This window comes from Devosia lucknowensis (assembly GCF_900177655.1).
Taxonomy (GTDB): Bacteria; Pseudomonadota; Alphaproteobacteria; order Rhizobiales; family Devosiaceae; genus Devosia; species Devosia lucknowensis.
The window spans coordinates 681,201-737,928 of record NZ_FXWK01000001.1 but is presented as its reverse complement, the minus strand read 5'-3'; the positions used below and the strand labels follow the sequence as shown (position 1 = coordinate 737,928).

The 56,728-nt window shown below is 63.1% G+C and carries 52 protein-coding genes and 1 tRNA gene (2 of these 53 only partly in view); 22 read left to right on the top strand and 31 right to left on the bottom strand.

Annotated features, from left to right (window positions below; genetic code table 11):
- Positions 1-287 carry the 5' portion of a DNA-directed RNA polymerase subunit omega gene (gene rpoZ / locus CCK88_RS03455; RefSeq protein WP_086470791.1) on the bottom strand. Its footprint begins 82 nt before the window's first position, so the window shows 287 of its 369 coding nt (coding positions 1-287); the start codon lies at positions 285-287; its stop codon lies beyond the left edge, outside the window.
- A gap of 222 nt (positions 288-509) precedes the next feature.
- On the opposite strand from rpoZ, the gene CCK88_RS03450 reads away from it, so the two are divergent.
- Positions 510-1,061 (top strand): LabA-like NYN domain-containing protein, encoded by a 552-nt coding sequence (locus CCK88_RS03450; protein WP_086469130.1) that lies wholly within the window; start codon positions 510-512, stop codon positions 1,059-1,061.
- A gap of 279 nt (positions 1,062-1,340) precedes the next feature.
- Here the strand turns inward: CCK88_RS03450 and smpB are convergent, their stop codons facing one another.
- Both smpB and dapA read right to left on the bottom strand, forming a co-directional pair.
- Positions 1,341-1,841, bottom strand: coding sequence for an SsrA-binding protein SmpB (gene smpB, locus CCK88_RS03445; protein WP_086469129.1), 501 nt, complete (start codon positions 1,839-1,841; stop codon positions 1,341-1,343).
- Positions 1,842-1,915: 74 nt separating this feature from the next.
- Complete coding sequence (dapA, locus tag CCK88_RS03440) at positions 1,916-2,791, bottom strand: 4-hydroxy-tetrahydrodipicolinate synthase (protein WP_086470790.1); 876 nt, start codon at positions 2,789-2,791, stop codon at positions 1,916-1,918.
- 165 nt (positions 2,792-2,956) lie between these two features.
- Here dapA and CCK88_RS03435 point away from each other — a divergent pair, with 165 nt between their 5' ends.
- Positions 2,957-3,907 carry an alpha/beta hydrolase gene (locus tag CCK88_RS03435; RefSeq protein ID WP_170926337.1) on the top strand — a complete coding sequence of 317 codons (951 nt, stop codon included), beginning with the start codon at positions 2,957-2,959 and terminating at the stop codon, positions 3,905-3,907.
- Between the two features lie 9 nt (positions 3,908-3,916).
- Here CCK88_RS03435 and CCK88_RS03430 read toward each other — a convergent pair whose 3' ends face one another.
- The 4 genes from CCK88_RS03430 to CCK88_RS03420 all read right to left on the bottom strand — a co-directional run bounded on the left by CCK88_RS03430 (position 3,917) and on the right by CCK88_RS03420 (position 9,095).
- Positions 3,917-4,348 carry an NADH-quinone oxidoreductase subunit E gene (locus CCK88_RS03430; RefSeq protein ID WP_086469127.1) on the bottom strand — a complete coding sequence of 144 codons (432 nt, stop codon included), beginning with the start codon at positions 4,346-4,348 and terminating at the stop codon, positions 3,917-3,919.
- 89 nt (positions 4,349-4,437) lie between these two features.
- Complete coding sequence (locus CCK88_RS18740) at positions 4,438-4,566, bottom strand: hypothetical protein (protein WP_280173798.1); 129 nt, start codon at positions 4,564-4,566, stop codon at positions 4,438-4,440.
- A gap of 4 nt (positions 4,567-4,570) precedes the next feature.
- Positions 4,571-7,468, bottom strand: coding sequence for an OmpA family protein (locus CCK88_RS18735; RefSeq protein ID WP_086469126.1), 2,898 nt, complete (start codon positions 7,466-7,468; stop codon positions 4,571-4,573).
- A 205-nt stretch (positions 7,469-7,673) separates the two neighbouring features.
- Entirely contained in the window at positions 7,674-9,095 is a 1,422-nt protein-coding gene (locus CCK88_RS03420; protein WP_086469125.1) for a hypothetical protein, read from the bottom strand.
- Positions 9,096-9,500: 405 nt separating this feature from the next.
- Between CCK88_RS03420 and CCK88_RS03415 the strand changes: the two genes are divergently transcribed.
- Positions 9,501-10,241 carry an SDR family oxidoreductase gene (locus CCK88_RS03415; protein WP_086469124.1) on the top strand — a complete coding sequence of 247 codons (741 nt, stop codon included), beginning with the start codon at positions 9,501-9,503 and terminating at the stop codon, positions 10,239-10,241.
- A gap of 4 nt (positions 10,242-10,245) precedes the next feature.
- Here the strand turns inward: CCK88_RS03415 and nagA are convergent, their stop codons facing one another.
- The 3 genes from nagA to CCK88_RS03400 are packed head-to-tail and all read right to left on the bottom strand — an operon-like array spanning position 10,246 to position 13,213.
- Positions 10,246-11,406: an N-acetylglucosamine-6-phosphate deacetylase gene (gene nagA, locus CCK88_RS03410; protein ID WP_086469123.1), complete on the bottom strand. Its 1,161-nt coding sequence runs from the start codon at positions 11,404-11,406 to the stop codon at positions 10,246-10,248.
- Complete coding sequence (locus CCK88_RS03405; protein ID WP_170926336.1) at positions 11,403-12,431, bottom strand: SIS domain-containing protein; 1,029 nt, start codon at positions 12,429-12,431, stop codon at positions 11,403-11,405. Before CCK88_RS03405 ends, nagA begins: the two co-directional genes overlap by 4 nt.
- Positions 12,428-13,213, bottom strand: a complete 786-nt coding sequence (locus CCK88_RS03400) for a GntR family transcriptional regulator (protein ID WP_244557420.1) — start codon at positions 13,211-13,213, stop codon at positions 12,428-12,430. Before CCK88_RS03400 ends, CCK88_RS03405 begins: the two co-directional genes overlap by 4 nt.
- A gap of 223 nt (positions 13,214-13,436) precedes the next feature.
- On the opposite strand from CCK88_RS03400, the gene CCK88_RS03395 reads away from it, so the two are divergent.
- Positions 13,437-14,336: an N-acetylmuramic acid 6-phosphate etherase gene (locus CCK88_RS03395; RefSeq protein ID WP_244557419.1), complete on the top strand. Its 900-nt coding sequence runs from the start codon at positions 13,437-13,439 to the stop codon at positions 14,334-14,336.
- Here CCK88_RS03395 and CCK88_RS03390 read toward each other — a convergent pair.
- Both CCK88_RS03390 and melA read right to left on the bottom strand, forming a co-directional pair.
- Positions 14,333-16,771, bottom strand: a complete 2,439-nt coding sequence (locus CCK88_RS03390) for a glycoside hydrolase family 2 protein (RefSeq protein WP_086470788.1) — start codon at positions 16,769-16,771, stop codon at positions 14,333-14,335. The two genes, CCK88_RS03395 and CCK88_RS03390, sit on opposite strands and share 4 nt — an antisense overlap.
- Positions 16,772-16,892: 121 nt before the next feature.
- Positions 16,893-18,260, bottom strand: a complete 1,368-nt coding sequence (gene melA / locus CCK88_RS03385; protein ID WP_086469120.1) for an alpha-glucosidase/alpha-galactosidase — start codon at positions 18,258-18,260, stop codon at positions 16,893-16,895.
- A gap of 94 nt (positions 18,261-18,354) precedes the next feature.
- Here melA and CCK88_RS03380 point away from each other — a divergent pair, with 94 nt between their 5' ends.
- Positions 18,355-19,272, top strand: a complete 918-nt coding sequence (locus CCK88_RS03380; RefSeq protein ID WP_170926335.1) for a helix-turn-helix domain-containing protein — start codon at positions 18,355-18,357, stop codon at positions 19,270-19,272.
- 45 nt (positions 19,273-19,317) lie between these two features.
- Here CCK88_RS03380 and CCK88_RS03375 read toward each other — a convergent pair whose 3' ends face one another.
- Genes CCK88_RS03375 through CCK88_RS03355 form a run of 5 tightly spaced genes read right to left on the bottom strand, consistent with a single transcriptional unit; the run spans position 19,318 to position 24,870 of the window.
- The gene (locus CCK88_RS03375) at positions 19,318-20,364 is read right to left on the bottom strand and encodes an aldo/keto reductase (RefSeq protein WP_086469119.1); all 1,047 of its coding nucleotides are present in this window, start codon (positions 20,362-20,364) and stop codon (positions 19,318-19,320) included.
- 18 nt (positions 20,365-20,382) lie between these two features.
- Positions 20,383-21,585 carry a mandelate racemase/muconate lactonizing enzyme family protein gene (locus CCK88_RS03370; RefSeq protein ID WP_086469118.1) on the bottom strand — a complete coding sequence of 401 codons (1,203 nt, stop codon included), beginning with the start codon at positions 21,583-21,585 and terminating at the stop codon, positions 20,383-20,385.
- A 4-nt stretch (positions 21,586-21,589) separates the two neighbouring features.
- The gene (locus CCK88_RS03365) at positions 21,590-22,948 is read right to left on the bottom strand and encodes a mandelate racemase/muconate lactonizing enzyme family protein (protein WP_086469117.1); all 1,359 of its coding nucleotides are present in this window, start codon (positions 22,946-22,948) and stop codon (positions 21,590-21,592) included.
- A gap of 15 nt (positions 22,949-22,963) precedes the next feature.
- Positions 22,964-24,133, bottom strand: a complete 1,170-nt coding sequence (locus CCK88_RS03360) for a mandelate racemase/muconate lactonizing enzyme family protein (RefSeq protein ID WP_086469116.1) — start codon at positions 24,131-24,133, stop codon at positions 22,964-22,966.
- A 35-nt stretch (positions 24,134-24,168) separates the two neighbouring features.
- Entirely contained in the window at positions 24,169-24,870 is a 702-nt protein-coding gene (locus CCK88_RS03355) for a GntR family transcriptional regulator (protein ID WP_086470786.1), read from the bottom strand.
- 254 nt (positions 24,871-25,124) lie between these two features.
- Here CCK88_RS03355 and CCK88_RS03350 point away from each other — a divergent pair, with 254 nt between their 5' ends.
- The 6 genes from CCK88_RS03350 (at position 25,125) to CCK88_RS03325 (ending at position 31,555) form a co-directional block, all read left to right on the top strand.
- Positions 25,125-26,606 (top strand): ABC transporter substrate-binding protein, encoded by a 1,482-nt coding sequence (locus CCK88_RS03350; RefSeq protein ID WP_086469115.1) that lies wholly within the window; start codon positions 25,125-25,127, stop codon positions 26,604-26,606.
- Between the two features lie 66 nt (positions 26,607-26,672).
- Positions 26,673-27,629, top strand: a complete 957-nt coding sequence (locus CCK88_RS03345; protein WP_086469114.1) for a carbohydrate ABC transporter permease — start codon at positions 26,673-26,675, stop codon at positions 27,627-27,629.
- A complete protein-coding gene (locus CCK88_RS03340; protein WP_086469113.1) occupies positions 27,626-28,507 on the top strand; it encodes a carbohydrate ABC transporter permease in 882 nt (293 codons plus the stop codon). The genes CCK88_RS03345 and CCK88_RS03340 overlap by 4 nt, the downstream gene beginning before the upstream one ends.
- Positions 28,508-28,517: 10 nt before the next feature.
- Entirely contained in the window at positions 28,518-29,615 is a 1,098-nt protein-coding gene (locus CCK88_RS03335; protein WP_086469112.1) for an ABC transporter ATP-binding protein, read from the top strand.
- Between the two features lie 8 nt (positions 29,616-29,623).
- Entirely contained in the window at positions 29,624-30,784 is a 1,161-nt protein-coding gene (locus tag CCK88_RS03330; RefSeq protein WP_086469111.1) for a mandelate racemase/muconate lactonizing enzyme family protein, read from the top strand.
- Between the two features lie 24 nt (positions 30,785-30,808).
- Entirely contained in the window at positions 30,809-31,555 is a 747-nt protein-coding gene (locus tag CCK88_RS03325) for a ribonuclease activity regulator RraA (RefSeq protein ID WP_086470785.1), read from the top strand.
- Between the two features lie 76 nt (positions 31,556-31,631).
- Here the strand turns inward: CCK88_RS03325 and CCK88_RS03320 are convergent.
- Positions 31,632-31,721 (bottom strand) — tRNA-Ser (locus tag CCK88_RS03320).
- 186 nt (positions 31,722-31,907) lie between these two features.
- Between CCK88_RS03320 and CCK88_RS03315 the strand changes: the two genes are divergently transcribed.
- On the top strand, positions 31,908-32,474 hold the full coding sequence (locus CCK88_RS03315) for a DUF2147 domain-containing protein (protein ID WP_086469110.1): 567 nt from the start codon (positions 31,908-31,910) through the stop codon (positions 32,472-32,474).
- On the opposite strand, the gene CCK88_RS03310 is transcribed toward CCK88_RS03315, so the two are convergent.
- On the bottom strand, positions 32,475-32,915 hold the full coding sequence (locus CCK88_RS03310; protein ID WP_086469109.1) for a glyoxalase superfamily protein: 441 nt from the start codon (positions 32,913-32,915) through the stop codon (positions 32,475-32,477).
- 286 nt (positions 32,916-33,201) lie between these two features.
- Here CCK88_RS03310 and CCK88_RS03305 point away from each other — a divergent pair, with 286 nt between their 5' ends.
- Positions 33,202-33,966 carry a sulfite exporter TauE/SafE family protein gene (locus tag CCK88_RS03305; protein WP_086469108.1) on the top strand — a complete coding sequence of 255 codons (765 nt, stop codon included), beginning with the start codon at positions 33,202-33,204 and terminating at the stop codon, positions 33,964-33,966.
- A 111-nt stretch (positions 33,967-34,077) separates the two neighbouring features.
- Here the strand turns inward: CCK88_RS03305 and CCK88_RS03300 are convergent, their stop codons facing one another.
- The 3 genes from CCK88_RS03300 to CCK88_RS03290 form a co-directional block, all read right to left on the bottom strand.
- Positions 34,078-36,174, bottom strand: a complete 2,097-nt coding sequence (locus CCK88_RS03300) for a molybdopterin-containing oxidoreductase family protein (RefSeq protein ID WP_086469107.1) — start codon at positions 36,172-36,174, stop codon at positions 34,078-34,080.
- 88 nt (positions 36,175-36,262) lie between these two features.
- Complete coding sequence (locus CCK88_RS03295; protein ID WP_140048872.1) at positions 36,263-36,883, bottom strand: hypothetical protein; 621 nt, start codon at positions 36,881-36,883, stop codon at positions 36,263-36,265.
- A gap of 243 nt (positions 36,884-37,126) precedes the next feature.
- Complete coding sequence (locus CCK88_RS03290; RefSeq protein ID WP_086469105.1) at positions 37,127-38,707, bottom strand: MDR family MFS transporter; 1,581 nt, start codon at positions 38,705-38,707, stop codon at positions 37,127-37,129.
- A 139-nt stretch (positions 38,708-38,846) separates the two neighbouring features.
- Here CCK88_RS03290 and CCK88_RS03285 point away from each other — a divergent pair, with 139 nt between their 5' ends.
- Together CCK88_RS03285 and CCK88_RS03280 are read left to right on the top strand one after the other, a co-directional pair.
- The gene (locus tag CCK88_RS03285) at positions 38,847-39,452 is read left to right on the top strand and encodes a MarR family winged helix-turn-helix transcriptional regulator (RefSeq protein ID WP_086469104.1); all 606 of its coding nucleotides are present in this window, start codon (positions 38,847-38,849) and stop codon (positions 39,450-39,452) included.
- Between the two features lie 80 nt (positions 39,453-39,532).
- A complete protein-coding gene (locus CCK88_RS03280; protein ID WP_086469103.1) occupies positions 39,533-40,741 on the top strand; it encodes an MFS transporter in 1,209 nt (402 codons plus the stop codon).
- 4 nt (positions 40,742-40,745) lie between these two features.
- Here the strand turns inward: CCK88_RS03280 and CCK88_RS03275 are convergent, their stop codons facing one another.
- The 3 genes from CCK88_RS03275 to CCK88_RS03265 all read right to left on the bottom strand — a co-directional run bounded on the left by CCK88_RS03275 (position 40,746) and on the right by CCK88_RS03265 (position 44,145).
- Positions 40,746-42,662: a DEAD/DEAH box helicase gene (locus CCK88_RS03275; protein WP_086469102.1), complete on the bottom strand. Its 1,917-nt coding sequence runs from the start codon at positions 42,660-42,662 to the stop codon at positions 40,746-40,748.
- A 358-nt stretch (positions 42,663-43,020) separates the two neighbouring features.
- A complete protein-coding gene (ndk, locus tag CCK88_RS03270; RefSeq protein WP_086470784.1) occupies positions 43,021-43,443 on the bottom strand; it encodes a nucleoside-diphosphate kinase in 423 nt (140 codons plus the stop codon).
- A 261-nt stretch (positions 43,444-43,704) separates the two neighbouring features.
- Positions 43,705-44,145 (bottom strand): hypothetical protein, encoded by a 441-nt coding sequence (locus tag CCK88_RS03265; RefSeq protein WP_086469101.1) that lies wholly within the window; start codon positions 44,143-44,145, stop codon positions 43,705-43,707.
- A gap of 189 nt (positions 44,146-44,334) precedes the next feature.
- Between CCK88_RS03265 and CCK88_RS03260 the strand changes: the two genes are divergently transcribed.
- Positions 44,335-46,206, top strand: a complete 1,872-nt coding sequence (locus CCK88_RS03260; protein ID WP_086469100.1) for an ABC-F family ATP-binding cassette domain-containing protein — start codon at positions 44,335-44,337, stop codon at positions 46,204-46,206.
- A 283-nt stretch (positions 46,207-46,489) separates the two neighbouring features.
- Positions 46,490-47,296: a DUF4344 domain-containing metallopeptidase gene (locus tag CCK88_RS03255; protein ID WP_086469099.1), complete on the top strand. Its 807-nt coding sequence runs from the start codon at positions 46,490-46,492 to the stop codon at positions 47,294-47,296.
- Between the two features lie 3 nt (positions 47,297-47,299).
- On the opposite strand, the gene CCK88_RS03250 is transcribed toward CCK88_RS03255, so the two are convergent.
- Together CCK88_RS03250 and CCK88_RS03245 are read right to left on the bottom strand one after the other, a co-directional pair.
- Positions 47,300-47,917, bottom strand: coding sequence for a YitT family protein (locus CCK88_RS03250; RefSeq protein ID WP_086469098.1), 618 nt, complete (start codon positions 47,915-47,917; stop codon positions 47,300-47,302).
- Complete coding sequence (locus tag CCK88_RS03245) at positions 47,914-48,369, bottom strand: DNA polymerase III subunit chi (RefSeq protein ID WP_086469097.1); 456 nt, start codon at positions 48,367-48,369, stop codon at positions 47,914-47,916. The genes CCK88_RS03250 and CCK88_RS03245 overlap by 4 nt, the downstream gene beginning before the upstream one ends.
- Before the next feature lie 148 nt (positions 48,370-48,517).
- Between CCK88_RS03245 and CCK88_RS03240 the strand changes: the two genes are divergently transcribed.
- The 5 genes from CCK88_RS03240 (at position 48,518) to rsmA (ending at position 53,571) form a co-directional block, all read left to right on the top strand.
- Positions 48,518-49,585, top strand: coding sequence for an LptF/LptG family permease (locus CCK88_RS03240; RefSeq protein ID WP_170926334.1), 1,068 nt, complete (start codon positions 48,518-48,520; stop codon positions 49,583-49,585).
- Complete coding sequence (locus CCK88_RS03235) at positions 49,582-50,655, top strand: LptF/LptG family permease (RefSeq protein WP_140048871.1); 1,074 nt, start codon at positions 49,582-49,584, stop codon at positions 50,653-50,655. The genes CCK88_RS03240 and CCK88_RS03235 overlap by 4 nt, the downstream gene beginning before the upstream one ends.
- Before the next feature lie 101 nt (positions 50,656-50,756).
- Entirely contained in the window at positions 50,757-51,644 is an 888-nt protein-coding gene (locus CCK88_RS03230; RefSeq protein ID WP_086469094.1) for a peptidylprolyl isomerase, read from the top strand.
- Positions 51,645-51,730: 86 nt separating this feature from the next.
- Complete coding sequence (pdxA, locus tag CCK88_RS03225; RefSeq protein WP_086469093.1) at positions 51,731-52,732, top strand: 4-hydroxythreonine-4-phosphate dehydrogenase PdxA; 1,002 nt, start codon at positions 51,731-51,733, stop codon at positions 52,730-52,732.
- Positions 52,729-53,571: a 16S rRNA (adenine(1518)-N(6)/adenine(1519)-N(6))-dimethyltransferase RsmA gene (rsmA, locus tag CCK88_RS03220; RefSeq protein WP_086469092.1), complete on the top strand. Its 843-nt coding sequence runs from the start codon at positions 52,729-52,731 to the stop codon at positions 53,569-53,571. Before pdxA ends, rsmA begins: the two co-directional genes overlap by 4 nt.
- A 118-nt stretch (positions 53,572-53,689) precedes the next feature.
- Here the strand turns inward: rsmA and CCK88_RS03215 are convergent, their stop codons facing one another.
- The 4 genes in view from CCK88_RS03215 to mltG are tightly spaced (at most 20 nt apart) and all read right to left on the bottom strand, a layout consistent with a single transcriptional unit that may run on beyond the window.
- Entirely contained in the window at positions 53,690-54,922 is a 1,233-nt protein-coding gene (locus CCK88_RS03215; RefSeq protein WP_086469091.1) for an MFS transporter, read from the bottom strand.
- A 20-nt stretch (positions 54,923-54,942) separates the two neighbouring features.
- Positions 54,943-55,581, bottom strand: coding sequence for a guanylate kinase (gmk, locus tag CCK88_RS03210; RefSeq protein WP_086469090.1), 639 nt, complete (start codon positions 55,579-55,581; stop codon positions 54,943-54,945).
- A gap of 11 nt (positions 55,582-55,592) precedes the next feature.
- Complete coding sequence (locus CCK88_RS03205; RefSeq protein WP_086469089.1) at positions 55,593-56,459, bottom strand: YicC/YloC family endoribonuclease; 867 nt, start codon at positions 56,457-56,459, stop codon at positions 55,593-55,595.
- 17 nt (positions 56,460-56,476) lie between these two features.
- Positions 56,477-56,728: the 3' portion of an endolytic transglycosylase MltG gene (gene mltG, locus CCK88_RS03200; protein ID WP_086469088.1), read on the bottom strand. 873 nt of this gene lie beyond the right edge of the window; 252 of the gene's 1,125 nt are visible here — the last part of the coding sequence; its start codon lies beyond the right edge, outside the window — the gene reads right to left on this strand; it ends in the stop codon at positions 56,477-56,479.

Below are 56,728 nucleotides of genomic sequence, written 5' to 3'. Positions count from 1 at the left end.
GCGTCATCGTCACCGGCGCTCTCGATCATCGGAGCGGCGCTGGTTTCGGGCTCGTCGACCTCGACATACTTCTGCAGCGAATGGATCAGGTCCTCGTGCAGATCTTCAGGAGAAATGGTGCCGTCGCCGATTTCACGCAGGGCAACGACGGGATTCTTGTCGTTGTCGCGCGGAACGGTGATCTGGCCGCCGGAGGAAATCATGCGCGCGCGATGGGCGGCCATGAGGACGAGATCGAAGCGATTCTCGACCTTTTCGATGCAGTCTTCAACGGTGACGCGTGCCACGAACGTCTCCACACTTGGGGGGAAAGAATGGCCGCAATACACGATGAAGGTCGCAATGACAAGGCTTGGCGGGCCATGGACCCTGCAGAAGCACCTGCTTTACGCGGCATTGGGAATGTGCGAAGAGCATTTACGATTTTAAAGATACCGGCGGAATTTATTGTCGCCGCCCGGGGCCAATTGCAGCGTCGGCAGTCCCCTGCCCTGTTCGGGAGTTCATTTATGGCCATTGATCCGCGCGAGAAGATTGCTCTCTTCATCGACGGGGCGAACCTCTACGCCACCTCCAAGGCCATCGGCGTCGATATCGACTACCGCAAGCTCCTGACCGAATTCAGTTCGAAGGCTTATCTGCTGCGCGCCAACTACTACACGGCGCTCGTCGAGGATCAGGAATATTCCTCGATCCGTCCGCTGATCGATTGGCTCGACTATAACGGCTATACCGTGGTGACAAAGCCCGCCAAGGAATTCACCGACTCCATGGGCCGTCGCAAGGTGAAGGGCAACATGGACATCGAGCTCACCGTCGATGCGCTCGAACAGTCACCCTACTACGATCATTTGGTGCTGTTTTCTGGCGACGGCGATTTCACCGCGCTGGTGGCGGCGCTGCAGCGCAAGGGCAAGCGGGTGACGGTGGTGTCGACGCTGACCACCTCGACGCCGATGATTTCCGACGATCTCAGACGGCAGGCCGACTTTTTCATGGATGTGGCTGAACTGGCCAAAACGGTCGGCAGGCCCCAGGTGCAGCGGCCGGTCGAGGCTTGATCCCGCTTGATCCGTCACCCTCGGGCTTGACCCGAGGGCTCTGTACTTCGCTGCAAAATCGCTAAGTGAAGGGTCCTCGGGTCAAGCCCGGGGATGACGATCGGGGTCGCGGAGGCAGCCCGCCATTCGAGCATAGAACTCATGGCCTGCTCACCTCAAATCTCTCCACCTGAGAGATTTGCCCTTTGGTCCTGGCCACGGCAGCATAGCTCCAGCGGCCTTCTGGACTTGCCCGGCTCCACCGGAGCCAGGCATTCGCTCCGCGAACCGTCTGCGAAGTCAGCCCCGCCCGCCTTCCTTCATGATGCGGGCCTTGTCGCGGTTCCAGTCGCGATCGCGGGCAGTAGCGCGCTTGTCGTAGTTCTTCTTGCCCTTGCCGACGCCGATCAGCAGCTTGGCCTTGCCCTGATCGTTGAAGAAGAGCTTGAGCGGAACGATGGTGTTGCCGGCGCGCGCGACTTCCTGATCAAGCCTGGCCAGCTGCTTCTTGCTGACAAGAAGTTTTCGCGGACGCTTTTCTTCGTGGTTGAACCGGTTGGCCTGCAGATATTCCGGGATATGGGAATTGATCAGCCAGAGTTCGCCGCGCTCGGGCGAAGCGTAGGATTCGGCGATCTGGGCCTTGCCTAGGCGCAGGGATTTGACTTCCGTGCCGGTGAGGACAATGCCGGCCTCGATCGTGTCGCCGATCTCATAATCAAAACGCGCGCGACGGTTTTCGGCCACCTGTCCGTGGCTGATCCACCCACTCTTGTTCTTGTCGTTCTTGTTGGCGGCCATGGCTGCAAAGTCTCGAAATGAAAGGCCCGGCCCACGGAACAGGTCCGCGGACCGGGCCATGAAGTGTTCGCCTCTTAGATAAGGCCGGCGTGGCGCATTGCAAAGTCCATGGCGTCGGCCGTGGGCTTGCTGACCGGGACGAGCGGCAGTCGCATCTCGTTGGCGCAAAGATTGAGGCGGTTGGCGACATACTTGGCTGGCGAAGGATTGGGCTCCATGAAGAGATCCTTGTGGAGATAAGCCAGCTTGTCGTTGATCTCGCGGGCGGCAATGAAGTCACCGGCCAGCGAAAGCTCCTGCATCTGCGAACAAAGGCGCGGAGCGACGTTGGCCGTGACCGAGATGCAGCCGTGTCCACCATGGGCATTGAAGCCCAGCGCGGTGCTGTCGTCGCCGGACAGCAGGATGAAATCCTTGCCCAGACGGGACCGCTGCATGCTGGCACGCTCGAGGTTACCGGTGGCATCCTTGACGCCGATGATGTTCGAATGGGCATCGCGCAGCCGGACGATGGTATCGACGGTTAGGTCGACCGTGGTGCGGCCGGGCACGGAATAGAGCACGATCGGGATGCCGACAGACTTCGCCACCGCGGAGAAATGCTGAAACAGGCCTTCCTGGTTGGGCTTGTTGTAATAGGGGACGACCGAAAGGACCGCATCGGCGCCGGACTTTTCGGCATGCTGGGCCAGCGAAACGGCCTCGGCGGTGGCATTCGAGCCGGCCCCAGCGATCACCGGGACGCGACCGTTTGCGACCTCGATGCAGAGCTTCACGATGCGATGGTGTTCTTCGTGGCTGACGGTGGGGCTTTCGCCAGTGGTGCCGACGGGAACGAGGCCATGCGTGCCTTCCGATATCTGCCATTCGACAAAGCTGGCGAAGGCTTTCTCATCCACGGCCCCATCGCGCATGGGGGTGATGAGAGCCGTAATCGAACCACGCAGCATTTGTCGGTATTCCTCGGTTGGGCGCCGGTCCCGGCCGGCCATTCTATGCGATCTGATGGCCCGGCGCAGAGCACGGGACGGCCGGCACCATACTTTCAACAGCGGCCCGCCACAAGGCGCGCGAAACGGCTTGTGACTTGGCGGAGAAGGCCGGTAAATGAGCCCATGATCTCCATATTTCAGCGCCGCCGCTTGGTTCCCGACGCCCATCCGGCCTTCGCCGGGCTGCAGGCGTCGCCCGTTACGCTGAGCGACGGGAGAACGCGGGCAGCCGTGCACTTGCGCGGCGACTTCGGACCTGGCCGAATGCCGCTCGTGGGCCTGGCGGGCTATCACCGCAACATGAGCGATTTCACTGCCTTTGCCGATTATTTTCAACGGCTTGGGGGCGGCGGCTGGCCGCTGGTACTGATCGACCTGCCGGGTCGGGGACGGGCCGACGACCGACCGAAAAGCACTCTCTACAGCACGCTTTCGGATGCCCGGGACGTGGCGGATATCCTTGCCGCTCTCGGGATCGGGCGGGCGGTTATCCTCGGCCAGGGGCATGGCGGTCAGGTCGCCATGGCGCTCGGCACACGGCACCCGCTGATCGTGCGCGGGGTCATCCTGCTCGATGCCGGTCCGGTGACGGATTCGCGGGGGATCGTGCGCCTGCGCAACAACCTGGCCCATATCCATGGCCTGCGCGGCAGCAAGGCCGTCGCCGGAGGGTTTCGGCGCATGCTCGGTGGGGACTATCCGGGGCATGGAGAGGCAGAACTCGATGCCCTGGCGCTGCGTAGCCATTGGTTCGACAAGCGTGGACGGGCGCGCGCGCTTTTCGACGAGCGTCTCATCGAGCAGATCAAGGACATCGGCTTTGACGATGTGCTGACCCCGCAATGGCCGCTCTACGACGCGCTCAAGGCCATCCCGCTCATGCTGCTGCGCACGCAACTGACCGACCAGGTGCGCCGGGAAACATTCGAGGAAATGGTGCGACGGCGGCCCGATGCGGTCGCCATGACCATTGCCGGACAGGGTTCTCCGGCGCTGTTCGACGATCCGGCCGAAATCGAGGCCATAGCGGACTTCGTCTTCAGCGTTGGAAAAGGTCGTCGCCGCGCCGCGTAGCGGTAGCGACTAGGCCGGCACGGTGGCCGTCATCAGCAGAATGGCCTGCTCGACCCACTGTTCGCGGCGGATGCGACCCTTGATGGCGATGCGCCCTTCGAGCCAGTCGATATGCGCGGATGTCCAGTTCGCGATCTGGTCGTAGTGATAGACGCCCAGATCATGCAAAGCTGATTCCGTTTTCGCGCCTATGCCCTTGATTTTCCTCAGATCGTCGGGGGCGCCGAGGCGGGGCGCAGGCAGCGCAGGGGGGCGTTGCTGCGCGGTTGTCGCCACGGATTGCGCAGGCTCGGCCTCACGCCCGACCGCCCCGGCAAGGCGGCGGGCGGCCGACTTCCGCCCGGCCGGGGGCGAGGCCGCAGCAACGGCATCCACGATCGTCGCGACCCGCGATGCCTGAGCGGCGGAATCATAGCGCGGACGGCGCGCATGTGCAGACATCGTAGCGCGAGCCAGATAGCCTATCAGACACCCCAGACCGTAGGCTGCGAGGAGTAGCAGCGCAATTTCTACGGCGTGATCGACCGGTATCACCGCGCTTCACCGTGGCGCGCGGCACCATAATTCCACCATCCGGTGATCGCGCCGACAACAAGGGCGAGCAGCGCATAGGGCCAATAGACGCCGAGCAGGAAGAGCAAGGACTGCAGGATATGCACAAGCCTACCCCTCTTCATCGGCGCCGCGAATGGACACGACGATGCGCCGGTTCTGCCGCTTGCCATCCGCCGTGGCATTGTCGGCCACGGGGCGGCTTTCGCCATACCCGATGGCGTAGAGGCGGTCGCCGGAGACGCCGCGCTCGATGAGCGCTGTCACCACGGCTTCGGCACGCGCGACGGACAAGGCGAGATTTTGCTGATCGTCGCCATCGCTGTCGGTGTGGCCCTCGACATCGACCATGCTATCCGGACACAGCAACAGGGCCTGGGCAAAGGCATCGAGTTCGGCCGTGGCGCTGGCAGCGATGATGGCGGCCCCCGACTGGAACAGGATGGCGTTATGCGCCGAGAGTTCGGCCAAACGGGCGCGACATTGTGCAAGATCAGCAGCGGATGTCTGGGGCGTGACGGGCGCTGGCACGGGTTCCTCGCGGGATACCGTGGGTTCGGTAACCGTCGCCACCCCCGGCGGTTGCGATGCCGCATCCGTCGGTTCGGCAGGCGACACAGCCGTTTGCGATTCAACGGCCTCAGGATCGCTGAGCGTCAGGCGCCAGGCAGGCGCGTTGGTGCCGAGAACTTCGGTGGCTGCCGCGATGGCACCGGGGGCGAGGGCATTGCCGCTGGCCACCCACTGATTGCCGTCGAAAGCAACGCGCCCATCCCGAAGCAGCGCCAGGACGTCCATGGCCTGCAAGACATCGGAAGCAAAGCCGTCGGGGGCGTCAGCGCGCACCTCGGTTCGGTCTTCGACTTCGGCACCGGCGCGGACCGCGAGGAACCGCTGGAGGGATTCGGCAGGAACCGCGCCTTCGAGGGCGACCCCAGCAGACGTTTTCGTGGCCGACCAGGCGTAGGGGAGCGATGGAGCGGCCGCCGGGATACTGATGGCGGCGCCGTCCAGCGTGGCGAAACTGGCGACAAGCTCGGTCGCTGCGGTACGGGCCGCAGCATCAGCCGCGGTGCCGGACACCGCCCAGGTATCACCATCGAAGACCACCCTGCCCTCTTCAAGCGCCATCAGCGCGGCTACGGCGGCGCGAACGTGCTGGGCGAACTCGGGTGGCGCCCCATTGGCGACGCGGCTTGTATCGGCAACGCGGGTTCCGACATGCACCTTGAGCCACGCCTGTAGCGAAGCGGCCGGCACATTGCCGGCGAAGAGGAAACTGCCATCGGGCAGGCGTTCGGCAGACCAGAGATACGGATCCGCAAAGCCGGGGGCTTGAGGCGCCTCCGTCAACGCCAGCGTCCAGCGGGAGCTGGCCAGGCCGCGAACGGCGAATTCGGTCTCGATCGACCCCTGGTCGATGGCCGAATTCGGCTCTCCCTCGATAGTCCAGACGTCCCCATCAAAAGCGATCTTGCCGCTGCGGAGCCAGGGGATGAAGGCGATTGCCTGTTCGGCGGCCGCTGCAAAATTCTGCGGTTCTCCTGACGCAAAGGTCACGGTGGATGTGGCCCGCGCTCCGGCGGCGGTCAGAAGCGCGGACTCGAGCGCCGGGTCGGGTAGCAGGCCTTCGAGCGTCACCGATCCGCCTGCGTCGCGACGCACGGCGAAGGTGTAGTTTGCGGCCCGCGGCGCCTGGATTTCCTGACTTGCCAGGGTTACGCCTTGAGGCAATCCCGTCGACAGCAGCGATGTGGCCGACCGGTAGTCCGTGGGGGACAGGGCGACGCCCGAAATCGACACGGTACCGCCGGACAAGGAGAAGCGCCCCTCGGACAGGTGTCCAAGCAGTTCGAGGCCCAGATCGACGGTCGAGCGGTAGTAGCCCGGCGCGCCGCCGCCATACTTGAGGAAGCTGACGTCTGCGCCGGCTATGTCCGCAAAGGCATCGCGGGTTGGCTCATCGGGGACATATCCATCGAAGACGAGCGCGCCGCCGGATTGGCGATTGATGCTGACCCAGTAATCGGCGACGCGTGGCGCCGACAGTTGCACAATTGAATTCGTCCCCGACATCGCGTCGTTGACAGCCTGAGCGACCTCGACCGTCGGCGGCACGCCCACCAGCAGGCTCACGCCATCGGTGATACGGGCTTCGCCTTGTTCGAGGCGCGCGAGCTGCTCTACCAACAGCTTTGTCTGTTCGGCAAAGCCATCCGGGGCGCCAGAGGCGAGCGACAGGCCGGTGGCAACGGGAATGCCCGAAACATCAGCCGTCCGAAGGCGATCGGCGACCTGTTCTTCGGGAACGTGGCCCGAAATTGCGATGCGGTTGCCGTCGAACTCGGCACGCCAAGTATAGGGTGTGACGCGCATCGGTTCGAGGGCGATAGTCCCGGCAGAAATTCCTGCCGGCAGCGCAGCCAAGGCGATGTCCAGTTCGCCGAGCGCTTTTTCCGACCGGGCCCGGCCAACGGCATTGAGGGTGAGGCCTGACAGTTCGAAATACCCGTCGTCGACGTGAGCGGCCTGCGAAAAGGCAAACTCGACACCATTGCGCCAGAGCGCTTCATCGGGTTGTCCGGATCGGATTTGAAGATCGGCATCTGCCACATCGTGATCGCGCAGGAGCTGCTGGCGCAGTTCTTCGTTCGGCACGCTTCCAAAAAGGCTTACGCGACCACCCTCTACTGCTACATTAAGTCGATACGGCGACGCCAGGGGCGCGACGGTGACCGTCTCATCGACGGCGGCGAGACCCGAGATGAGCGAAAGCTCGGCGACGGCAGCATTCTTTTCGGCGTCGGACGAGGTGGTGCCGGTGAGGAGAACGTTGCGTCCGGTCACGGACACATGTGCCCATTCGGCGCCCGCGCGATGCATCGCATCCCTGCCCTGCTGCTCGAGCGTCTCTACCATTGCGGGTGTCGTCATCGCCAGGGCGACAGCGGTGCCCCCGGCGACTGTCAAAACACCCGGCGCCACCCACCTGAGGAGGTCCTTGATCATCCCGAATCCGCTGGAAAGCCACAACTTTCCGAAGGGTAAATGATTTGCAGCGAAAGGGAAATGCCGACTGGCGCCGTGGCGGCACCGTTACGGCCCGCGATGTCGCTTTGCACATGTGGGGGTCTGCGCGGCCGTTGTCAGACCGAGCGCAAAAAGAAAGGCCCGGCAGAGCCGGGCCTTTCCGAATTCAGCAGTAATCCAAGGATTACTTGAATTCCTTGGCAGCCTTGAAGGTGACCTTGTAGGCACCGGTCTGGTGAACCTGGCCCTTGACGGACGAGGTGAAACCACCGCCAGGAGCCCAAGCCAGTTCGGCAGCGCCGTAGAAGTCGTTCTCGGCCGGAGCAGGCTTGTTGGTGCCGTAGTAGCCGACTTCACCGGTGACGGTGATGGTTTCGGCAACAGCAGCAACGATCTGAGCAGCGATCTGGTACGACTCGTTGTTGGCGACAGCGGTGTCTTCGTCGAACCAACGACCACCGAGGTTCAGCTTCACGCCTTCGGTGACGGTGGCGCCGACGGAGCCGCCGAAACCAGCCTGGCTCGGCGAAGCCGAACCGCCGTTGGCTTCACCCGACAGGGCGATTTCGAAGATGTCGAACTGGGCCTTGGCGGAGCCGAGGACGTTCCAGTAGTTCACGCCAGCGTTGTTGGCACCGTAAGCGCCAGCGCCAACGACGGTGAAGGCGTCGAACGTGCCGGTGAAGCCAGCATGCACGCCCCAGTTCTCGACGACGCCGTCGAGGATACCACCAGCAAGACCGGTGACGTGAGCCTTGATGCCGTTACCAGCATATTCGATCACACCGACAGCCGAACCAGCCGACTGACCCTGGGTCAGGGCAGCGTAGCCGTTGTTACCAGCAGCAGCAGAGTCGCCACCGAGGTTCTCGAGACCAGCCTTGAGGGTCAGGCCATCAGCAACGGTCGAGACGACCTGGATGGAGTGACCGCCGGTGCGGATCGAGTTCTTGGCGAACATCACGCCGGTGTCGACGTTCTCGGAGTTGAACAGGCCGAGGAAGTTCAGCGGAACGTCGTCGCCGAAGTTGGCGATCGAGCCCTTCTTACCAGCCATGATGGTGGTGGTGTCGCCGACCGAGACGAAGGCTTCGTCAACGATCCAGATGCCATTACCCGAAGCAGTCAGGCCAGCGGGAACGACGCCGCCCAGAGCAACGCCACCGGTTGCGTCACCGCCTACGGCAACGACTTCGTTCGGAGCGTTGAAGTGATGAACCGACTTCAGCTTGATGGTGGCCGAAGCGGGACCGAAGTCGCTCGAAGCGGTACCAACGAACTTCAGCCAGGTTTCAACCTTGGAGTTCCAGTCGTTGTCCAGGCCAGCAACGGTGTCGTTGTCCGGAACGGTCACGTTGTCAGCAGCAAGACCGCCAGCGTTGCTGGCAATGGTGTTGGCCGAACCGTTGAAGTCGCCCCAGTTGAATTCGTACGAGACGCCGCCGGTGATCTGCAGGCAGTTGTCCGAGGACGAGATGGTGAGGCCGGAGATGCCGAGCGAGTCGCAAACGTCGAGCGAAGTCAGGACGCCCAGATCAGCAGCGTAGCCAGCGGTCGAGAGACCAGCGGCTGCAACAGAACCGAGGATAAGGCTCTTGAGTTTCATTAAGTGACCTCCAAAGTCAGTCATTTTTTGGTGCCGGTTACCCAGCGGTTTGTCGTAACGCGACCACACTATTCGTGGTGCAGTGTGTTGCCGTCGCGTCGCGACCGACAAACGATCCCATGCATGGATTCGCAAGACCCACTCTACGCATGCAAAAAGCAGACGCAATCGCGGCGTTGGGGTTTTGGGGCTGACACAATCTGGTTGCCCAGAACTTGTTGCAGATTCAGCACACAGTCGGAAACGGACTGTTAAACAGATTAAACAAATCCTTAAAATTGCCCACTGTCAGGGACTTTGGGCCAAGCCTTTGCGCCGGTAGAGCCGACTTTGTATTGGCCAATACGCCCGTTAAGCTGCTGCCCAAATCGCGGCAATGGCGTGGTGCAATCGTGGAGGACTGTCATGGCTGAGAGCAAAATCGCGCTGGTGACGGGCGGCACGTCCGGTATCGGACGCGCGGTCGCCGTGGGGCTGTCGCAGCTTGGGTGGCGGGTTACGGTTTGTGGCCGCCGGAGCGCGATGATCGAGGATGTCGCACGAGCCCAAGGGATCGATGGCGTCGTCTGCGACGTGACCGACCCCGAGTCCGTGGCGAAGCTGTTCTCGGAAATCCGGGTCCGATACGGGCGGGTGGATCTCGTCTTCAACAATGCCGGACGTTTTGCGCCGGCCCGCAATTTCGGCGACCTCGATGTGGCGACATGGCGCGAGATGATCGATACCAATCTCAATGGTGCGTTCTACGTCGCCCGGGAGGCGTTCCGGATGATGCGGGAGCAGAGCCCGCGGGGAGGACGCATCATCAACAATGGGTCGATCTCGGCCTATGTGCCCAGGCCCCAGGCCGCCAGTTACACCACCAGCAAGCATGCCATTACCGGGCTGACCAAGGCGATCTCGCTGGACGGGCGGGAATTCGGCATCGCCTGCGGCCAGATCGATATCGGCAATGCCGCCACCGACATGACGAGCGGTATGAGTTCGGGGTCGCTGCAGGCCAACGGCACTCTCATGCCCGAGCCCACCTTCGATGTCGCCCATGTGGTGGAGGCCGTCACCTATATGGCGGGGCTGCCGCTCTCGGCCAATGTGCAGTTCATGACGGTCATGGCGACCAATATGCCCTATATCGGACGCGGGTGAGCGTTCAGCCGCGCGACCAAACCCGGTCCCCCGCGATCCAGGTGGACTGGACCTGCCGGTCGTCGGAGAGATGGACGAAACTGGCCTCGGCGGATGGTCGGAGATGGCCCAGCCCAGCGCGGCCGATGGCCTGAGCCGGATAGAGCGAGGCCATGCGGAAAGCTTCGGACGGATCGAGGCCAAGGACATCGATGGCGAAGTTGACGGCGTCGATCATGTCGAGATCGGCGCCGGCCAGTGTTCCGTCGGCAAGACGCAAGGCACCGTCGGCCCGCGTTATGGTCCGGCCATTGAGCTCGAAGCTCGTGAGATCGGTGCCTGTCTGCGACATGGCATCGGTGACGAGAAAGACCCGTCCCGGCCCTTTCTTGGCGCGCAGGGCGGCGCCCATCGCAGCGGCATGGACATGGATACCGTCGGCGATCAGGCCGGCCGTCACGTCAGGGCGATCGAGCACGGCACCGACAAGGCCAGGCTCGCGATTGCCCAGCTGGCTCATGGCGTTGAACAGGTGGGTTGCCATGCTGGCGCCGGCATCGAAGGCGGCATTGGCCTTTTCGTAGCTGGCGTCGGAATGGCCGAGGCTGACGACGGCGCCGGCGTCGACCAGCGACGCGATCTGGGCGGGAGGCACAGTTTCGGCGGCGACGGTGCAAATCAGCGTCGGCAGATTCCGCGCAGCCGTACGGAGGCGCTCCAGATCCACCGGATCCATCGGACGAATGAAAGATGGGTCGTGGGTGCCCTTGCGTGACAGCGCCAGGTGCGGCCCTTCGAGGTGCAGGCCGATAAAGCCGGGAATGCGAGCCGCGACGGCGGCAATGCCGGCCGCAATGGCCTCGTCGTTGACTTCGGCAGTGTCGGTGATCAGCGTCGGCAGGAGTGCGGTCGTACCGAACTGGGCATGCGCCGCGCAGATGATGCGCAGCGAGTCGATGGTCGGCGCATTGTTGAACAGCACCCCGCCGCCGCCATTGACCTGGAGATCGACGAAGCCGGGTACGATCATGCCTCCGCCCAGATCCACACGATCCGCGTGAGCGGGGATGTCGGGTTCCGGAACGATTGCGGAAACGAAGCCGAACTCGATCAGCAGCGCGGCGTCGTCGTGCCAGTCGTGTCCGTCGAAAATGCGCGCGGCGCTGACCGCGAGAAGATCGCTCATACGGTCTCGGTCACTTTCTTGAGGGCCGGCGGCACGTCCGGGTTGAGGCCGCGGTGGCGGGACAGGGCTTCCACGAAGCCGTAGAAGGACACGATCAGAGCGAGGGGATCGGTGATGGGATGTCCGGTGGCGGCAAAGGGCAAGCGCTGGGCCGCGCCGGGCCGGTCGCTGGTAACGAAGGCCAGTGCCCCCTGCCCGGCCAGCTTGTGGGCCATATCGGCCACCGACGCTTCCGCCGCATCGCGCGCTGCCAGCCCAAGCACCGGATAGCCGGGCGTGACGATGGCCACAGGCCCATGCATCACCTCGGCGGCGCTGTAGGATTCGGCCTGGATGTTGCAGGTTTCCTTGAATTTCAGCGCGGCCTCGTTGGCGATGGCAAAGCCCGGTCCGCGGCCGAGCACGTAGAGCGCATCATGACCATACAGGGCGCCGACGAGGCCCGACCAATCGCAGTCGATAGCGCGCGACAGGCTTTCGGGAAGCGCAGAAATGGCCTTGCCAAGATCTGCGTCGCCGCTCCAGCGGGCGAGGAGCGCCAGACCGGCGACCACCGAGGTCACGAAGGTCTTGGTCGCCGCGACGCTTTTTTCAGCACCGGCATGCAGGTCGATGGTGAAATCGCTGGCTTCCGCCAAAGGCGACCCTGCGGTGTTGGTGATCGCTATGGTCGTGGCGCCGCTGCGCCGTGCCGACTGGGCCATGCCGACGATATCGGGGCTCCTGCCGGACTGGGAGATGGCGATGGCCGCGGCCTTGCCCAGCTTGAGATCGCGTCCGTAGATCGAGGCGATCGAGGGTCCCACCGACGCGACTGGAACGCCGAGAACCAGTTCGATCGCATATTTCAGATAGGCCGACGCGTGGTCGGACGACCCGCGCGCAACGGTCACCACGAGGGCCGGATCGAGGGCACGCAAGCGACCGGCAGCTTCATCCAGCGTAGCGGCAGAGGAGGTCAGGAAACCCGCCACGACGTCGGGGATCTGTTCCACTTCCTGGCGCATGAAGGTCTTTTCGGTCACGGTGTGCGGGCTCCATTGCTGGGATCGCCAAGGCGCAGCTCGGCGACAAAGTCATAGGTGTCGCCCCTGTAGGTGGAGCGGGTGAATTCGATGACGCGTCCCGTCGCGAGATAGGAGATACGCTCGATATGCAGGACTGCCGAACCGACTGGGACCTCGAGAAGATGGGCGTCATCCTCCGGAATATTGGCAGCGCGAATGCGCTGGATCGCGCGTACCGGGCGGTTACCGGATTTCTCTAGATGCTTGTAGAGCGAGTCAGCGATGGTCAATGGCTCGGGCAGGACACTGGAGGACAGACTGGCCCGCTCGATGGCAAGCGGCACATCGCCAGTGAGGCGCAGGCGGGATATGCGGGCCACACGCTCACCGGAGCCAAGCCCCAGGATGATTGTTTCCTCAGGTGAAGGCAGATAGAGGCCGCGCTCCAGCCATCGGGCCCGGACAGCCATGCCGCGACGCGCCATATCTTCGCTGAAAGAGGTGAGCTGCGACAGCGATTGTTCAACGCGTTGCGTTTCGGGCGCGACAAAGGTTCCGGAGCCATGCCGTTGGACGAGTACACCCTCCTGCACGAGGTGCTGAACGGCCTTACGAACGGTGACGCGGGAAACGTCGGCGCGCAAGGCGAGGTCGCGCTCCGATGGCAGTGCATCGCCGGGCTTGATCAGACCACGTTTTATGGCATCTTCAACCCAGCGCTTGAGCTGGAGATAAAGCGGCCCTCCGACCTGCAGCACGACCGGGCCGTCGCCAAAGATGTTTCCGGACTGGTCCGTCAAGTTCGCTCCTCGTGGTATCTCGCGGCAGCAAGCATGGCAGACCATGCGATCCGACACGATAATACCAATAAAATACCATTGACCAAGCGCTTTGTGGTCTTCGGCGGAATTTATGTGCCGATTACCTTGTGGATGCTATGCTTTTCCCGGTCATAGAATTGCTCTTGTGCCAACCCACGGGATAAGTGGTATTGGTTTGGCATTCAAGTACAGGAGATTGCGCGTGCTCGCTCCACAAACAGAAGGGCTGCATGCCGAAGCCGTCGGCCTGGATACGCGCGACGACCAGGATATTCTTGCCTTACTGGCCGCAGGCCAGAGCGCGGCGGCGGATTCGGTTGCCACTGCTGCGCCTGCGATCGCTGCTGGCGCGGTCCTGGCCGCGCAAGCCGTTCGCGACGGCGGACGCCTCGTCTATGCTGCGGCGGGTAGTTCCGGCCTCATGGCGCTGGCAGATGCCCTCGAACTTCCCGGAACCTATGGGATACCGCGCGAGCGCATCGTCGTGCTTCTGGCTGGTGGCAGTGACGCGCTCGTGGATATGAAGGGTGGTCCCGAGGATGATGGCCAGGCCGCGCGAAGCGCAGTCGAAGCACTTGGCCTCGGCAGCAAGGATTGCCTCATTGCCATTACCGCCAGTGGCTACACACCCTACCCCCTTGCCGCCCTCGATGCTGCGAGTGCCGCGGGGGCGCGGACCATCGGGATCGCCAATAACGCGGGCGCTCCCATACTGACGCGCGCGCAAGTCGGCATCTGCCTTCCGACACCGCCAGAGGTCATTGCCGGTTCGACACGGATGGGCGCTGGTACTGCCCAAAAAATCGCTCTCAACATGCTTTCGACACTGATGGCAATCCGCCTGGGCCATGTACATGATGGCTACATGGTGAATGTCGTGGCCGACAACGCGAAGCTGCGTGGCCGGGCCCGGGGAATTGTCCAGGCCATTGCAAAGGTGGACGCTGAAACCGCCGAGATTGCGCTCCTGCAGACCGATGGTGCGGTCAAGCCGGCCGTACTCGTTGCCCTGGGCGTCGGCTCGCATGAGGAGGCTACGACCATGCTTGGCCAGCACGGTGGCAACCTTCGCTCCGCCCTCGACACGCTGCTTCGGCGCTAACGGTTCACCAAGTCGTTCGCCGTGCGGAAGACAGGCGGTTGCCGCAGGTCGTCCAGGCCCAAGTCGAGCGCCGAGGTGATCGTGAAAACGTGCTCTTGCCCGGGGAAAAGCGTAACCAGCATGTCACTGATCTCGGCGACGGGATCGAGCCTGTCGACGAATATGCTGAGGTCCTTGAGCAAGGTAGTTGCTCTCACTGTCAGCTGCCAGTCGACGGGACCGATCCGGTCAAGTGTGCATTCGGCTGCAGGCACCGGCAGATCGAGGTCGATGTCCTCGGCAAAATAGTGGAATGCGGTCGTGTCATGCATGGTGGCGACGAGCATTTCGGACCGGATGTCCCCTGGTGTCGCGATGTCATCCGGGATCGAAAGTTCAGCGGCCGAGAGGCGGTCGGCGCAAAGCCGCCAATGTGTCCACTCGGCCATCACCGTGCCATCGAAGCGAATGCGCTTGACCGTCACCGGTCCGCGCCAGAACAGGGTCCGATCATTGACGGCGATCGCAGAAAGCCCCGAGCCGCGTGGCTGGATGGACAGGAAATGCGTCGCAAAGACGTTACGCAAAGCGTACCACAGCGGCTTCCTGCGCCCATACCCATCGATGGCAGACCAGGAGTTGACCGGCCAGCAATCGTTGAGTTGCCAGACAATGGCACCCATATTGAGCGGACGATGCGAGCGCATATGGGCGATGCCGAAGGCGATGGCCCGCGCCTGGTTGAGCTGGGTTGCGAAGTGCCAGTCGTCCATCGATTGAGGCTGCGGCAGGTGACCCTGGAGACCGCGGAGCAGCTTGTCGTTGCCGGAGGTCGCCTTCTGGTGGTGCCACACACCCGGCGAAGTCGGGGTGAGCGGATCGTCGTGAACCGCCTCGGTCAGAGTCGCCCATGTCGGCGGCGCCTGCCAACCGAATTCGGAACAGAAACGCGGCACGCTATCGGCATAGTGTTCGTAACCAACGTCGTTCCAGACATCCCACAGATGCGTGCACCCGTGTGCGGGGTCGTTGGGGTGAATATCCATGCTGCCCGAATAGGGCGAGCCAGCCCAATAGGGTCGTGTGGGGTCGAGTTGGGCAACCAGACGCGGCAGAAGGTCGAGGTAATACGCCGCTCCCCAGGTGCGCCCCTCAAGCGCCCCCTGCCAGCCCCAATCGAACCAACCCCAGATATTCTCGTTGTTGCCGTTCCAGAGAACCAGCGACGGATGGGGCATGAGGCGAACGATGTTTTCGCACGCCTCGGCCTCGATTTCGGCAGGGAGGTCGCCCTCTTCCGGATAGGCGGCACAAGCGAAAAGAAAATCCTGCCACACCAGCATGCCGGCGCGGCTGCAGGCTTCGTAGAAGGCTTCAGTCTCGTAGATGCCTCCACCCCAGACACGCAGCAGGTTGATGTTGGCACCCTTGGCCTGCGCGATGCGCTCGGCGTAGCGCTCGGGCGTTACGCGCGGGAGGAAACAGTCGTCGGGAATCCAGTTGGCACCACAGACATAAATCGGTGTGTCGTTGACGACGAGCGTGAAGGCGGAGCCGTGATCGTCCGCGCTGGTGTCGAGACGAACGGAGCGAAAGCCTATATCGCGCGACCAGGTGTCGACCACCACATCGCCATCGAGCAGTTCGACGGAGAGGACATAAAGCGGCTGGCCACCGAGATGATGTGGCCACCAAAGCTGCGGGGACCGCGTCCGCAATTCGATCAGCGCCGCTCCAGTGGCGATCGGCAACGTCTCCGTTACCCCGGCGACCGAGGCCCTGAGCGTGAGGCCAGCCGGTTCGCCATCGATTTCAACGTGCAGACGGACCAGACCATCGGCACCATCCAGCGTGATCTCGGGACGGACGCGGGACAGCCGCGCAGATGACCAGCTCTCCAGCGTCACACTTTGCCACAAGCCCGCGGTGACAAGCGAAGGACCCCAGTCCCAGCCGAAATTGCAGGCCATCTTGCGCATGAGGTTGGCAGGGCCCGGATAGTTGTTTGGCCGGGGCTCATACTGGCTTTCCAACGCAGCACCGCGCTTCCACGCGCTCCCGAAACTGACCACGAGGTGGTTCATGCCGTCGCGCAACTGGTCGCGAGAGGCGAACCGGTAGCTGCGGTTCATGTTGGCAGTGCGGCCGATCTCGGCGCCGTTGAGGGTGATGGTGGCGAAGGTGTCGAGCCCGGCGAACACCAGATCGACGTGTTCGTCGCCAGCGTCGGACCATTCGAAGCAGGTCTCGTAGCGCCAATCGCAACGGCCGATCCAATCGAGCGTAATCTCGTTGAGGTCCAGGTACGGATCGGGGATCAGGCCCGCCGCCAGCAGGTCGGTGTGCATCGTGCCGGGCACCGTCGCCGGAATGCTCTCCGGCAGGCCCGGACGCATGCCGGGACCGCCGAGGCAGGTCTGGCTCCAGCCCGAATTGAGAGAGCGGATCTGGCGCATCTGAAGCCTCGAAAACGTTTCAGATGCTTCCATACATGAGCGGACGGGAAATGCCAGCCGCCAAAAGAGAACCCCGATGCGTCGACCGCATCGGGGTTTCGCACTGAGAGCGTTGAAAGACTCAGGCCACGGCCTGACGGCGAGCGCCGCGTGCCCATGCGGGCAGCATGTCGCCATGGGCAACGAGGAGATCGTCTACGAGGCTCCAGATCTGCTCAAGATCCAGTTCGGCTGCGGTGTGCGGGTCCATCATCGCCGCGTGATAGATGTGCTCGCGGTTTTCGTCGACCAGCGCACGCACCGTCAGTTCCTGCACATTGATGTTGGTGCGGATCAGAGCGGTGAGTTGGGGCGGCAGATCGCCGATGAAGGTGGGCTGCAGTCCGTTGTCGTCCACCAGGCAGGGCACTTCCACCGCCGCATTATCGGGGAGCGAGGTGATGACGCCATTGTTCCGGAGATTGCCGTAGATCACCGAGGGCTCGCCCGTCCAGACCGAGTTCACGATGGAGGAGGCGTATTCCTTGGACGGCTTCACAGTGATGGTCTCGGCGGTACGATACTGCTCGGACGTCTTCTTCCAGCCCTCGATCTGTTCCACGCAGCGCTTGGGATATTCGTCGAGCGGGATGCCGTATTTTTCGATCAGGTCCTCGCGACCCTCCTTGATGAAATAGGGCGTGTATTCAGCGAAGTGTTCCGAGCTTTCGGTGACGAAATAGCCCAGGCGCGTCATCATCTCGTAGCGCACCTTGTTGGGGCAGCGCGGGTTCCAGCCCGGCTTTGGCGCGCGGCCTTCGCGATAGGCACGGTGCAGTTCGGGATAGAGATCCTTGTAGGAGCCGTCGGGCTGGCGATGCTCGAGCTTGAGATAGAAGGCCATATGGTTGATCCCGGCCGAGCGGTACCGGATGTCCTCGTAGGGTATGCCGAGATCGTGGGCCAGTTCATGCGCCGTGCCCTGGACGGAATGGCAGAGGCCGACCTGCTTGATGGTGGGGTATTTCTCGGCAATGGCCCAGGTGTTGATGGCCATGGGGTTGACGTATTGCAGCATGATCGCGTCCGGCGCGACCTCGAGCATGTCTTCGCAGATGCTCCACAGATGCGGAACCGTGCGCAGTCCGCGCATGATGCCGCCGACGCCCAGAGTGTCGGCGATGGTCTGGCGAAGGTTGTACTTCTTAGGGACGTCGAAATCGACGACCGTAGAGGGTTCGTAGCCGCCGATCTGGAAACAGACGACCACGAAATTCGTGCCGTCCAGCGCGGCGCGCTGATCCGCAAAGGTCTTGACCGTGGCGGGGACGCCCAGCGTCTTCACCAGCTTGCCGGCGATGATGGCGCTTTCTTCGAGACGGGTCGGGTTGATGTCCATGAGCCGGATTTCGGCGCCCGCAAGTGCCGGGCGCTGCAGGATGTCGCCGACGATGTTCTTCATGAAAACGGACGAGCCGGCGCCGATGAAGGTGATTTTTGGGTTTGCCATGGGATGCTCCAGAAGTGTCGAGCGGAGCTTACGACTTGCAAGGCTACGAACAATCCGGAATGCTAACAGCTTCTTCCGGGATTTACAGATTTCGATGACCAGAACTCTCGAGTACGGCGCGGTGCCGGCGGGCAAGACAGCGCCAAGACCCCTCTCTCGCCCGGATCGCAGCTTTTATGCCTCGGCCAAGGCCTTCGGCCGGTTCGGTATCCGCTCGTTCACGCCACGGACCATGCCGGAACCGCACAGCCACGGGCATATCGAGTTCAACTGGCTTTCCGCTGGCGAAATGGACTACCGGTTCGACGGCGGCGCAACAACCATTGGCGCGGGACGGCTCGTTGCTTTCTGGGCCGGCATTCCGCATCAGACCGTTGCGCTGCGCGGTGCCGAAGCTGCCCGGCAGCTCAATATCTACCTGCCGATGGACGCCTTCCTCGAAATGCCGCAACTGGGGCGACTGACCGACACGCTGATGGGCGGCGGCGTGGTGGAGCTCGCGGCCGGCTGCGCTGGCCTCGACATGCTGGAGCGCTGGCACGCCGACTATCGCAGCGGCAATGCGGTGCGGACGGACCTGGTGCGGGCCGAGATCGGCACCATGTTCAGGCGCGCCGCGATCGTGGGGTGGGAGACGCTCCTGCCACCGTGGCTGGACACTGCAGGCAGCAGGGGCAAGAGCGCCCTGCCCGTCCGGCACGTGGTGCGCATGGTGCGCCATATCGTCGAGAACATAACCGAGCCGCTGGCTGCGGAAGACATCGCCGCAGTCGTCGGGCTCCATCCCAACTATGCCGCAGACCTCTTTGCCAAGGTCATGAACATCTCGCTGCAAAAATTCGTGGTGCGCATGCGGCTGATCCGGGCCCGCTCACTGCTGTTCGACGGCAGTCTTTCCGTCGCAAACGTCGCGTTCCAGGCAGGTTTCGGCTCGCAGACACAGTTCTACGAACATTTCCGCAAAGCGTATGGCGTGACACCGGGCGACATGCGCAGGGATGTCCAACGATAGAGTCGTATCCGGGGACAAACTTCGGGTAACCGTGCCCTTCCGCCTTCACGGGAGCCGTACGGTGTGGGCCGGTTCGAACTCCGCCCTGCCGAAAGTGGCGCGGAGATTGTTTTCCGTCCATTCAAACGGATAGCCAAGGTTGACTGGCAGTGCCGCAGTCAGTTCGTTCCTGATCTCGGGAGGCAGTTCCAGTTCGCCGGCAACCAGGTTTTCACCGACCTGCCCCGGGGTCCGCGCGCCGATGATGGCCGCGGTGATCCGCTGGTCACCGAATAGCCAGCTGAGCGCAACCTGGCTGGGCGTATGCCCGAGCCGCTGCGCAACGTCAGCCACTTTTTCGACCAGCTTGAGCGCATCCTCGAACCAGTAGCGCGGCACGGTTACAGAGGCCTGAATGCCCATGCGCGACCGTGCATCCGGCGCCAACTGATCGCGATATTTGCCCGACAGCATCCCCGCTGCCAGAGGGCTCCAGCAAATGATGCCTACTCCCGCATCCTCCGCCGCCGGCAGGATTTCGCGCTCTATATCGCGGCGAATGAGATTATAGAGATGCTGCCCTGAAATCAGCCGCTCATAGCCTTTGGCATCTGCCAAGGTATTGGCCTTGGCGATCTGCCAGCCGTAAAAATTCGAGCAACCGACGTAGCGAACCTTGCCGGCGCGCACGAGATCGTCTGCCGCGCGCAGGCTCTCTTCGAGCGGGGTATAGGGATCGGGCCCGTGGAATTGATAGAGATCGATAAAGTCCGTCCCGAGCCGCTTGAGGCTGCGCTCGCAGGCATCGATGATATGCTTGCGCGATAGCCCCCGCGCCGTGACGGCGCTGTCGGTCGGAAACCAGCACTTGGTCGCCAGCACAAGGTGGTCGCGATCATAATCCCTGATCGCCATGCCCAGCATACGCTCGGATTCCCCAGCGCTGTAACCGTCTGCGGTATCGATGAAATTGCCGCCACCCTCGATGAAGCGGCGTACGATGGCGCTCGACGTGTCCTGATCGCACCCCCATTGGTCATTGCCGAAAGTCATGGTCCCCAAGCAAAGCCGCGAAACCAGAAGGCCGGAGCGTCCGAGATAGCGATACTTCATCCATTTCCTCCGTTCGGCTCAGTCGAAAAAGCCGGCATCCTCTTCGAGCAGATACTTTTTGGCGCCTTCGGCATCGATATCGAGCCCAAGCCCGGGTGCTTCGAGCAAATCGATGTGACTATCCCTGACGATCTGCCCTTCCGGCAACCCGATGACGATATCCTCCCACCAGGGATCGGAGGCGCTTGGATATTCAAAGGCAATGTAATTGGCCGGCAGGGTGGCACAGACATTGATCAGCGCCCCCAGCCCCAAGAGCCCGTTCGCCGTGCCATGCGGCGCCATCATGATCGAATGCATGTAGGCGTGCTCGGCAACCCATTTAAGTTCGGCAATGCCGCCGATATCGGCCGGGTCAGGACCAACGACGCGCACAGCCTGTGTTTCGATCAGCTCCTTGAAATTGTGCCGGAGATAGATCTGTTCGCCAGTATGGATCGGCGTCGATGTCGACATCGTCAGTTCGCGATAGGCCTGCGGATTGACCCAAGGCACATAGTCCCCGGTCAGCATGTCTTCGAGCCACATCAGGTCATATTTCTCGACCGCCCGCGCAAAGCGGATCGCGTCGTTGAGGAACCAGCCAGGGCCGCAATCGAGCGCCAGTGACACCTTGTCGCCCAACACTTCCTTCATAGCCGCGACGCAGTCGAGCATGTGGTTGAAACCACGCTCGGAGATCTGCCCCTGGTCCATGGCGCCATGATAGCCGGCCTTATTTTGGCGCACGCCATAGTGGAAGTTGTCCACCGTGTCCTTCATGTTCGAATGAAAGCTTATGCCCTGCTTGACCATGAAGAAGTTTTCGGGCCGTTCCATCATCCATTTGACGTCGGCGGCGTAATCTTCCGGCCGATCGCCGGTGCGCTTCTGACGGATCGAGCCATTATAGACCCGAACCTTATCGCGCACCTTGCCACCAAGAAGCTTGTAGACGGGCACATTGGCGGCCTTGCCAGCAATGTCCCAAAGCGCATGTTCGATGGCGCTGACCGCCGCGCCATAAGGCTTGAATGAACCGCGCTGCCGTATCTTGAGCATGCAGCGCTCGACATCTGTCGGGTCCTCACCGATCAGCGCATCTCGAAAATGCAGCACCCAGGGTTTGAGATAGGGCTTGGTGAACTCAACTTCACCCAGGCCATAGAGCCCCTCGTCGGTGACGATACGCACAATGGGATGGCGGCCGATGACGGCGCAGCGCAAGTCAGTGATTTTCATGTGCTTAGCTCCAGGTCCGGTCCCAGGAATACTCCTGGTCCCAATGCTCCGACGATTGCCAGATATCCTTGACGCCCGGCTGCAGGTGCTGCCGGATCACATCGTCGACGACGTCATCGATCCCGAGCCCGGGCTTGTCGGGCACAGTGATGAATCCGTTCTGCACCAACGGCTTGGGCAGGCCGGTGACGATATCGTCCCACCAATCGACCTCGACCGAATGGTATTCGAGCGCCATGAAATTCTCGGTCGCGATGGCAACATGCGCTGCCGCCATGGCCGCGATCGGGCTCTCGGCCATATGGATGGCCATGGCCACACCATGGTCCTGCGCCATGTCGCCGATTTTTTTGGTCTCCAGGATGCCGCCAGAGGTCAAAAGGTCCGGATGGATCACCGAAATTCCGGCCTTGAGAAGTGGTTCGAAATCCTCCTTGAGATAGATATCCTCGCCCGTGCAGATCGGCACGGTGGAGGCTTCCTGAAGCTGCCGATATTGCTCGGTATACTGCCAGGGGATGACGTCTTCGAGCCAGGCCGGGACGTATTTCTCGATCCGCCGGGCCAGCCGGATGCCGTTCTGCAGCGAAATATGGCCGACATGATCGATGGCGAGCGGCACTTCGTAGCCGATCACTTCGCGAACCTCGTGAATATATTGCTCGAGGAGATCGATGCCCTTGTCGGTAAAATGCAGCCCGCTGAACGGATGCCGCACATTGTGCGTGTCGTAGACCGCATTGCGGGCCCGCCGCTCATCCATCGACGTGACGGGGCCACGATCTGGATGCACACGATAGGCTTCGAGCGACCCCGCAGGCGACACCACGGCGCCCGGGATATCGGCGATCTGCATCAGCCCCAGGTCCATTTTCAGGAAGGTGAACCCCATTTCCATGCGTGCCTTGAGCCGTCTGCCCGTTTCGGTGCCGCTCGGCTTGTCAGCGTCAGTATCGCAATAGCACCGGACACGGTCACGGAACTTGCCGCCCAGCATCTGGTAGATCGGCACGCCATAGGCCTTGCCTGCAAGATCCCAGAGCGCGATCTCGATCGCCGAGACCCCACCGCCTTGCCGGCCGTGACCACCAAACTGCTTAATGCGGCGGAAGAGGCGGTCGATGTCGAGAGGGTTTTCGCCCAGAAGCCGGCTCTTGAGCATCAGCGCGTAAGTCGCGCTCGCCCCGTCCCGGACTTCCCCAAGGCCCACTATCCCTTGGTTCGTGTAGATTTTCAGCAAGGCCGACGTAAAAGGCGCACCGACGATCTCGGCGACGCGCAGATCGGTGATGCGCAGATCGCTGGGGCGTGAAGCGGTCCGTACATTGTCCTCGATCATCTCGGCTGTTGTGGATGTCGTCATCTGCCTACGCCCCGATCAATCGAACGCGATGAGATTGTCGGCGAGATAGTCACGGTTCATTTCGACCCCGAGACCCGGCGCCTTGTTGAGCTTGAGGCTGCCGCCGGAATTGTCGAGCGGCTTGTCGATCAGGTGATCGTATTTGGAGAGGTTCCACTCCGAAGTCTCGAGCCGGTAGAAATTGGGCACCGTCATCATCACCTGAGCACCGGCGACGACGTTGATCGGACCGGCCGCGTCGTGAGGCGAAACGGGAATGTAATAGGCCTCGCACAGCGCCGAGATCTTCTTGAGCTCGGTGATGCCGCCGGTCCAGGTGACGTCGGGCATGATATAATCGGCCAGCCTGCCTTCGAGGATGGGCACGAAGTCCCACTTGGTATGTCCCCGCTCGCCCCAGGAGATCGCGGCGCTGACCTTTTCGCGCACTTGCCGGAGCGCATTGATGCTTTCGGGCGGCACTGGTTCTTCAAACCAGTCGATATCGCCGGCTTCCTCGAGCGAGCGGCAGAGCCGGATGGCGGTCGGCACGTCGAAGCGCCCGTGGGCGTCGATGAGGATCTCGATATCGGGTCCAGCGGTCTCGCGGATCAGCGCCGTGAGCTCGGCGGCTTCGCGCTCGTCCTTGCGCGTCATCGACCCATCGAGATACCCCTCGGACTGTTCGCGCGCTATGCCGTGCACGTTTTTCTGGCCCTGCTGGGCATAGGGATCGAACTTCAGAGCAGTGTGCCCCGAGGCGATGATGTCCCGAATTTCCTGGACGACACCTTCCCTGGTCGTGAACTTGCGCTGGTCAGGGTGGGTGTAGAGGAGAATGTCATCACGCACCGGGCCGCCAAGCAGCTCATAGATGGGCTGGCCGAGCACCTTGCCGCGAATATCCCAGAGCGCGATGTCGATGGCACTGACGCATTCGACCGCCGCGCCACGGCTGCCCATGTATGTGAAGTTGCGGAAGACCTTGTGCCAAATGCGCTCGATCTGGGCGGGATCGTCCCCTTCGACGATCTTGCTGATCTGCTGGAGCATGACGCAGAGGGCGCGATTGGCGACGTAGGTGGTGGTGGTGATCTCGCCCCAGCCGGAAATGCCGGCATCAGTCGTCACTTCCACAAACAGAAACTCGCCCCAATAGGACGCGGCCGTCTTGATAAGCCACGGCTTCACGCCCGTGATCTTCATCGTCTTTCCTCCCTTCGGCCGTTTGCCGGCCGCTGTTATCCGGCGCGCGCAGCCTCCGCAGCACGCATCTGCTCAAGCACATGGCGGCCCGAGCCCTCCACATGCTGGGCCACGAGGGCAGCGGCCTTGTCGGCCTCGCCGTCCTTGATGAACTGGATCAACTGGCGGTGCTCGCGCAGCACCTGGGCGCGGCGGGCCAGCGTGAAATTGTAGCGCCGGCTTACGGCGCGCAGCACTTCGCGATGCTTCCACCAAAGCTCGGCGGCATGCTGGTTGTAGTGCCGCTCGTACATGATGGTGTGAAAGCGGGTGTCGAGCTCGCTGTGACGCATGGGATCGGCGAAATTGTTTTCCTCGATCTCGGCCTGCACCTTTTCGAGCTCGGCGATGTCCTCGAGCGTCGCCATGCCGACGAACCAGCGGGTCAGCGCAGGCTCTATGAGCACCCCGATTTCGTAGATGTCGCGCACGAAATTCTGGTCGATGGGGCGGACGCGCGCGCCACGATTGGGCGAGATCACCACGAAGCCCTCCCCGCGCAGCAGCTGAAGTGCTTCGCGAACGGGGTTTGTCGAGGTGTTGTGGCGCTGCGCCAGATCGGCGACGACCAGCCGCTCATTGGGGCTGAGCCTGCCCGAGATGATGTCGTCCCGGATCAGCTGATAAAGCGAGTCTCCCTGTTGGGATGCGCCTGTCGGCTCAATCCCGGCCGGAGGTTGCGCTTTGAAATCGCTCATTTTTGTCTCGTCAGCTTTCATAGTGTTCCGAGGCATGCCTTTAACGAAATTGCTGCCTCAGGTACCGAGACATTGCGCCGCATTGGCGCATCATGTGTTGCAAATAATGTATAATCCAATCCAGTTGACACGCAATATCCAATCTGCAACGTTGATTTTACGGCGAGATGTACATAAGAGGCCCAAGCCCGATGTATTCCGCTGCGTGAGACCCGGACGCGCGAGGGGCGCTTTCCGGGACAGAGGAGGACTACATGAGAAATTACCCATTGGGCCGCGCGCTTGCGCGTGGCGCATTCGTCTCTGCGCTCGCCGTTTCGATGATGAGCACGTCCGTACTTGGCCAAAGTGTCGACCTCAGCCAGTGGTCGCCCGAATACGTACGCTCGATCGCCGGCACCGAAACCTACGATACTGCCGAGCAGTGCGGTGCGGTCACCCCGCTGGACTACGAGGGCAAGCTGACCTTCTGGTACCAGGGCGTCTTCGAAGGCGACCCTGACCTGTTGCGTCAGTACTACAAGGACTTCTTCGAAGCCTTCCGCGCCACCTATCCCAATATCGACCTGCAGGAACAGGCGCTGACCTATAACGACTTGCTCGACAAGTTCCGCACGGCGCTTCTGGGCAATGCTGGTCCGATGGTCGTGCGCCTCCAGATCCTGGGTGGCGTCGAATTCGCCTCGAAGGGCTACCTCCAGGAGCTCAAGCCTGAGGATGTCGGCTGGGCGAGCGAGGATTTCTGGCCGGGCGCCATGAAGTCGGTGATGTGGGAGGGCAAGGCCTACGGTATCCCGACCAACAACGAGACGATGGCCTTTATCTGGAACGCCGACATCTTCGAGCGGGCCGGCCTCGATCCGGAAACCCCGCCCGCGACCTGGGACGAAGTCGTCGAATACTCCAAGAAAATCCACGACGAGCTCGGCATTGCCGGCTACGGCCTTGTGGCACGCAAGAATGCCGGCAATACGCCGTATCGTTTCATGCCGCAGCTCTGGGGCTACGGTGGCGGCGTGTTCGACGAGGCGGATGCCAACCCCACCTATGGCGAAATCCGGCTCGACAGCCCGGAAAGCATCCGCGCCCTTCAGGCGTCCTACGACATGTATGTCCGCGACCAGTCGGTTCCGGTCTCGGCGCTGACCAATCAGCAGGCTGACAACCAGCCGTTGTTCCTCGCCGGTCAGGTCGCCATGATGATTTCGCATCCGTCCGACTATAACGTGATGCTCGATCTGCAGGCCAAGGCCACCGGCGCCGACAAGGAAACCGCGCAGACGGTCATCGACAACATGCGTTATGGCCTGATCCCCACCGGTCCGGATGGCAAGCGCGCCGTGGTGTTCGGCGGGTCCAACATCCACATCCTCAACCCCGAATATGTCGAGGGTGGCGAAGTGGACGAGGCAGCGGCAAAAGCCATGGTCTGCTTCTGGACGAGCCCGGAGTGGTCGCTGAAGATGGCCTATGCGGGCTCCAACCCGGGCAACCTCAACGGCTTCAAGACCGAGTGGATGAAGGAGCGTCTGGACACCATCAAGTTCCTCGACGTCACCACCTCCATGCTGCCCTACGGCATCCCGTTCCCGACTCTGCCGGAAACGCCTGAAATCATGAACATCATCATCCCCGACATGCTCCAGAACGCATTGACCGGAGCGATGACGGTGGAAGAAGCCGCAGCAGACGCCGCCCAGAAGGTGCGCGACGTGACGGACGGCGGCGGCCTCTAGTCCTCCTCCCTGCAAAAGTGGCCGGCGGCTGCGCTGCCGGCCTCATCTCTGACAGGAACGAGCCAGATGACCATGATGACAGGCCAGCTGCAGGCGGCTCCCGACCATCTTACCCGACGTCCAAATATCTTGCGGCAGATGTGGAACAGCCGCGCCGACTACCTCTATGTGCTGCCCGCGATCGTGGTGATGCTCGTCGTCATCGCCTATCCGATTTACTACACGATCGATCTCTCGTTCTTCAAAACCCCGCCAGGGCTTCAGCTGCGCGACAAGATCTTCGTCGGCACCGAGAACTATTCGGCGATCCTTTCAAGCGATGTCTTCTGGAAGGTCACGCTCAATACCGTGATCTGGACCATTGCCTCGACGCTGATCGCTTTTGTGCTGGGTTTCGGCTGCGCCCTCGCCCTCCATCGTGATTTCGCCGGCCGCGCCATCCTGCGCGCCATTCTCATCATTCCCTGGGTGATCAGCGCGGTCGCCGCCTCCTACATCTGGAAGTGGATCTACCACTCCGATTTCGGCGTGCTTGGCGCGGTGCTTGTCCAGTTCGGCTTTCTCGACCGGCAGCCCAATTTCATCGATAACGTCAACAGCGTCCTGCCCTCGCTGATCGTGGTCAATATCTGGCGCGAATTCCCCTTCGCCATGATCATGCTGATGGCAGGCCTGCAGACAGTTCCCGAGCAATTGCTGCGGGCGGCCAAGGTCGATGGCGCCTCCGCATGGCAGCGCTTCTGGCACGTGACCTTCCCGCATCTGCGCGGCGTCTCGACCGTCACGATCCTGCTGCTCGCCGTCGCCAACTTCAATTCCTTCATCATCCCGTGGATCATGACCGGCGGCGGCCCCTCCAATGCCTCGCATATCTGGATCACCCACATCTACGAGCTGGCCTTCGGCCGCCAGCGCTGGGGCGTGGCCGCTGCCTACTCGGTGCTGCTGTTCATCATCCTGATGGTGCTTGGCTACTTCTACGTTCGCGCACTCAGCGGCAATGAAAAGGAGCACGGCGCATGACCATCGCTGCCGATACCGCCGCGCCCCGCAGCCGCAAGCGCATCGATGGATGGCGCTGGTCCGGGCGCATCTTCCTCCTGATCATGGTGCTCTACACAGCGCTTCCGATGGCGTGGATGCTGCTGACCTCGATCAAGTCAGGCTTTGCCGCAACGCAATTTCCCCCGCAATGGTGGCCGGCCGAGCCGACCCTTGCGAGCTACCAGAAGCTGCTCGATCCGCAGAACAGCGTCGGGCAGGACTTTCTGCGGTTTTTCTGGAACAGCCTCTTCGTCTCGGTCGTGACCACGATCCTTGCCGTCGTGGTCGCGGTTCCTGCTGCCTATGCCTTCTCGCGCTTCCGATTTCCGGGCCGCAAGTTCCTGTTTTTCTCGGTGCTGCTGCGCAACATGTTCCCGGCCGTGATCTTCCTCGTGCCGCTCTTTATCCTGATGCGCTGGCTGGGCCTGGTGAACACGCATGGCTCACTGATCCTGACCTATCTCACCTTCGGCCTGCCGCTCGCCATCTGGCTGCTCAAGGGCTTTTACGACAATATCCCGATCCAGCTCGAACAGGCCGCACGCATCGACGGCGCCACGCGGTTCCAGGCCTTTCTGCTCATCGTCACACCACTTTCGGTGCCCGGGATTATCGCCACGGCGATCTATTCCTTTATCGGCGCCTGGAACGAATACATCTACGCCGCGACGTTCCTCACCAAGAACGAACAGCTTACCCTGCCGGTCGGCATCCAGCGCTTCTTCTCTGAAAACACCACGGATTTCCCGGGCCTGATGGCAGCAAGCTTCCTGATGAGCGTGCCGGTCGTCGTGCTGTTCCTCGTCCTTCAAAAATACTTCGTGCGCGCGCTCACTGAAGGCGCCGTCAAACACTAGAGGTAATCCAATGGCCCAGGTGGTCCTCAAAGATCTCGTCAAGACCTATGGATCCGTCTATGCGGCCAAGGACGTTTCACTCACGGTCAACGACGGTGAATTCGTCGCCCTCGTCGGCCCCTCCGGTTGCGGCAAGACGACGACGCTCAATCTTGTGGCTGGACTGATCCCCATCACTTCGGGCGACATCGTCATCGGCGATCGCGTCGTCAACGATCTCGACCCCAAGGACCGGGACATCGCCATGGTGTTCCAGAACTACGCGCTCTATCCCCAAAAGACCGTCTTCCAGAACCTCGCCTTCCCCCTGCAGATGCGCAAGCTCCCCAAGGCGGAGATCGAGGCCAAGGTGCATGAGGCTGCGCGTGTACTGGACATCACCCACCTCCTCGAGCGCAAGCCGCGCGAGCTTTCTGGCGGCCAACAGCAGCGTGTTGCTCTGGGTCGGGCGCTGGTGCGCGATCCCGCCGTCTTCCTGATGGACGAGCCGCTTTCCAACCTCGATGCCAAGCTGCGCGTGCAGATGCGCTCCGAGATCAAGCGCTTCCACCAGGATCTCAAGGCCACGATCATCTATGTGACACATGACCAGCTCGAAGCCGTGACGATGGCCGACAAGATGGCGGTCATGAATGGCGGGCTCCTGCAGCAATATGACTCGCCGGCCAACGTCTTCGCCAACCCGGTCAATATGTTCGTCGCCAGCTTCATCGGCAGCCCTGCCATGAGCCTCGTGCCGCTCGAAGCGGGTAGCGTCGACGGACGCTCCGTGCTGACCAGCGCCGAAGGGTGGAGCCTGCCGCTTTCGGACCGCAATGCGCGGAAGGTCGCGGCCTCGACGTCCAGGAAGGTCGTGCTTGGCGCGCGCCATTCGACCATCAAGCTGCACAAGGGCGAGGTCGAGGGCACGGTGCCGGCGAAGGTCTATACGGTCGAGCCCACAGGCGACATCACCTTCGTCCAGGCCTTCCTATCCGGCGCCATCGTCAACATCAGCCTGCCGCCGACCGTGGCCTTGTCGCCGGATGAAACCGTGTGGCTCGAGTTCGACCAAGATCGTATCCACCTGTTTGACGGCCAGACCGAAATGGCGCTGCGCGCCGATTGAGACCAGCCATGGCCCCCAAGCTCAAGATCACCGCGATCAAGCCCTATCCGGCTCGCGTCGGCATCCGGAACCAGTTCCTCCTCAAGATCGAAACCGACCAGGGCATCAGCGGTTGGGGCGAAAGCGGGCTCACCGGCCGCGAAAAGGCCGTGGCCGGTGCCATCGAGCATTACCGTGAATTTTTGATCGGCCAGGATGCCATGCAGATCGGCCGCATCTGGCAGGAAATGTATCGCAGCCAGTACTTCGAGGGCGGCCGCGTCCTGCAGGCGGCGATCTCGGCGATCGACATTGCCCTCCACGATATCAAAGGCAAGGCGCTCGGGGTTCCCGTCTACGAACTTCTCGGCGGCAGGCAACGCAGCGTGATCCCGACCTTCGCGTCGACGGGAGACAGCGCCGGCGAAGGCGCCATCGAGCGGGCGAAGGAACTCAAGGCCATGGGCTTTGACGCTATCCGCTTTTTTCCCATCGGCCAGGACAGTCGCGACATCTTCGAGCCGCGCCAATCCATCGCCGCCACCGCTCGTATCCTCAATCGAGCGCGTGAGGAACTCGGCGGCGAAGTGGTGCTCGGCATCGATTATCACCACCGCCTGTCAGTCGCCGAAGCCGCGAGCTTCTGCAACAAGCTCGACAAGGGCGTACTCGACTTTCTCGAAGAGCCTATTCGTGACGAAACGCCCGAAGCCTATGAATCACTCCGCACAATGACCCAGATTCCCTTCGCTATTGGCGAAGAATTTGCGAGCAAATGGCAGTTCCTGCCCTACATCGAACGCGGCATCCACCAATTCAATCGGCTCGATGTCTGCAATGTCGGCGGCCTGACCGAAGCGATGAAAGTCGCCGGCTGGAGCGAGGCGCACTATGTCGATCTGATGCCCCACAATCCCCTGGGCCCGGTCTGTACCGCGGCGACCATCCATTTCGCCGCTGCCGTGCCGAATTTCGCGTGGCTCGAAACGCGCTCGCCCGAACGGGGTCTTGGTTTTGACAACGACGATTTCTTTCCCGTTCAACCCAAGCTCGACGGTGCGGTCTATCCCGTCAATGATGCTCCAGGGCTTGGAGTGGAGGTCAACGAGGACCTTCTGGCACGGCAAAGTTTCAGCTTCTGGGAGGCACCCCACCTCAGGCGCAACGACGGGTCGGTGACCAACTGGTAAATCCACCGGAGTGGAGAATTGGACGTGATCAAGACTAGCGACATCAGCCGGCCGCCAAAACATCTTATCGAAGGCCTGCGGCACCTGGGGGCCGCAACTATCGCAGGTACGCTGGGACATATGGGTTTCAAGAACCCGCATATGACCGGCATCCTGCCGCAGACCAAAGGCAAGACTATCTGTGGACCGGCGCTGACGCTGCAGTGTCTGCCGCAACGACCTGATCTCTTCAGCGAAGGCGAATATGCCGACCCCGAGACGCAGCTCCACCGTCACGTGCTCTACCATGTGCAGAAGGGTGACGTGGTGGTGGTCGACGCACGCGGCGACATGCGTTCCGGCATTTTCGGGGACATGATGTCCACCTATTTCAAGGGCCGTGGCGGCGCCGGTATCATCATCGACGGCGTCATGCGCGATCGGCCCAATGTCGAAAAGCTCGATCTTGCGCTCTGGCTCAAGGGCTGGTCGCCCAATTACCACGTTCAGACCGACATCTTTCCCAATGCCGTCAACGTCACCATCGCCTGCGGCGGGGTGACCGTCGTGCCCGGCGACATCATCGTGGCCGATGACGATGGCGCGGTGGTCGTACCGGTGTCGATGGCCGAGGCGGTGATGGAAGACGGCAAGAAGCATGCCGAATGGGAAGAGTTCTCCCGCATGAAGCTGATGGCCGGAGAGTCCCTGCAGCGCTACTACCCGCTGCATCCGGACGCCGAGGAAGAATACCAGGCGTGGCGCGTGCTCAACCCGATCAAGTCGACTTAGCCGACGCCCTCTGGCTTACGCTTTCCTGATCCAACCTAAGCTGGCCGGATCGACATTGCGGCGAGGATGGGAAAAGTGGCGGAGAGGAAGGGATTCGAACCCTCGAGACCGTTCCCGATCTGCACCCTTAGCAGGGGTGTGCCTTCGACCACTCGGCCACCTCTCCGGCGGGTCGGGTCTAGCGGGAGCGATCCGGGATGGCAAGCGCTTTTTGGATGAATGGGCGGAAGCGCACAGGGCGCCAGGGTCGTGGCGTCGGCGCGGTGCACGCTGCCCATTGGAGGATCGCCGTATTCCGGGCTAAATCCGCGCGCGGAATGACCGCCTAAATCGAACAGCGGGGAGCGGATCCATGCAATGCACAGGCCGGGCCAGACTGGCAGCGGGACTGCTCGCGGGAGTGTTGAGCGCGTGCGGAAGCGTAGGCGCCTTTGCGCAGACGGAAACCGTTGCGGTTCCTCCCTCTCCCGTCGAAGGCGTCTGGCGCACGCAATTGCTCTCGGAAATCACGATCAGCCCCTGCCTCGACGGATTTTGCGGGGTGTTGTCCCATATCGTCGTGCCCGAGGGACTGTTGAGCGGCGCTGAGGCAGAAGCGGCGGCGGCCATGACCGCGGACCAATTCTTCGATCACCGGAACGAGGACCCTGCCCTGCGCACGCGCCCGATGCTGGGGCTGCAGATCTTGACGCTGCGCGCGGGAGCCGAGCCGCATGTCTTCGATGGCGAGATCTATAATCCCGAAGATGGGAAGACCTATTCGGGTTATGTGGAAATCGTCGGCCCCGACGTGATCCGGCTCAATGGCTGCGTGCTGTTCAACGTCGTTTGTCGCGGCGAAGACTGGTCGCGCGTGCCTGCGGAAGACCTCGCAGCGCGGCTGGCTGCCGGGGCCGTGCAGATAGCCCCGGCGCCGTAATCAGGCGCGCGACACGCGCATGACCGGCTGCCCGTTGCCCCGACGATCGGGCGAAATGCCGTGGATATCCACAGTCGCCACCACGCGGTGGCGATAGGCCGCGAACATGAACGTGGGCGTCACGTTGACCGGCTCGTCGAACTGAATGGTCAGCGTGAAAGCCTGCATGTTGTGCGCCAGCTGCACGCCGATCAGCAGACCGACAAAAGGCTGTTCGAGATAATCGCCCTTGACCCGCATGCCGACCTGGAACGGCACGGCAACGCGGTCGGGCAGCGCCGCGCGGGCGGTATTCCAGTCACGGTAGCCGTGCGCGCGGGCGACATGCTCGAGCGCCTCGCCATGGGTCATGACGTGGCCTGAGCGCGCGCGGTCGTCGCGCAAAGTCCGGGCCTCGGATTTGAGGGTCTGGGCCGATGGCGTATCGAGAGAAAAAGACATGGTTCGGGTCTCTCCATCTGGAGGCGACTGTCACATGGGAGCCCGCATTGCCATGATGCGCCTTGGGAGGAAAACCGAAGGGATCACATGCCGTGTGCTGGACTTCACCAAGGATCATACCGATCCGCGGGCGGCAGGCGCCAGCAACCGTGGGCTAAATGCGCCTGACCGGCGGGCAAGTCAAGGGGCAGGCGATCACGCGTCGTGATGGACCGATCAGACAATTGCGTTAGGCGATGCAGACTGTACCGGTTAGGAGGTCCGAGGAAGAATCGGGGGCACGGTCATGACCGAGATATTGTTGTTTGTTGCAGGACTTCTGGGCGGTGCCGTCAACTCGCTGGCCGGGGGCGGATCATTCATCGTCTTCCCGGCGCTTCTGTTTGCCGGGGTGCCGCCGGTTCTGGCCAATGCCTCCAACACCTATGCTGCCCTTCCCGGCTATGCGAGCGGTGCCGTGGGCTACTGGAAGGCCATGGGGCAGTATCGCGACAAGCTGATCGTCTATGGTCTCGTTGCTGCGGTTTTCGGCTATCTGGGCGCCGAACTGCTGCTGGTGGTGTCGGACGAGCAGTTTTCAAAGGTGGTGCCGTGGCTCATGACCTTTGCAGTGGCCCTTTTCATCTTCGGCAATCAGCTCAATGCTGCACTGAAGGCGCGCAGCGGCGGCGGTCGGGGCATGCAGGCGCTCGGCAGCGTGCTGCTGCTGGTGCTGCTGGCGGCCGTCTGCACCTATGGCGGCTTCTTCAACGCAGGCCTCGGCATCCTGCTCCTGGCGTTCCTGGCCATGGCTGGCATGACCGATATCCACGCCATGAACGGGCTCAAGCTCTACGTGTCGTCCATCGTGGCGCTTGTGGCGGTGCTGCGCTTTGCGTTCAATGACCGGATCGACTGGTATCATGGCTCCATCGCGCTGGTCGGCGTGACAATTGGCGGCTACGTCGCGGCGCGGCTGGCACAATACATTCCACGCGATTGGATCCGCATCGGTGTCATCGTCTACGGCATAGGCATGACCGGCTATTTCTTCTGGTCGGCCTACGCCTGAGTGCGGAACGAGCGGAATGGCCAGGTCCGCACCCATCGAGAGCGGCACTCGGATCAAGTCCGAGGGCGTAACCTTGGGTGTGGCTGCCGGTCCAACCACCGAACTCAGATTTCAGCACGAGGCCTTTCGTATCCAGACCGCGGCGTCGTGGAACGGTGCGCCGCCAAACGGCGGTGCCGGTTCGGCGCTGGTCAGCATATTGATGCCCCGACCGCCGCGATGCGCCTTGTTGCGGTGCAGTCCTTCGGCAATGAGGACGCCCGTGCAAAGGCCGGTGTGCAGGAAAGCCGTCAGCTCGACCTGCCCGCGCCGATTGCCGACAACCACAGCGTCACCATGCACGATGCCCAGACGCACCGCATTCTCGGGGTGAATGAACACTGTCGGTTCGCCTTCGCGGCGGAGGCTTCCGGGTGTCTGGTTGAATGACGAATTGAGGAAGGCGCGCGCCGGGCTGGTAGCGAGCTTGAACGGATGCTCCAGGTCGGTCGCCTCGTTGACGGCCCAGTGGTCGGCGTAGCGAGGCATTTCGGCGGGATCGCAGACCCAGCGATAGCCCTTGCGATCGGCCACGGCCTGCCAGTCCGGCGCGAATCGATAGCGGCCATCAGGCCAGCCGAAGCCGCCGGCAAAGCGGGCAACCCCGTCGGGCCGCTCGCGATCGACGAAACCGGTTTTTTCGACTTTCTCCAGCGCCGGGTAGCCGGACCGAGCGAACGTGTCCGCGACAACATCGCGATCGCTGGTGTGAAACACAGCGTCGTCACTGCCGAGGCGCAGGGCCAGGGCATTGATGACGTCGTGGTTGGAGCGCGCCTCGCCGGGCGCTTCGACGACCTTGGCGCCGTAGAGAATGCGCGTATGGCCGCCACGAGTGTAATAGTCATTGTGCTCGAGGAACATGGTCGCAGGCAGCACGATGTCGGCCAGCTCGGCGGTTTCGGTCATGAATTGCTCGTGGACGACGAGGAACAGGTCATCGCGCATCAGACCTTGTCGCACCAGCGCCTGATCCGGGGCGACTACGGCGGGATTGGTATTCTGCACGATCATGGCGTGGACCGGCTTGCCACCCCGCAATGCCCGGGTGTCTCCGGTCAGGATCGGACCGATCTCGGACATGTCCAGAAGGCGCGGGCTGCCCTTTTGCAGATGGACGCCTTCGAGCCGCGACTTGTCGAGCGCCCAGGTACCGGAATTGGAATGGAAGGCGCCCCCACCCCGGTGCTGCCAGGCTCCGGTCATCGCCGGTATGGACAGCGCGGCGTGGACCGCCGTGGCGCCGTTGCGCTGGCGCGAAAAGCCGTAGCCGAGACGGAAGAAGGTGCGCGGCGTCTTGCCCACCAGATGAGCGAAGGCCTCGATTTCCTCGACGGTAAGGCCGGTGATCTCGGCGCCCCACTGTGGGGTGCGGAGTTGCAAATGTGATTCAAATTCGGGTGTGAAGTCAGTGAATTCGCGCATGTATTCGCGATCGGCCAAACCGTCGCGCAGCAACACATGCATGGTCGCGACAGCGAGCGCCCCATCGGTGCCGGGGCGGAGGACCAGGCCCATATCCGCCTGCTCCATGGTGGCATTGCGATAGATGTCGATGACAACGACCTTGGCCCCGCGCTGCTTGCGCGCCCGCATGGCGTGGGTCATGACGTTGACCTGGGTGTGCACGGCATTAGTGCCCCAGATGACCACGCAATCGCTCTCGGCCATCTGTTCGGGGTTGACCCCGCCCAGGAGCCCGGTGCCCGCTATGTAGCCTGGCCAGGAGAGGCCGACGCAAATGGTGTCGTACTGGTGCGAATAGCCGCGCACGGCGCGCAGGCGCTCGATGCCATCGCGATGCACATGACCCATGGTGCCGGCATAGAAATAGGGCCAGACAGATTCGGCACCGTTTTCAGCTTCGACGGCGAGAAAACGCGACGCGATTTCGTCCAGCGCCTCGTCCCAGGAGATTTGCTCCCACTGCCCTGCCCCCTTTGGCCCGACGCGACGCAATGGATGGAGCAGGCGTTCGGGGTGATGGATGCGCTCGGAATAACGCGCCACCTTCTCGCAGATGACCCCGGCCGTGTAGGGATCGTCCTTGGCGCCGCGAACGCGACCGATTGTGCCGTCGGAAAGGATGTCGACATCAAGCGCGCAGACCGAAGGACAGTCATGCGGGCAGACGGAGCGAATGGTGCGTTGGGGGATCGGTGCGTTCATGCGGCGCAGGATATCCGCACCCGGCGCCGCACGACAATGCATAGTTCTTATGGCAGGGATAAAGGGCGGTCATGAGACCGCCCGGATATCAGGACGCCGCGAAGGCCTTGGTTGCGGTCTCGGCGTTGCGACGCGCGCGGTTGGCGGCATGCTTGGCCAGCTGGGCCGCGCCGCTATGAAACTGCGAGAAGGTAATGCGGCCCGCGGTGCCGGTGATGGTAACGCCGCGCCAGTTGGGACGCACCGAACGGACATCGGACCAGTCAAGTGCAGTTTCCCGCCCGGTAGCGGTACGGTGCTTGACCTGGCGATGATCCCAGGACGTGTGCGTGAAGAGGCCGGCCATGCCGATGCCCAGGGACCCGCCAGCCAGCAGGACAACGGCGATGTAGGTCGCCACCAGCTGGGTCGTGTCGGCTGCGTGCCCCATAAAGATCACGGCAAACAGAAGCACGGCGGCAAGCGCGGCAGCACCGTAGCAGGCGAAGTATTCCACCATGGATGGACGAAGTTCGGCCCAGCCGCCGTCGACGACGATGGCGTCTTCCGGCTGGACCAGGCGCAGCGCGAGGAAAGCCGCATAGCCGAACGCGACAACACCCGCCGCCCGCGAAAGCGGCAAATGAGCAGTAGCAGGAATGTATTTGAGAAGGATGAGTACGGTGATCGTCACAAGTGGCAAAGCCACTTCCTGCCAACGCAAGGGCACGTTGATATTCTCCACGGTACGGGGGCCGGTGACGCAATCGGCAATTAATAGTGCCAAAGGTACGTGAAGTAATTGATTTGGCTATTCACAATTTCGCCATAAGTGGCCTCGCGACGATGGAAGCGCGGCACTGTTGCATGGCGGCTACGCCGGTAAGGGTCTTGGTCTTCCAGGAATTTTCACTGAACGCCACAATATGATTCAGGGCGTTCAGCTACTGCGTTGATTTAAATAATTAAACCATTATCGCGTGGCCATGGCCGGGGCACCGACCGCAGCCGCGGTAGCCGCTTCCTCGGCTTCGATCTCCGCCTCTGGCTCCTTGCGCAGTGAATTGGACAGCGGCAGCTCCTCTAGAAGGAATGTCAGGCCAAAGGCGAGGACGGATGCTGCGGCAGCCGTGAAGAACACCGGGTGCAGTGCGGCCGCGAAGGCTTCGAGCACCATGTTGCGCACTGGTTCGGGCAAGGAGGCGACGGCCTGGGCGCTGAATGCTCCCGTCCCGCCGCTGCCGGCCGGCATGACCTCGCCAAGGCGTGACGCCAGCCCGCTGGAGAAGATGGCACCGAAGACGGAGACGCCTATCGAGCCACCGATCTGGCGGAACAACGTCGTGCCGGCAGTCGCGGCACCGACTACGTCGCGAGACACTGCGTTTTGCGTGGCGGTGACGCTGACGCTGTTGACCGGGCCGATACCGGCTCCCACCAGAAACATATAGATGGCGATCTGCCAGGACGGCGTGTCGAGCTGCATGGTGGCCAGGAGCAGGAGGCCGATGGTGAGCACAAAGGTCGAAACCTGCGGCAGAAGCTTGTAGCGGCCGGTGCGCGTCATCAGGAAGCCGGACAGGGTCGAAGCGCCGATCAGGCCGATCATCATGGGCACGAGCTGGAGCGCGGAGTCCGTCGGGGAGACGCCCTTAGCAAGCTGCAGATACATCGGCAGGAAGGTGATCGACCCGAACATGGCCATACCCACCAGAAAGCCGACAACACTGGTGACTGCAAAGGTGTTGTTACGGAAGAGACTGAGCGGCAGGACCGGCTCGGCGGCGCGCGCTTCCACACGGAGGAAAGCGGCCAGCATGGCCACGGCAGCGATTACGAGGCCAATGATCTGAGCCGAGAACCAGCCGAACGTATTGCCGCCGAGCGACGTGGCAAGCACGAAGGCCGTGAGCCCACCCGAGAGCAGGACGAAGCCCGCATAGTCGATCGAATGCTTGACGCGTTCGCCGCGCGGCTTAAGCGCGACGGCGATGACAGCGAGCGCCAGTATGCCCAGCGGCAGGTTGATCAGGAAGATCCACTGCCAGGAAATGTGCTCGACAATGAAACCACCGAGCAAAGGGCCGACCACTGTGGCGACGCCAAACACGGCGCCGAAAAGCCCCTGTACCTTGCCCCGCTGGCGCGGCGGGATGATGTCGGCCACGACGGTCATCGCCACAACCATCAGCCCGCCACCGCCGAGCCCCTGGATGGTTCGCGCCGCAATCAGAAACGTCATGCTCGTGGCCATGGCCGAAAGAACCGCGCCGACGAGAAAGATGACGATGGCTACCTGCAGCACGATCTTGCGACCATAGAGGTCGCCGAGCTTGCCATAAACGGGCGCGACAACGGTCGAGCTGAGCAAGTAGGCAATGACCACCCAGGTGAGGTGATCGAGGCCGCCGAGCTGGCCGACAATGGACGGAAGCGCCGTCGAAACGATGGTCTGGCCCAGCGACGCCAGCAAGAGCGTTACGGCGACCGCACCGATCACCAGCTTGACGGATGTATCATCGGCGGGTTGAGCCGGTTGTGAAGTGTCGGACATTGGGGCATTCCTTGGTCTGCATGGCCGGCCTGAACCGTCGGCCCTTGCGAAATTCGTTCGTGGCGCATACATGTGCCTCAAGCAATTACATGTCAATAGCACGTAATTGTCGTTAGCATGCAAATTAGCGGTGGCTGCCATGCCTTCACGAAATAAGAGTCAGTTCAGCGCCCTGCTCTCGAATGCAGGCATCGATACCGAGACATCCGAGGCCGTCATGGAAATCGACGGGATTCTGCAGAACTGGCGGCGACGAGCGGTCAAGCGGGAGTTAGGCACGCGGGCGCTCGCCGACCTTGGAATTGCGCTCGAACTTGCCCAATTCGACGTGCTGTCGGTCATCGGAGCGCATGTGACCGAGCACGAGCAGGGCGAAGTCATGGTGTCCACGGTCGCCGAGCGACTGGGCATCGACCCGTCGCGTGCGAGCCGGCTGGTCAGCGAAATGGTGGACAAGGGCTATGCACGCCGGGCCGTGAGCCAGGCGGACGCGCGACGCACCATAATCGAGCTGACGGATCGCGGAACGGCCGTCGTCGACGCGGTCAGGGCGTACAAATTCATGGTCATGGGCGACTTCCTCGGCACATGGGACAAGTCAGAACTCGCCGCATTCCTGCCGATGATCCGGCGATTTGGCCAATGGATGGATGGGATCGGCGCCTCGACCGAGAAGCATGCCGCCGAGATCGAAGCTTTGTCCCGCAATCTGGCTGAGAGCGCGAAATCACGCGAAACAGCGTGATAGCAGCTATGAAAACGATTTATTAGACAGGCCGGAGCGATCACGCTAGCTCTGTTGCCGTCCTTGGGAGGGGGCAATGGATGGCTCAGACGCGCCTGCCAGTCACGGCAATGCTCGGGACAAGCATGTTCTTCTCGGGCGTCACCTACGCCGCAACCATGCCCTATGCATCGCTGGTCGGCGTCGACACCCTGGGCATGTCGCCGGGCTTCTTCGCGGCGGTCATGAGCACCGGGGCAATCGTCGGGACCTTCGTTTCCCTCGGCCTCGGATTTCTTTCGGACAAGGTGAGGGACCGCCGCCTGCTCGTGCTGCTGACCGCCCTTTCGGGCGTATTGGCGCACGGGCTGATCTATCTGTTTCCATCACAGCTCAGCTTTGCCATAGCCATGGCGCTGATCATGCCGTTTGCCGGCGCCAGCTACGGCCAGAGTTTTGGATATCTGCGCGTCTATTACCTCAAGCATTTGCCGGCACGGGCAGATTTCATGGTGACGGCCATGCGGACGGTGTTCACCGTCGCCTGGATCGTGGTGCCGCCATTGGCCGGATGGATCGCGGCCGAATACGACATTTTTGACGTCTACCTCGCGTCAACGCTGGGATATGCGGTGGTAGCCGGGGTGTTTGCCCTGTTTCTCGCCGATCCGACGACAGCGGTACAGATCCCGGTGCCACCGCGCGCCGAGGGTGCGTCCCTGCTCTCGGTTTTCGCCTTGCGGCCCGGGATTCTGGCGGGTCTCGCCGGTCTTGTCATCATGACCGGTTCGCTGCGGTTGATGAACCTGACGATGTCGCTGTTCATCGTCGGGGTTCTCGGGGGGTCCCTGGCGGATGTGGGGCTTTATGCGGGTATTACCGCTGCGACCGAGGCGCCGTTCATGCTGCTGCTCGCATGGCTCACCACACGGGTCACCAAGGAAACGCTTCTGGCCTGCGCGGGGCTGGTGGTCGCACTTTTCATCGGGTTGGCAAGTCAGCTCACCAACGTCAACGTGTTGTTCTGGCTACTCTTTTTGAACGGCCTTGGCACCGCAGCGCTGATGAGCGTCAACATTTCCTATGTGCAGGATGCCATCAAGGGACGGGTTGGCCTGTCGACATCGCTGATGGATCTCGTGGCGATCGGCGCCAATCTTCTGGGCGCCGGTGCCTTCGGATTGCTGGCGTCGAGCGGAGACTATCGCACCACCCTCATCATCGCGGCCGCGATTGCCGTTGTCGGGGCAGCCACGATGGCCATAGGCAACCTGCCCAGGTTGGGCAGGTTGAAGGCTGTAGCGGCCTGACGAACTAGTCCTGCGACCGCGACTTCTTGTGGTCCTTGGCCTTCGTCTTCTTGGCGGGCCGCTCCGCTCCATCGGCTGCGGGCTTGGACCACTTCGGCTTGCCCTTGTCCTTGGAAACGGTTTTCTCCTTTGCTGCCAGAGGCTTGGGCGGCCGCGCCTCGCGCGGCGGGCGGGGCGTTTCCATGAAGGCATCGAAGTCGTCGGACTTCGGCTTGCCGTAACGCTCCTTGCGATCCGCCTTTTCCGGGCGCGGCGCCATGGGATCGTAAGCCTTGGGCGGGCCGGGCGGACGGGTCCTTGGGGCCGGACGTTCGGACCGTTCACCGGGTCCGTCGACGGCATTGATATGCACGCCCTTTTCGCCGGTGCCGTTCTTGCCGACCGAACGGAGGAAGCCGTCGACCTTGTCGGCAGCCACTTCGAAAATCGTTTCCGTGTCGAAAATACGAATGGAGCCAATGGCTTGCTTGGTTACGCCACCGGCCTTGCAGATCATCGGGAGGAGCCAGCGTGGCTCGGCGCGCTGCTTGCGGCCGAGGTTGACCTTGAACCACGAGCCCCCGGCAAACGCTTCGCGCGTGCGCGGCGTGCGCTCGCCGAAATCCTCAGAAATTGCCGTTACGTCCTCAGGAACCGGACGGGCAGCGAGCTGCAATCGCAAATAAGCGACTGCCAGTGCCTCAGGAGCCCAATTTGCTAGCAGACTGCTAACACTTTCCCGCTCTTCGTCGGTGACCGCGTCGCTGAGCAGCGGATTGGTGAGAATGCTCTGACGATACCGCTCATCGATCGCCTCGGCGGTCGGGGGCGCGATGGTCTCGGCCTCGATCTTGGCAGTGCGCAGGATCGACAGGGCGACGCGCTTGCGGTGCGCCGGCGAAATGACGACGCAGGTGCCCTTTCGACCGGCGCGGCCGGTCCGGCCGGAGCGGTGCAGCAGCGTCTCGGCATTCATCGGCAGGTCGGCGTGGATGACGAGATCGAGATTGGGCAGATCGATACCACGGGCAGCGACGTCGGTGGCGACACAGATGCGGGCACGGCCGTCGCGCATGGATTGCAGGGCGCTGGTGCGCTCGGCCTGGCTCAGCTCACCAGAAAGCGTCACGACGTCGAAGCCGCGATTGTGGAGGCGGGCCGAGAGATGCTTCACCGCTTCGCGCGTCGAGGCGAAGACGATGGTGTTGGTGCTTTCGTACCAGAGCAGCGTGTTGATGACGGCATTCTCGCGTTCGGCGGCGGGAACGGCCATCAGCTTATATTCGATATCGGCATGCTGCTGGCCGGAGCTGGCGGCGGTGATGCGCAGCGCGTCGCGTTGGAAGGTCTTGGCCAGTTCGGCGATGGGCTTGGGGACGGTGGCCGAGAACAGCAGGGTGCGCCGATCTTCGGGCGCAGCGGCGAGGATGAATTCGAGATCCTCGCGGAAGCCCAGGTCGAGCATCTCGTCGGCCTCGTCGAGCACGACGGCACGAAGGGCCGACATGTCGAGGGCGCCGCGGGTGATGTGGTCGCGCAGGCGACCCGGCGTGCCGACGACGATATGGGCGCCGCGTTCGAGGGCCCGGCGCTCGGTGCGCTGGTCCATGCCGCCCACACCGGCAGCGGTCTGGGCATGCATTTCGGAATAGAGCCAATCGAGCTCGCGGCGAACCTGCATGGCCAGCTCGCGCGTCGGCGCGATGACGAGGGCCAACGGCGCACCGGGCGCGGGCAGGATCAGATCGTCGCCGAGCAAGGTCGGGGCAATGGCCATGCCGAAGGCAACGGTCTTGCCCGAACCGGTTTGCGCCGAGACCAGCAGGTCGCGCCCGTCGGCTTCGGGCTCGATAACGGCGGACTGAACCGGCGTGAGCGTTTCGTAGCCCTTGGCGGCGAGCGCGCGGGCGATTGGGGCGGAAATTGTTTCAGGCAGAGACATCAGGGGCTTTCATGAAGCGAACAGCCCCGGCAAACGCGATGTCCACTCCCAGAACTCCGGGACATCTTCGCTCGATAAGGGCGGTTGTCAGTAGAAAGGCTCACGCGCAGATGGGTGAGCGATGGACTTGAAGGTGCACCATAGCACAAACAAGCAAAAAGGCCGCCCCGATTGGGCGGCCTGAATTCTGAAGGTGGAGGGCCTCAGGAAGGCCCCCTCACCCGGCGCTACGCGCCGACCTCTCCCCCAGAGGGAGAGGTAGGGGTCGGCCCCGGCCCTTCGCAGGGCTCAGGGCGTAAGCCCCTCAAATCGCTCCACCGGAGCGATTTGCAGGCCGGCAAGAGCCGGCCGTCGGGTCTTATCCAACCAGCTCTTCGTCGGTGAAGAAGTACTTGATTTCCTGGGCGGCGGTTTCCGGGGCGTCGGAGCCGTGAACCGAGTTTTCGCCGACGGAAAGGGCGAATTCCTTGCGGATGGTGCCTTCAGCGGCGTTGGCCGGGTTGGTTGCGCCCATGATTTCGCGGTTCTTGAGAATGGCGCCTTCGCCTTCGAGGACCTGAACGACGACCGGCGAAGCAATCATCTGCTCGACCAGTTCACCAAAGAAGGGGCGTTCCTTGTGGACCGCGTAGAAGCCTTCGGCCTGAGCGCGGGTCATGTGGATCTTCTTGAGGGCGACGGGACGCAGGCCAGCTTCCTCGAACTTGGTGAGGATCTTGCCGATGAGATTCCGGCGGACGGCATCGGGCTTGATGATGGAGAAGGTGCGTTCGATCGCCATGGCGGTCATTCCTGCATTGCTTTGAAAAGGTGGGGCCTTTTAGCGGGAGCGGGTGACGGTGGCAAGACGGGGTTCGTTTCCCACAAACAGCGAGCCGCCTCGGAGTTGATCCGAGGGCCAGTTGCAACGATCGCGGTGTGGATGGTGGCCCTCGGGTCAGGCCCGAGGGCGGAACGGCGAAAGGCGAGGAAAGCCCCCTCACCCGGCTATGCCGCGCCACCTCTCCCCCCAATGGGGAGAGGAATCGTGCCGTGCCCAGCCTCAGTCCTGGTCGACGTCGGTCTGGCCCTTGGCGATGACGGTCCCGTCGGGAGCGGTCAGGGTGACGTCGATGAGCGAAACGATGTGTTCGGCCTGGATGGTCTGCTCGACGTCAATTTCGACCGCCTGCATGGTGCAGACTTCGGCGGTGGAGATGGTGGGGAAGGTCACGAAGAGCGTGCCGTCGACGACTTCACCCACTTCGGCCGGGCCAACCTGCTCGCAGGCGCCACCGGTATATTCGAAGTCGATGGTGATCTGGTTGGGGTTGATGCGGTCGGCATCAAGATCGTTGAAGGCAGCCGGTGCGGCCTGACCTTCGGCGGGCGCTGTTGCTGCGGGTGCAGCAGCATCGGCCGGCTTGGTCTTGTCCTGCGCCAGAGCCGGCGAAGCGACGGCCATGGCGAGCAATGCGACGAGTGCGATGCGGGTGGAAGGCATGAATGGTCCTCTTCTCGTTGGTCCGTAGAAACGTCCGCCCCGCCAAAAGGGATGCGTGCCGATTTCGGCGACAGAGTGGCGCGCGGTTGCCAGATCGGCCTCGAACGCCTAATTCCGGGGCCAATCGATTTATATGCGTCCCCCGCCCCCAACGTGGATGGGGTCTGACGCTTCTGCGGACGAACAGCCATGCTCAACATCACCAACCTGACCTACCGCATCCAGGGCCGCGTGCTGCTGGAGGATGCAGGCCTGGTGCTGCCCAACGGCGCCAAGGCTGGTTTCGTGGGCAAGAACGGCACCGGCAAGACGACTCTCTTTCACCTGATCCAGCGCCATATCGCTGCCGACAGCGGCTCGATCGAGGTGAACAAGAAGGCGCGTATCGGGGCGGTGGCGCAGGAAGCGCCCGCCGGCGAAGAAACGGTGCTCGACGTGGTGCTGGCGGCCGACAAGGAACGCACCGCGCTGCTTCAGGAAGCGGAAACGGCGACCGATCCCCACCGGATCGGCGAAATCCACATGCGGCTGGCCGATATCGACGCGCATACCGCTGAAGCGCGGGCATCGTCGATCCTCAAGGGCCTCGGCTTCGAACACGACCGGCAGAATGCGCCGACGCGCGAACTGTCGGGTGGCTGGCGCATGCGCGTGGCGCTGGCGGCGGTGCTGTTTTCGCAGCCGGACCTGCTGCTGCTCGACGAACCGACCAACTATCTCGATCTCGAAGGCACGCTGTGGCTTGAAAAGTACCTGGCCACCTATCCCTACACCGTCTTCCTGATCAGCCACGATCGAGACCTTCTCAACAAGGCGGTCAGTTCCATCGTCCATCTCGAGCATCGCAAGCTGACCTATTACAAGGGCAATTACGATACGTTCGAAAATACCCGCCGCATGCAGATGGAGCTCAACAACAAGCAGCGCGAGAAGACGCTGGACCAGATCGCGCACCTGCAGAAATTCGTCGACCGCTTCAAGGCCAAGGCGACCAAGGCCAAGCAGGCGCAGGCGCGCGTCAAGATGATCGAAAAGCTGAAGCCACCGGAGGCGATGTTCGACGAGCATGGGGCGCCGTTCCAGTTCCAGCAGCCCAAGGTGGAACTGCCCACCCCGATGATCACCCTGGATAAGGTGTCGACCGGCTATGGCGACAAGGTCATCCTGCGCAACGTGACGCAGCGGATCGACCCCGACGCGCGCATCGCGCTGATCGGCGTCAACGGCAACGGCAAATCGACCTTTGCCAAGCTGCTTGCGGGTGATATTCCGGCGCTCGATGGGCAGATGCGCATCAACAAGAAGCTCGACATCGCCCATTTCGCGCAGCACCAGATGGACAAGCTCATGCCCGAGCAGACGCCGCTGGAGCACGTGACCGAGCTCATGCCGCTCGACAACGAGGCGAAACGCCGGAGCCGGCTGGCGCAGATGGGACTGACTACATCGCGCATGGACACCAAGGCCAAGAACCTCTCGGGTGGCGAACGGGCGCGCCTCCTGATGGGCCTGATCACGTTCTCGGGGCCATCAATGATGATCCTCGACGAGCCGACCAACCACCTCGATATCGATAGCCGCGACGCGCTGGTCTACGCACTCAACGACTACGAAGGCGCCGTGCTGATCATCTCGCATGACAGGCACCTGATCGAGGCGACGTGCGACACGCTGTGGATCGCCGAGAACGGCACGATCCGCGAGCTCGACGAGGACCTCGACAGCTACCAGCGCAACATCACGTCCAACAAGGACAAGGGTGGAGGCGGCGCGGCCAATTCCGGTGACCGCAAGCAGTCCCGGCAGGAGGCCGCCGCCCGCCGGGCAGAACTGGCGCCGCTGAAGAAGAAAATCAGCGACGCCGAAAACAAGATGAACCGGCTCAAGACCGAGATCGACAAGATCGAGGCGCAGCTGGCCGATCCCAAGGTCTATAACGGGCCGCCGGACAAGCTGATCGCCCTCGGCAAGGACAAGGCGCGCTTCAGCGGCGATCTCGAGGCGCTGGAAGAAAACTGGCTGGAACTGAGCGCGGAGCTGGAAGAGGCGGAGAGGGCTTAGACGCGCGGGACAGGGTGTGGTGAAGCAGTTTCTCGCACTGTGCGGCCATCGGACTTGAGCGGAGGGCCACTCGAGACGTCCGTGCAATTGGCGAGTGGCCCTCGGGTCAGGCCCGAGGGCGGAACCGTGGGTGGGGATGATACCCGCGGGTGGGCTGAGACCCCCCGATCAGGCCCCCGCAGGAACGGCGGCGTGGAGGGTGACGGTTCACCATTAATCCGGCGGGCCGGTTGACTGTGTCGCCGGGCTGGCCTTTTCTGGTGGCAAACACGCGAGGCATGCCATGACCCGCCTGACGGCCCTGATCGCAGCACTTTTTCTCAGCATCGTCGCCCTGCCCGCGCAGGCGCAGGACCTTTCGGGCCTGAGCAAGCAGGAGCGCGCCGATACGCTGCGCTTTGCCGTGAACAATGGCCTGTTCACCCTCTACCACGAAGTCGCGCACTTGCTGATCGACAAGCTCGGCCTGCCTGTTCTTGGCAAGGAAGAGGACGCAGCGGACAATATCGCGACCTGGATCCTGCTCAACAAGAACACGCCCGATGCCAACCAGACGCTGGAAGACGCGGTGGACGGATGGGTGCTGACCGGGCAGCATTACGGCGACTATTTCGAGGGTCTCGACTATGTCTCGGGATATAGTCCGGACCGGCATCGGGCGATGCAAATCGCCTGCCTGATGATCGGCGCCGACGGATCGGCCTTCCGGAGCGTGGCGCGCGCCTACAACATTCCGCAGGAGCGCCAGCAGAGCTGCTTCTACGACTTCGAAATGATGAACCAGACGCTGGACGGCCTGCTGGCGGATACGGGCACGGGCACGCGGGTCGACGTGACCTATCACGACGGCGGAACGCGGCTGCGGCTGGCGGAGCGGGTACTGCGCGGCAGCGGCATCTTCGACAGCGTCGCCGAGGAAGTGCGCAAGGGCTACCGGCTCGACGGTCGCGTGAAGTTCACGGCGAAGCGCTGCGGGGAGTCCAACGCCTTCTACGACACCAACACCACGGAAGTGATCTTCTGCTACGAGCTAATGGAGGAATTTCTGCAGCTCTACGTGGACGACCTGCCCCATCGCAGCCGCAAATAGGGCTCAGCTGAACCCGACATAGCGGCCGGGCCGGTGATTGAGCGCGATGATCATGTTGAGCACCAGCGCGCCCAGGATCGAGTAGATCACGCGATCGAAGGGCAGCACGAAGAAGGCGATGACAAGGATAACGGCATCGACGCCGAGCTGGAAATAGCCGGCGCGGATGCCGAAATTCTCCTGCAGATACAGCGCCAGGATGTTGATGCCGCCGACGCTGGCCTTGTGGCGGAACAGCGACAGGATACCCAGGCCCATGAGGCCACCGCCGACCAGCGCGGCAAAGAGCGGGTTGATCGACCCGATATCGATCCAGCCCGAGATCTGACCAGAAAAGCCCGAAACGATCGCCACGCTGGCCACGGTCTTGAGCGTGAACGGCAGACCCATGCGCAGGAAGGCGAGAAAATAGAACGGCAGGTTGATGGCAAAGAACAGCCAGCCGAAGGGGATGCCGGTGATGTATTGCAGGAGCAGCGCGAGGCCCGCACTGCTGCCCGTGGTGAGCTGCGCCTCGGCGTAGAAGGCGATGCCGAGCGACACCAGAGTGGTGCCGATCAGGATGGCGAAGACGTCCTCGTACCAGCGATGGTGGCTGGGCGAGGCGAGATCGGGGGTCATTGCCGGGTCCTGTCGATCCAGCGGCCGGCATCGTCCTGTTGCCAGTAGGTCACCTGATTGCCGGCATCGCGGAGCGTCCGATAGGCGATGCGCGCCTCGGCGACGGCGTCGGGATCGTGGCCGGAAAACAGGTAGACCAGACGCGTATAGCCCTCGCCGGACTGCGGCACGGCCCTATCGGCAAAAAAGCGGACGGTGGCGCCGTTCGGGTTTTCCTCGCCCGTGGTGATCAGCACCGGCTGGTCGGCATCGGTGTCGTCACCGGCCAGGCCATGGGGCAGGAAGCTGTCATCGCGAAAGGTCCAGAGCTGGGAATCGATCGCCTCGGCCCGCTCGCGCGAGCCCACTTCGACGACCGCGCGCCAGCCGCGTTCGAGCGTCTTTTCGAGCAGCAGCGGCAGGACGGCCTCGAGCGGGCGCGATTCGAGGTGGTAGAACAGAACTTCGGCCATGAATGCACCCTATCGTCCGCGCGGACCTTGCGCCAGAGCGTCGCAAAGGCATGCGGTAAAGGCGAAGGGCAATTGTGCCTTGCCGCGAACTGCAGCAAGGTGCCGCCCGATTGTTCCACGCCCATGGCAGACCGGCAGCCCCGACCGCATGACACGACTGACCCGCTATCTGACCAAGCTTTTCGCCACCGACGCCATGATCCTGTTCGGGATCGTGTGCTTCCTCCTGTGGCTGGTCAATTGCCTGCGCTCGTTCGACGTGGTGTCGGTCAAGGGCCAGGGCTTCGGCACGCTGGCGCTGCAGGCGCTCTACACGATGCCGCCGCTGGCGCTGTCGTTCTTCTACATCTGCGTGGGAATCGGCGTGGTGCGGGCGCTGACGGCGCTGCAGACCAGCCACGAACTGCATATCATCCACACCAGCGGCGGGCTTTCGGGGCTGTGGCGGGCGACGGTGACGACCTGCGCCGGGGCGATGGTGCTGGTGCTGCTGCTCGCGCATGTGATCGAGCCGCTGGCCAACCGGCAGCTCAATACGCTGTCGGCGGAGGTGGCGGCGGACCTCGTCAGCTCGACGCTGAAGCCGAACCGCTTTACGCAGGTGACGCCGGGAGTGATCCTGCTGATCGGCGGGCGGGCCGATGGCGGGCAGATCACCGAATTCTTCGCCGACGACCGGCGCGACCCGGAAACGCGGCGCACCTATATCGCGGCATCGGCGCGGGTGATGTCGATCGACGACGACTACGTGCTGCAGCTCCAGGACGGGACACTGCAATATCTCGAGGCCGATGGGCGGTATTCGGAGGTGCGTTTCGCGCGCTATGACGTCAGCGTCGACAGCCTCGCCCAACAGACGCTGCAGGTGGACCGGCTGGCCGAGACGGACAGTTTTGGCCTTATCGCGCAGGGTCTGTCGAGCGGCTGGGATCAATCCATCGTCACGCGGCTGGTGGATCGTTCGGCTGAGGCCTTGCGGGTGCTCGGGCTGGTGCTGCTGGTGGTGAGCATTGCCGGTTTCCCGAGCGGCAACCGCACGCGGATCAAGCTGCCGCTCGAGGCCTTCGTGATGCTGATCGCCTTCGGCGAACGCGGGCTGAGCGCCTACAGTCCCTATGGCAACGGCACGGGAGCGGTGGTGCTGATCGCGGTCGCGGTGGCGCTGCTGGCCTACCGACTGTGGCCGCGGCGGCCGATCCGGAGTGCGGTGGCATGATCAACCGTATCGACAGGGTGGTGCTGACGCGACTGGCGACGCGCATCGGGGCGACGGTGTTCATCTTCTACGGCCTCATCGCGCTGGTGGAATCGCTCGACACCTGGCGCTTCACGGTCGTGTCGAACGAGCGCGGGACGCATATGGCAGTGCTGATGGTGGCGATGAGCGCGGTGCGCTGGACCATCAAGACGCTGCCGGTGACGGTGCTGATGGGCGCCATCCTGGGGCTGGTGGACCTCAAGATGCGGCACGAGCTGACGGTGATCAAGACCAGCGGCATTTCGATCTGGCGGCTGCTGCGGGCACCGGTGCTGGTGCTGATGGCGGCGAGCTTCGTGATTGCGCTGGGGGCGGAAACCATCAGCACGCAGATCAATCGCGACCTGGCGCCGACCCCTCCCGGGCAAACAGCGCAACTGACGCCCGACGGCGAAATCTGGCTCGAACAGCGCGGATCGGGCGAGCACTACGTGCTGATGGCGCGGCGCATGTCCCAGGGCGGATCGCTGCTCAACGACGTGACCCTCTTCGACCTGGCCGGCGGCGACACGCCACGGCTGGAGGCCGAGGAAGCGCTGCTGCAGGATGGGTACTGGACCTTCTCGCGAGCGCTGGTGCGCTCCCCGGACGGCCCTGCCCGCGCGGTGTCGAACGCGCGCGTGCCCACCAGTTCGACGGCGGCTGAGATCAGCCTCAAGCTGGCTTCGACCGAGGACATGACCTTTTTCGAGCTGGCGCAATTGCTGCAGCGGGGCGTCAGCGATCCGAGCGTGCGGGCGGCGACGGCCATGCGGCTCATCAAGCTCCTGGCGCTGCCGCTGGTGCTGACCGGCTCGCTGCTGATCGCCTTCGCCTTCACCGCCGGATACAACCGGCGCACCCAGTTCGGACCGGCGGTGCTCTACGGGATCGTGCTGGGCTTCGTCGTTTTCATCATCACCGAAATGGCCGATCGGGCCGGATCGACGGGTGTGCTGGACCCGACATTCGCCGCGGTGGGGCCGGCCGTGGTGGCCATTGTCATCGGCGTCACCGTGCTGCTCCGACGCGAAGACGGCTGGACCTGACACAGGCGCGTTATCGACGGATTTTGGCCGTATTCATCGAACAATTGACAGCGTGGCCACAACGCCGCATTGAAGGCGTTACTCAAGAAGCGGACCAGACCATGACCTTTGCAGACCTTCGGCGCAGCTGTGGCGCCATGTTCATCGGCCTCGCCCTGTCACTGACGCCTGTCGTTCCCGCCTTTGCGGCGACCATCGTCACCGTGAACGGCGAGCCGATCAGCGACGTGCAGGTCGACCAGCGCCTGCGCCTGTTCCGCATGGAAGGCAACAGCACCGGACGTGACGGCGCGCTCAAGCAGCTGATCGACGAAGCGATCCAGCTGCAGGAGGCCAAGCGCCTCGGGATCAACGTGTCGAACGCGCAGGTGGACGAAGCCTTCCTGCAGATTTCGCGAAATCTCAATGTCAGCCGTGACCGCCTGACGCAGATGCTGCAGCAGGGTGGCGTGAGCGGAACGACGCTGCAGGACCGCCTGCGCGCCGCCATCGCCTGGAACGGCGTGACCGAGACGGCCGTGGTGCCGCAGGTCCAGGTTTCGGAACTGGAACTGGACCAGCAGGCCGCCGCGCAGCTCTCGGACTTCCAGAACTTCGACTACATTCTCAAGGAAGTGACGTTCGTGGGCGGCAGCCGCTCTGGCCAGGCCAATCAGTACCGGTCGAGCTTTGCCGGCTGCGATACCGCCGTCGACCTGTCGCTGGCCTATAATGACGTGGCCGTCGTCGATATCGGTCGCCGCCACGCCACGCAGCTGCCCGACGCCATTGCCAAAGAACTGGCCGGGCTCAATGTCGGCGGCATCAGCAAGCCGCGCGCCGTCGCCAACGGCCTGTCGATGCTGGCCGTGTGCCAGAAGGTGCAGGCCCAGGACCTGACCTTCGTGAAGGGTGGCCTGCGCGACGAGGCCGGCGGCGAAGCGGTGACCAGCCAAGCGGCGTCCTACCTCGAGCGCCTGCGCAGCGAAGCCAAGATCATCTACCAGTAAGGACGGGCGGCCGACGGGCCGCAGCCTGACGACACTGATATCGACGGCCGCAAGTCATTGCGGCCGTTCTGTCTTTGGGGGACGCAATGACAGCGCCACTGGCCATAACCATGGGAGAGCCGGCAGGGATCGGTCCCGACCTGCTGCTGCGCCTCTTTGCCGAGCGCGTCGAACGGCAGCTGCCGGTCTTCGCCGTTTATGGCCATGCAGGCTTCCTCGCGGCTCGCGCAAAGCGACTGGGCCTTGCCATCAGGATTGCCGAGGTGCTCATTGACGATGCCCGGGAGGTCTATGCCGATGCCCTGCCGGTGGTCCCGATCGACGGTATGGTCGAGGACGCGCCGGGCCAGCCCGGCGACAAGGCCGCATCGGTGGTGATCAATGCGATTGCCCGCGCGGTGAAGGACACGATGACCGGGCATTGCCGCGCGGTGGTGACGGCGCCGATCCACAAGGGTGCGCTCTACCATGCGGGGTTCCGCCACCCGGGGCATACCGAGTTTCTGGCCGAGCTCTGCGCCATTGATGGCCATGTGAAGTTGCCGGTGATGATGCTGGCCCATGACGACCTCCGAACCGTGCCGCTCACCATCCATGTGCCCATCAAGGACGTGCCCGGCCTGATCACGCGCGCGCTGATCGTGGAAACATTGCGGGTGATGGCGCATGACCTGCGGCAACGCTTCCACATCGCCGCCCCCCGCATCGCGGTGGCCGGGCTCAACCCCCATGCGGGCGAAGGCGGTTCGATCGGCCGGGAAGACGTGGAGATCATCGGACCGGCCGTCGCCGATGCGGTGGCGGAAGGCATCCACGCCGTGGGTCCCCTGCCCGGCGACACGCTGTTCTATCCGCCGCACTGGCGGCAATACGATGCCGTGCTGGCCATGTATCACGACCAGGCCCTGATCCCGATCAAAACCGTCGCATTCGACGCCGGCGTCAACGTCACGCTTGGCCTGCCGATCGTGCGCACCTCACCCGATCACGGCACCGCCTTTGACCTTGCCGGCACCGGCAAGGGCTCCCCTTCCAGCTTCGCCGCGGCCATCGCCATGGCAGACCAGATGACGGCACAAAGACCATGAGCCAGATCGACAATCTTCCGCCGCTGCGCGAGGTGATCGCCACCCACGGCCTGCGTGCCAAGAAGGAATTGGGGCAGAATTTCCTGCTCGACCTGAACCTGACTGCCCGGATCGCGCGAGTCGGCGGATCGCTCGAGGGAGTGCGGGTCATCGAGGTTGGACCGGGACCGGGCGGATTGACGCGCGCGCTGCTGGCCGAGGGCGCACGCGAAGTGATTGCCATCGAGCGGGACGCCCGCGCCCTTCCGGCCCTGGCTGAGGTGGCCGAAGCCTATCCGGGCCGGCTGACAGTGATCGGCGGCGACGCCATGGACATGGATTACCGGTTGCTGGCCGACGGACCGACCCGGATCGTCGCCAACCTGCCCTACAATATCGGCACGCAACTGCTGACCGGCTGGCTGACCATGGAGCCGTGGCCGCCGTTCTTCGAGAGCCTGACGCTGATGTTCCAGCGCGAGGTGGCAGAACGCATCGTGGCCAAGCCGGGCGAAGATGCCTATGGGCGGCTGGGCGTGCTGGCCGGGTGGCGGGCGGATGCGCGGATTGCCTTCAATGTGGGCCGCCAAGCCTTCGTGCCGCCGCCGAACGTTACCTCGGCGGTTGTCCATATCGTGCCCAAGCCGGTGGAAGAGGGTCTGCCGGTGAAACTGGTGGAACAGGTGACCAAGGCCGCCTTTGGGCAAAGGCGAAAGATGGTGCGGCAATCGCTGAAATCGCTGGGCGTGCCGGTGGAGGGCCTGCTGGCGGCTGCGGGGCTGAAGGGAGACGAGCGCGCCGAAGACCTGCCGATCGAGGCGTTTTTGGCCATGGCGCGGGCGCTGCCGGGGCTGCGCTAGGCTCTGTCGCCTACCCTCATGTTCAATCTCCCACCGTGTCGTCCTCGGGCTTGACCGGAGGACAAAGCTCTGGGTGGTCCTGGAATGCGCTGACAGCACGCCAAGGAAACTCGCAGCTTCAAGGCACGGGAGGTCCCGGCACCGTGGTTTCAGGGACCGGCAGCGGCGCGACGAAGACCAGGCGGATGGCCACCAGCAGCGCCAGGACGGCCGCGCCGCCGCTAACGAGCATGACGCCGGGCCAGGCCCAGGCGGTCCAGGCGTAGCCGCCCAGTGTGCCAAGGATCGATGCGCCGAGATAATAGGCGACGAGATAAATGGCAGATGCCTGCGCCTTGCCGGTGCGGGCGCGACGCGTGACCCAGGCGCTGGCCACGCCATGGGCGGCGAAAAAACCCATGGTGGCGATGGCGAGGCCGAGGATGACAACAACCGTGTCGTCGAACACGGTCAGCGCCATTCCCGAGCCCATCAGCGCAACCAGCGCCCAGAAGACGTTGCGGCGCCCGAGGCGCTGCGAGAGGCCGCCTGCCCAGGTCGAACTGACGCTGCCCAAAAGATAGACCAGGAAAATGGCGGCGATGGCCGAGTGGCTGAGCAGGAATGGCGGCAGAGCCAGACGGAAGCCCGCATAGTTGTAGAGCGTGATGAAACCACCCATGAGGAGGAATGCGCTGGCGAAAAGCCAGGGCAGCGCGGCGTCGTCGAACGATGCGCGACAGCGGCGAAGAAGCTCGCCGATACCAACGGGATCGCGCACGAACTTGCGCGGCCGCGGCAGGAGCAGCGCGACCGCAATGGCCGCAGCGAGGATCAGGCCGGCAAGGATGCCGGTGCCCAGGCGCCATCCGAGCCAATCGGACAGCACGCCGGAAATGACGCGACCGGCCATGCCGCCGATGGCGGTACCGCCAATGTAGAGCCCCATGGAAAAACCGAGGGCCTCGGGGTCCATCTCTTCGGAGAGGTAAACCATGGCGACGGCCGGAATGCCGGCCAGGGTCAGGCCCATCAGCGTCCGCAGGGAGATCAGCTGCCACCAGACCTGAGTGAACGGCAGGAGCGCGCCGAGAATGGCGGTGATCAGCAGGGCGCCGACAATGAGGCGGCGGCGGCCGAGGCGATCGGCCAGCAGGCTGGCGGGGATCAGCGCCACGGCCATGGTGGCCGTCGTGGCCGAGAGAGCCAGCGAGGCAGTGCCGGCGTCGCGCACCCAGTATTGCGCGAACATGGGCAACAGGGGCTGCACCGAATAGAGCGAGGCAAAGACCGAAAAGGCCGACAGGAAGAAGGCGATGTTGGCGCGCAGGAATTCGGGCGTGCCACGACGGATGGCGGGGGTTTCGCTCATCCTGGTCTCACCTCATCCTCCTAAAGTGAGTCTATCTGGTTCTGCAGGTCTTTGACAAAGCTGTTCAAATTCATCAACCGGTCGCGCTCGAGCCGGGCGGCAGCGAGGATGGATCGCACCTTCTGGGTGGACGCCTCGAGATCCTTGTTGATGATGATGTAGTCGTATTCGCTGTAGTGCTGCATCTCGATCTTGGCGTTGCGCAGGCGCTTCTCGATGGTGCCGGCGCTGTCCTGCGCCCGGCGTTCCAGCCTCGAGCGCAGTTCAAGAATGGTCGGGGGCAGGATGAACACCGTGACCATGTCGGCGCGGCTCTTTTCGTAGAGCTGCAGCGTCCCCTGATAATCGACGTCGAACAGGATGTCGTTGCCGGCCGCCAGCTGCTCTTCCACCCTGGCGCGCGGGGTGCCGTAGAAGTTGTCGTGCACCTGCGCCCATTCGAGCAGCTCGCCATTCGACTTCATGCGATCGAAGGTGGGCACGTCGACGAAATAATAGTGCGTGCCTTCGACTTCGTCGGTGCGACGCGCGCGGGTCGTCACCGAGACGGAGAGGCGGATGTTGGGGTCCTGCTGAAACAGCGAGCGCGAGATGGAGGACTTTCCGGCACCCGAAGGCGAGGCTATCACCAGCATGACGCCGCGGCGCTGAAATTCCATTTATCCCGTCTCTACTCGATGTTCTGAATCTGCTCGCGTAGTTGATCGATCACCGCCTTGAGGTCAAGACCGATGGCCGTCAGCTCCACCGCGTTCGACTTGGAGCAGAGCGTATTGGCCTCGCGATTGAACTCCTGGGCGAGGAAATCCAGCCGCCGGCCGACCGGCCCGCCCTCGGCAATGAGCTTGCGGGCGGCAGCAATGTGGGCGCGCAGACGATCGAGCTCTTCCTGGATGTCGGCCTTGGTGGCGAGGATCAGAGCCTCCTGGGCAATCCGCTCCTGAGGCAGGGACGCATCGGCCGCAAGGAGCGCCAGCTGCTCGCGCAGGCGCGCCTCGATAGCAGCGCGTCCGCGGGCGGGATGGGCCTCGGCAGCGGCAACGAGCGAGGCAATAGCATCGAGCTGGGTCAGCAGCACGCCGGTGATCTCGGCGCCTTCCTGGAGGCGGGCGGCCTTGAGGCGCTCGATGGCCTCGCCGGCGCATCCGAGCACCAACGCAGTCTGCTCGTCCTCGTCGAGGTCCCCCGCCCCGTCGTCGAGCTCCAGTACGCCCGGCAGGGCCAGGATGCCCTCGGGCTGCGGCATCGACACGGTGGCTTTGGTGCGCAGCTCATCGAGCGCCGCCAGCACGCCGGCAAGCGCCTGGTTGTTGATGCGGACCGTGCCCGCGCCGCCGGTGCGGTCAAGCGTCAGCGCGAGATTGAGCGAGCCGCGATTGAGCGCACGCGAGAGCGCCTGGCGCAGTGGAATGTCGACGGCATCGAGTCCCGGCGGCAGGCGCAGCCGCATGTCGAGACCGCGGCCGTTGACCGACTTGATCTCGATGCGGATGCGCACGGGACCGGCCTGCCGCTCGGCGCGGGCAAAGCCGGTCATGCTGGAAAGCGCCGTGCTCACTGCTGGGTTTCGCCCTCGGGCGCGGCTTCTTCGGCCTCCTGGGCCTCCAGAGCCTGGCGGGCGGCTTCGGCCTCGGATTCGGCCTGGGCAGCGGCCTCGGCGGCGATTTCCCGGTAGCGCGCGACGTTCTGCTGATGCTCGGGATAGGTCTCGGCAAAGACATGGCCCTCGCTGGGCGAGGCGCCCTTGGCCACGAAGTAGAGGTAGTCGTGACTATCCGGATGGGCGACGGCGCGCAGGGCATCGAT

Bases quoted from the DNA above. Each gene is read 5' to 3' on its own strand.
- CCK88_RS03450 (WP_086469130.1), top strand. From the start codon at position 510: ATGGCCATTGATCCGCGCGAGAAGATTGCTCTCTTCATCGACGGGGCG.
- smpB (WP_086469129.1), bottom strand. From the start codon at position 1,841: ATGGCCGCCAACAAGAACGACAAGAACAAGAGTGGGTGGATCAGCCAC.
- dapA (WP_086470790.1), bottom strand. From the start codon at position 2,791: ATGCTGCGTGGTTCGATTACGGCTCTCATCACCCCCATGCGCGATGGG.
- CCK88_RS03435 (WP_170926337.1), top strand. From the start codon at position 2,957: ATGATCTCCATATTTCAGCGCCGCCGCTTGGTTCCCGACGCCCATCCG.
- CCK88_RS03430 (WP_086469127.1), bottom strand. From the start codon at position 4,348: ATGTCTGCACATGCGCGCCGTCCGCGCTATGATTCCGCCGCTCAGGCA.
- CCK88_RS18735 (WP_086469126.1), bottom strand. From the start codon at position 7,468: ATGATCAAGGACCTCCTCAGGTGGGTGGCGCCGGGTGTTTTGACAGTC.
- CCK88_RS03420 (WP_086469125.1), bottom strand. From the start codon at position 9,095: ATGAAACTCAAGAGCCTTATCCTCGGTTCTGTTGCAGCCGCTGGTCTC.
- CCK88_RS03415 (WP_086469124.1), top strand. From the start codon at position 9,501: ATGGCTGAGAGCAAAATCGCGCTGGTGACGGGCGGCACGTCCGGTATC.
- nagA (WP_086469123.1), bottom strand. From the start codon at position 11,406: ATGAGCGATCTTCTCGCGGTCAGCGCCGCGCGCATTTTCGACGGACAC.
- CCK88_RS03390 (WP_086470788.1), bottom strand. From the start codon at position 16,771: ATGCGCCAGATCCGCTCTCTCAATTCGGGCTGGAGCCAGACCTGCCTC.
- melA (WP_086469120.1), bottom strand. From the start codon at position 18,260: ATGGCAAACCCAAAAATCACCTTCATCGGCGCCGGCTCGTCCGTTTTC.
- CCK88_RS03380 (WP_170926335.1), top strand. From the start codon at position 18,355: ATGACCAGAACTCTCGAGTACGGCGCGGTGCCGGCGGGCAAGACAGCG.
- CCK88_RS03375 (WP_086469119.1), bottom strand. From the start codon at position 20,364: ATGAAGTATCGCTATCTCGGACGCTCCGGCCTTCTGGTTTCGCGGCTT.
- CCK88_RS03370 (WP_086469118.1), bottom strand. From the start codon at position 21,585: ATGAAAATCACTGACTTGCGCTGCGCCGTCATCGGCCGCCATCCCATT.
- CCK88_RS03365 (WP_086469117.1), bottom strand. From the start codon at position 22,948: ATGACGACATCCACAACAGCCGAGATGATCGAGGACAATGTACGGACC.
- CCK88_RS03360 (WP_086469116.1), bottom strand. From the start codon at position 24,133: ATGAAGATCACGGGCGTGAAGCCGTGGCTTATCAAGACGGCCGCGTCC.
- CCK88_RS03355 (WP_086470786.1), bottom strand. From the start codon at position 24,870: ATGAGCGATTTCAAAGCGCAACCTCCGGCCGGGATTGAGCCGACAGGC.
- CCK88_RS03350 (WP_086469115.1), top strand. From the start codon at position 25,125: ATGAGAAATTACCCATTGGGCCGCGCGCTTGCGCGTGGCGCATTCGTC.
- CCK88_RS03345 (WP_086469114.1), top strand. From the start codon at position 26,673: ATGACCATGATGACAGGCCAGCTGCAGGCGGCTCCCGACCATCTTACC.
- CCK88_RS03340 (WP_086469113.1), top strand. From the start codon at position 27,626: ATGACCATCGCTGCCGATACCGCCGCGCCCCGCAGCCGCAAGCGCATC.
- CCK88_RS03335 (WP_086469112.1), top strand. From the start codon at position 28,518: ATGGCCCAGGTGGTCCTCAAAGATCTCGTCAAGACCTATGGATCCGTC.
- CCK88_RS03330 (WP_086469111.1), top strand. From the start codon at position 29,624: ATGGCCCCCAAGCTCAAGATCACCGCGATCAAGCCCTATCCGGCTCGC.
- CCK88_RS03315 (WP_086469110.1), top strand. From the start codon at position 31,908: ATGCAATGCACAGGCCGGGCCAGACTGGCAGCGGGACTGCTCGCGGGA.
- CCK88_RS03310 (WP_086469109.1), bottom strand. From the start codon at position 32,915: ATGTCTTTTTCTCTCGATACGCCATCGGCCCAGACCCTCAAATCCGAG.
- CCK88_RS03305 (WP_086469108.1), top strand. From the start codon at position 33,202: ATGACCGAGATATTGTTGTTTGTTGCAGGACTTCTGGGCGGTGCCGTC.
- CCK88_RS03300 (WP_086469107.1), bottom strand. From the start codon at position 36,174: ATGAACGCACCGATCCCCCAACGCACCATTCGCTCCGTCTGCCCGCAT.
- CCK88_RS03290 (WP_086469105.1), bottom strand. From the start codon at position 38,707: ATGTCCGACACTTCACAACCGGCTCAACCCGCCGATGATACATCCGTC.
- CCK88_RS03285 (WP_086469104.1), top strand. From the start codon at position 38,847: ATGCCTTCACGAAATAAGAGTCAGTTCAGCGCCCTGCTCTCGAATGCA.
- CCK88_RS03280 (WP_086469103.1), top strand. From the start codon at position 39,533: ATGGCTCAGACGCGCCTGCCAGTCACGGCAATGCTCGGGACAAGCATG.
- CCK88_RS03275 (WP_086469102.1), bottom strand. From the start codon at position 42,662: ATGTCTCTGCCTGAAACAATTTCCGCCCCAATCGCCCGCGCGCTCGCC.
- ndk (WP_086470784.1), bottom strand. From the start codon at position 43,443: ATGGCGATCGAACGCACCTTCTCCATCATCAAGCCCGATGCCGTCCGC.
- CCK88_RS03265 (WP_086469101.1), bottom strand. From the start codon at position 44,145: ATGCCTTCCACCCGCATCGCACTCGTCGCATTGCTCGCCATGGCCGTC.
- CCK88_RS03260 (WP_086469100.1), top strand. From the start codon at position 44,335: ATGCTCAACATCACCAACCTGACCTACCGCATCCAGGGCCGCGTGCTG.
- CCK88_RS03255 (WP_086469099.1), top strand. From the start codon at position 46,490: ATGACCCGCCTGACGGCCCTGATCGCAGCACTTTTTCTCAGCATCGTC.
- CCK88_RS03250 (WP_086469098.1), bottom strand. From the start codon at position 47,917: ATGACCCCCGATCTCGCCTCGCCCAGCCACCATCGCTGGTACGAGGAC.
- CCK88_RS03245 (WP_086469097.1), bottom strand. From the start codon at position 48,369: ATGGCCGAAGTTCTGTTCTACCACCTCGAATCGCGCCCGCTCGAGGCC.
- CCK88_RS03240 (WP_170926334.1), top strand. From the start codon at position 48,518: ATGACACGACTGACCCGCTATCTGACCAAGCTTTTCGCCACCGACGCC.
- CCK88_RS03235 (WP_140048871.1), top strand. From the start codon at position 49,582: ATGATCAACCGTATCGACAGGGTGGTGCTGACGCGACTGGCGACGCGC.
- CCK88_RS03230 (WP_086469094.1), top strand. From the start codon at position 50,757: ATGACCTTTGCAGACCTTCGGCGCAGCTGTGGCGCCATGTTCATCGGC.
- pdxA (WP_086469093.1), top strand. From the start codon at position 51,731: ATGACAGCGCCACTGGCCATAACCATGGGAGAGCCGGCAGGGATCGGT.
- rsmA (WP_086469092.1), top strand. From the start codon at position 52,729: ATGAGCCAGATCGACAATCTTCCGCCGCTGCGCGAGGTGATCGCCACC.
- CCK88_RS03215 (WP_086469091.1), bottom strand. From the start codon at position 54,922: ATGAGCGAAACCCCCGCCATCCGTCGTGGCACGCCCGAATTCCTGCGC.
- gmk (WP_086469090.1), bottom strand. From the start codon at position 55,581: ATGGAATTTCAGCGCCGCGGCGTCATGCTGGTGATAGCCTCGCCTTCG.
- CCK88_RS03205 (WP_086469089.1), bottom strand. From the start codon at position 56,459: ATGACCGGCTTTGCCCGCGCCGAGCGGCAGGCCGGTCCCGTGCGCATC.